56 protein-coding genes (1 of these 56 only partly in view) are annotated in these 55314 nt (G+C 62.8%); 37 read left to right on the top strand and 19 right to left on the bottom strand.

Annotation, left to right across the window (positions count from 1 at the left end; translation table 11 throughout):
- The 3 genes in view from NEZ08_RS16240 to NEZ08_RS16230 are tightly spaced (at most 8 nt apart) and all read left to right on the top strand, a layout consistent with a single transcriptional unit that may run on beyond the window.
- Positions 1-550, top strand: partial view of an ABC transporter permease gene (locus tag NEZ08_RS16240; RefSeq protein WP_298108832.1) — the 3' portion only. 212 nt of this gene lie to the left of the window's left edge; 550 of the gene's 762 nt are visible here — the last part of the coding sequence; its start codon lies beyond the left edge, outside the window; its stop codon occupies positions 548-550.
- Positions 547-1353: an ABC transporter permease gene (locus tag NEZ08_RS16235; protein WP_298108830.1), complete on the top strand. Its 807-nt coding sequence runs from the start codon at positions 547-549 to the stop codon at positions 1351-1353. Before NEZ08_RS16240 ends, NEZ08_RS16235 begins: the two co-directional genes overlap by 4 nt.
- Before the next feature lie 8 nt (positions 1354-1361).
- Positions 1362-2231, top strand: a complete 870-nt coding sequence (locus tag NEZ08_RS16230) for an oxaloacetate decarboxylase (protein WP_298108828.1) — start codon at positions 1362-1364, stop codon at positions 2229-2231.
- 302 nt (positions 2232-2533) lie between these two features.
- Here NEZ08_RS16230 and NEZ08_RS16225 read toward each other — a convergent pair whose 3' ends face one another.
- Both NEZ08_RS16225 and NEZ08_RS16220 read right to left on the bottom strand, forming a co-directional pair.
- Entirely contained in the window at positions 2534-3769 is a 1236-nt protein-coding gene (locus NEZ08_RS16225) for an MFS transporter (protein WP_298108826.1), read from the bottom strand.
- Between the two features lie 99 nt (positions 3770-3868).
- Complete coding sequence (locus NEZ08_RS16220) at positions 3869-4054, bottom strand: hypothetical protein (protein WP_298108993.1); 186 nt, start codon at positions 4052-4054, stop codon at positions 3869-3871.
- Between the two features lie 287 nt (positions 4055-4341).
- On the opposite strand from NEZ08_RS16220, the gene NEZ08_RS16215 reads away from it, so the two are divergent.
- From NEZ08_RS16215 to cyoD, 5 genes are all read left to right on the top strand, one after another.
- Positions 4342-5451 (top strand): mechanosensitive ion channel domain-containing protein, encoded by a 1110-nt coding sequence (locus NEZ08_RS16215; RefSeq protein ID WP_298108824.1) that lies wholly within the window; start codon positions 4342-4344, stop codon positions 5449-5451.
- Positions 5452-5634: 183 nt separating this feature from the next.
- The gene (locus NEZ08_RS16210) at positions 5635-6474 is read left to right on the top strand and encodes a cytochrome ubiquinol oxidase subunit II (protein WP_298108822.1); all 840 of its coding nucleotides are present in this window, start codon (positions 5635-5637) and stop codon (positions 6472-6474) included.
- A gap of 6 nt (positions 6475-6480) precedes the next feature.
- Complete coding sequence (gene cyoB / locus NEZ08_RS16205; RefSeq protein WP_298108820.1) at positions 6481-8487, top strand: cytochrome o ubiquinol oxidase subunit I; 2007 nt, start codon at positions 6481-6483, stop codon at positions 8485-8487.
- Positions 8484-9122 (top strand): cytochrome (ubi)quinol oxidase subunit III, encoded by a 639-nt coding sequence (locus NEZ08_RS16200; protein WP_298108818.1) that lies wholly within the window; start codon positions 8484-8486, stop codon positions 9120-9122. The genes cyoB and NEZ08_RS16200 overlap by 4 nt, the downstream gene beginning before the upstream one ends.
- Complete coding sequence (gene cyoD / locus NEZ08_RS16195; protein ID WP_298108815.1) at positions 9119-9511, top strand: cytochrome o ubiquinol oxidase subunit IV; 393 nt, start codon at positions 9119-9121, stop codon at positions 9509-9511. Before NEZ08_RS16200 ends, cyoD begins: the two co-directional genes overlap by 4 nt.
- 62 nt (positions 9512-9573) lie before the next feature.
- Here the strand turns inward: cyoD and NEZ08_RS16190 are convergent, their stop codons facing one another.
- The gene (locus tag NEZ08_RS16190) at positions 9574-9771 is read right to left on the bottom strand and encodes a hypothetical protein (protein WP_298108812.1); all 198 of its coding nucleotides are present in this window, start codon (positions 9769-9771) and stop codon (positions 9574-9576) included.
- 178 nt (positions 9772-9949) lie between these two features.
- Between NEZ08_RS16190 and NEZ08_RS16185 the strand changes: the two genes are divergently transcribed.
- The 4 genes from NEZ08_RS16185 (at position 9950) to NEZ08_RS16170 (ending at position 14223) form a co-directional block, all read left to right on the top strand.
- Entirely contained in the window at positions 9950-10411 is a 462-nt protein-coding gene (locus NEZ08_RS16185; RefSeq protein ID WP_298108991.1) for a DUF2231 domain-containing protein, read from the top strand.
- Entirely contained in the window at positions 10408-11754 is a 1347-nt protein-coding gene (locus NEZ08_RS16180) for a sorbosone dehydrogenase family protein (RefSeq protein ID WP_298108808.1), read from the top strand. The genes NEZ08_RS16185 and NEZ08_RS16180 overlap by 4 nt, the downstream gene beginning before the upstream one ends.
- A 374-nt stretch (positions 11755-12128) precedes the next feature.
- Positions 12129-13811: a methyl-accepting chemotaxis protein gene (locus NEZ08_RS16175; protein ID WP_298108805.1), complete on the top strand. Its 1683-nt coding sequence runs from the start codon at positions 12129-12131 to the stop codon at positions 13809-13811.
- Between the two features lie 97 nt (positions 13812-13908).
- The gene (locus NEZ08_RS16170; protein WP_298108802.1) at positions 13909-14223 is read left to right on the top strand and encodes a hypothetical protein; all 315 of its coding nucleotides are present in this window, start codon (positions 13909-13911) and stop codon (positions 14221-14223) included.
- Positions 14224-14316: 93 nt separating this feature from the next.
- On the opposite strand, the gene NEZ08_RS16165 is transcribed toward NEZ08_RS16170, so the two are convergent.
- Together NEZ08_RS16165 and NEZ08_RS16160 are read right to left on the bottom strand one after the other, a co-directional pair.
- Complete coding sequence (locus NEZ08_RS16165) at positions 14317-14727, bottom strand: hypothetical protein (RefSeq protein WP_298108800.1); 411 nt, start codon at positions 14725-14727, stop codon at positions 14317-14319.
- Between the two features lie 170 nt (positions 14728-14897).
- The gene (locus tag NEZ08_RS16160; RefSeq protein ID WP_298108797.1) at positions 14898-15143 is read right to left on the bottom strand and encodes a hypothetical protein; all 246 of its coding nucleotides are present in this window, start codon (positions 15141-15143) and stop codon (positions 14898-14900) included.
- 201 nt (positions 15144-15344) lie between these two features.
- Between NEZ08_RS16160 and NEZ08_RS16155 the strand changes: the two genes are divergently transcribed.
- Both NEZ08_RS16155 and modA read left to right on the top strand, forming a co-directional pair.
- Positions 15345-15620 carry a hypothetical protein gene (locus NEZ08_RS16155; protein WP_298108795.1) on the top strand — a complete coding sequence of 92 codons (276 nt, stop codon included), beginning with the start codon at positions 15345-15347 and terminating at the stop codon, positions 15618-15620.
- Between the two features lie 105 nt (positions 15621-15725).
- Entirely contained in the window at positions 15726-16490 is a 765-nt protein-coding gene (gene modA, locus NEZ08_RS16150) for a molybdate ABC transporter substrate-binding protein (RefSeq protein WP_298108792.1), read from the top strand.
- 77 nt (positions 16491-16567) lie between these two features.
- Here the strand turns inward: modA and NEZ08_RS16145 are convergent, their stop codons facing one another.
- Entirely contained in the window at positions 16568-17926 is a 1359-nt protein-coding gene (locus NEZ08_RS16145) for a sulfatase-like hydrolase/transferase (protein ID WP_298108789.1), read from the bottom strand.
- 588 nt (positions 17927-18514) lie between these two features.
- Between NEZ08_RS16145 and NEZ08_RS16140 the strand changes: the two genes are divergently transcribed.
- Complete coding sequence (locus NEZ08_RS16140; RefSeq protein WP_298108786.1) at positions 18515-19135, top strand: NYN domain-containing protein; 621 nt, start codon at positions 18515-18517, stop codon at positions 19133-19135.
- 561 nt (positions 19136-19696) lie between these two features.
- Here the strand turns inward: NEZ08_RS16140 and NEZ08_RS16135 are convergent.
- Positions 19697-20992 carry a DUF445 domain-containing protein gene (locus tag NEZ08_RS16135; protein WP_298108783.1) on the bottom strand — a complete coding sequence of 432 codons (1296 nt, stop codon included), beginning with the start codon at positions 20990-20992 and terminating at the stop codon, positions 19697-19699.
- 212 nt (positions 20993-21204) lie between these two features.
- On the opposite strand from NEZ08_RS16135, the gene NEZ08_RS16130 reads away from it, so the two are divergent.
- Positions 21205-22410, top strand: a complete 1206-nt coding sequence (locus NEZ08_RS16130) for an MFS transporter (protein WP_298108781.1) — start codon at positions 21205-21207, stop codon at positions 22408-22410.
- A gap of 99 nt (positions 22411-22509) precedes the next feature.
- Here NEZ08_RS16130 and NEZ08_RS16125 read toward each other — a convergent pair whose 3' ends face one another.
- Complete coding sequence (locus NEZ08_RS16125; protein WP_298108778.1) at positions 22510-22746, bottom strand: hypothetical protein; 237 nt, start codon at positions 22744-22746, stop codon at positions 22510-22512.
- A 264-nt stretch (positions 22747-23010) separates the two neighbouring features.
- Here NEZ08_RS16125 and NEZ08_RS16120 point away from each other — a divergent pair, with 264 nt between their 5' ends.
- The 3 genes from NEZ08_RS16120 (at position 23011) to NEZ08_RS16110 (ending at position 25844) form a co-directional block, all read left to right on the top strand.
- Positions 23011-23766, top strand: a complete 756-nt coding sequence (locus NEZ08_RS16120) for an SDR family oxidoreductase (RefSeq protein ID WP_298108775.1) — start codon at positions 23011-23013, stop codon at positions 23764-23766.
- A gap of 31 nt (positions 23767-23797) precedes the next feature.
- On the top strand, positions 23798-25054 hold the full coding sequence (locus tag NEZ08_RS16115; protein ID WP_298108772.1) for an FAD-binding oxidoreductase: 1257 nt from the start codon (positions 23798-23800) through the stop codon (positions 25052-25054).
- A 121-nt stretch (positions 25055-25175) separates the two neighbouring features.
- Positions 25176-25844 (top strand): amino acid ABC transporter permease, encoded by a 669-nt coding sequence (locus NEZ08_RS16110; RefSeq protein WP_298108770.1) that lies wholly within the window; start codon positions 25176-25178, stop codon positions 25842-25844.
- A 110-nt stretch (positions 25845-25954) separates the two neighbouring features.
- Here NEZ08_RS16110 and NEZ08_RS16105 read toward each other — a convergent pair whose 3' ends face one another.
- Together NEZ08_RS16105 and NEZ08_RS16100 are read right to left on the bottom strand one after the other, a co-directional pair.
- Positions 25955-26329: a hypothetical protein gene (locus tag NEZ08_RS16105; RefSeq protein ID WP_298108767.1), complete on the bottom strand. Its 375-nt coding sequence runs from the start codon at positions 26327-26329 to the stop codon at positions 25955-25957.
- A gap of 17 nt (positions 26330-26346) precedes the next feature.
- Positions 26347-27240, bottom strand: a complete 894-nt coding sequence (locus NEZ08_RS16100; protein ID WP_298108764.1) for a transporter substrate-binding domain-containing protein — start codon at positions 27238-27240, stop codon at positions 26347-26349.
- Positions 27241-27612: 372 nt separating this feature from the next.
- On the opposite strand from NEZ08_RS16100, the gene NEZ08_RS16095 reads away from it, so the two are divergent.
- A complete protein-coding gene (locus tag NEZ08_RS16095; RefSeq protein WP_298108761.1) occupies positions 27613-28551 on the top strand; it encodes a metallophosphoesterase in 939 nt (312 codons plus the stop codon).
- Positions 28552-28563: 12 nt separating this feature from the next.
- Here the strand turns inward: NEZ08_RS16095 and NEZ08_RS16090 are convergent, their stop codons facing one another.
- The 3 genes from NEZ08_RS16090 to NEZ08_RS16080 form a co-directional block, all read right to left on the bottom strand.
- Positions 28564-29052: a CDP-archaeol synthase gene (locus NEZ08_RS16090; protein WP_298108759.1), complete on the bottom strand. Its 489-nt coding sequence runs from the start codon at positions 29050-29052 to the stop codon at positions 28564-28566.
- A gap of 415 nt (positions 29053-29467) precedes the next feature.
- Positions 29468-30394 (bottom strand): ABC transporter substrate-binding protein, encoded by a 927-nt coding sequence (locus tag NEZ08_RS16085; RefSeq protein ID WP_298108757.1) that lies wholly within the window; start codon positions 30392-30394, stop codon positions 29468-29470.
- A gap of 5 nt (positions 30395-30399) precedes the next feature.
- Complete coding sequence (locus NEZ08_RS16080) at positions 30400-31647, bottom strand: MFS transporter (RefSeq protein ID WP_298108754.1); 1248 nt, start codon at positions 31645-31647, stop codon at positions 30400-30402.
- 289 nt (positions 31648-31936) lie between these two features.
- Between NEZ08_RS16080 and NEZ08_RS16075 the strand changes: the two genes are divergently transcribed.
- The 9 genes from NEZ08_RS16075 (at position 31937) to NEZ08_RS16035 (ending at position 41314) form a co-directional block, all read left to right on the top strand.
- Positions 31937-33046: a DUF2336 domain-containing protein gene (locus NEZ08_RS16075; protein WP_298108752.1), complete on the top strand. Its 1110-nt coding sequence runs from the start codon at positions 31937-31939 to the stop codon at positions 33044-33046.
- Between the two features lie 85 nt (positions 33047-33131).
- A complete protein-coding gene (locus tag NEZ08_RS16070; RefSeq protein ID WP_298108749.1) occupies positions 33132-34277 on the top strand; it encodes an aminotransferase class V-fold PLP-dependent enzyme in 1146 nt (381 codons plus the stop codon).
- Between the two features lie 271 nt (positions 34278-34548).
- Positions 34549-34677, top strand: coding sequence for a hypothetical protein (locus tag NEZ08_RS16065; RefSeq protein WP_298108746.1), 129 nt, complete (start codon positions 34549-34551; stop codon positions 34675-34677).
- A gap of 153 nt (positions 34678-34830) precedes the next feature.
- The gene (locus tag NEZ08_RS16060; RefSeq protein ID WP_298108743.1) at positions 34831-36168 is read left to right on the top strand and encodes a Rieske 2Fe-2S domain-containing protein; all 1338 of its coding nucleotides are present in this window, start codon (positions 34831-34833) and stop codon (positions 36166-36168) included.
- Between the two features lie 105 nt (positions 36169-36273).
- The gene (locus NEZ08_RS16055; protein WP_298108740.1) at positions 36274-37440 is read left to right on the top strand and encodes an ABC transporter substrate-binding protein; all 1167 of its coding nucleotides are present in this window, start codon (positions 36274-36276) and stop codon (positions 37438-37440) included.
- A 12-nt stretch (positions 37441-37452) separates the two neighbouring features.
- Complete coding sequence (locus tag NEZ08_RS16050) at positions 37453-39369, top strand: ABC transporter permease (RefSeq protein WP_298108737.1); 1917 nt, start codon at positions 37453-37455, stop codon at positions 39367-39369.
- A complete protein-coding gene (locus NEZ08_RS16045; protein WP_298108734.1) occupies positions 39366-40175 on the top strand; it encodes an ABC transporter ATP-binding protein in 810 nt (269 codons plus the stop codon). The genes NEZ08_RS16050 and NEZ08_RS16045 overlap by 4 nt, the downstream gene beginning before the upstream one ends.
- Entirely contained in the window at positions 40162-40962 is an 801-nt protein-coding gene (locus NEZ08_RS16040; RefSeq protein WP_298108731.1) for an ABC transporter ATP-binding protein, read from the top strand. Before NEZ08_RS16045 ends, NEZ08_RS16040 begins: the two co-directional genes overlap by 14 nt.
- Before the next feature lie 166 nt (positions 40963-41128).
- Complete coding sequence (locus NEZ08_RS16035; RefSeq protein WP_298108728.1) at positions 41129-41314, top strand: hypothetical protein; 186 nt, start codon at positions 41129-41131, stop codon at positions 41312-41314.
- Positions 41315-41489: 175 nt separating this feature from the next.
- Here NEZ08_RS16035 and NEZ08_RS16030 read toward each other — a convergent pair whose 3' ends face one another.
- Positions 41490-42668 carry a Gfo/Idh/MocA family oxidoreductase gene (locus NEZ08_RS16030; RefSeq protein ID WP_298108726.1) on the bottom strand — a complete coding sequence of 393 codons (1179 nt, stop codon included), beginning with the start codon at positions 42666-42668 and terminating at the stop codon, positions 41490-41492.
- A 178-nt stretch (positions 42669-42846) separates the two neighbouring features.
- The gene (locus NEZ08_RS16025) at positions 42847-43815 is read right to left on the bottom strand and encodes a PDR/VanB family oxidoreductase (protein ID WP_298108724.1); all 969 of its coding nucleotides are present in this window, start codon (positions 43813-43815) and stop codon (positions 42847-42849) included.
- Positions 43816-44163: 348 nt separating this feature from the next.
- Here NEZ08_RS16025 and NEZ08_RS16020 point away from each other — a divergent pair, with 348 nt between their 5' ends.
- From NEZ08_RS16020 to NEZ08_RS16010, 3 genes are all read left to right on the top strand, one after another.
- Positions 44164-44694: a MarR family winged helix-turn-helix transcriptional regulator gene (locus tag NEZ08_RS16020; protein ID WP_298108723.1), complete on the top strand. Its 531-nt coding sequence runs from the start codon at positions 44164-44166 to the stop codon at positions 44692-44694.
- Between the two features lie 239 nt (positions 44695-44933).
- Positions 44934-45404, top strand: a complete 471-nt coding sequence (locus tag NEZ08_RS16015) for a (2Fe-2S)-binding protein (protein WP_298108720.1) — start codon at positions 44934-44936, stop codon at positions 45402-45404.
- 2 nt (positions 45405-45406) lie between these two features.
- Complete coding sequence (locus NEZ08_RS16010) at positions 45407-47605, top strand: molybdopterin cofactor-binding domain-containing protein (RefSeq protein WP_298108718.1); 2199 nt, start codon at positions 45407-45409, stop codon at positions 47603-47605.
- 311 nt (positions 47606-47916) lie between these two features.
- Here NEZ08_RS16010 and NEZ08_RS16005 read toward each other — a convergent pair whose 3' ends face one another.
- A complete protein-coding gene (locus tag NEZ08_RS16005; RefSeq protein WP_298108716.1) occupies positions 47917-48153 on the bottom strand; it encodes a hypothetical protein in 237 nt (78 codons plus the stop codon).
- Positions 48154-48464: 311 nt separating this feature from the next.
- On the opposite strand from NEZ08_RS16005, the gene NEZ08_RS16000 reads away from it, so the two are divergent.
- Complete coding sequence (locus NEZ08_RS16000) at positions 48465-48824, top strand: hypothetical protein (RefSeq protein WP_298108714.1); 360 nt, start codon at positions 48465-48467, stop codon at positions 48822-48824.
- A 316-nt stretch (positions 48825-49140) separates the two neighbouring features.
- Complete coding sequence (locus NEZ08_RS15995; protein WP_298108711.1) at positions 49141-49527, top strand: DoxX family protein; 387 nt, start codon at positions 49141-49143, stop codon at positions 49525-49527.
- Between the two features lie 107 nt (positions 49528-49634).
- On the opposite strand, the gene NEZ08_RS15990 is transcribed toward NEZ08_RS15995, so the two are convergent.
- Positions 49635-50780, bottom strand: a complete 1146-nt coding sequence (locus tag NEZ08_RS15990; RefSeq protein ID WP_298108710.1) for an amidohydrolase family protein — start codon at positions 50778-50780, stop codon at positions 49635-49637.
- Between the two features lie 487 nt (positions 50781-51267).
- Here NEZ08_RS15990 and NEZ08_RS15985 point away from each other — a divergent pair, with 487 nt between their 5' ends.
- The 3 genes from NEZ08_RS15985 (at position 51268) to NEZ08_RS15975 (ending at position 53726) form a co-directional block, all read left to right on the top strand.
- Entirely contained in the window at positions 51268-51456 is a 189-nt protein-coding gene (locus tag NEZ08_RS15985; RefSeq protein ID WP_298108708.1) for a hypothetical protein, read from the top strand.
- Positions 51457-51624: 168 nt separating this feature from the next.
- Positions 51625-52182, top strand: a complete 558-nt coding sequence (locus NEZ08_RS15980; protein ID WP_298108706.1) for a DUF4142 domain-containing protein — start codon at positions 51625-51627, stop codon at positions 52180-52182.
- Between the two features lie 224 nt (positions 52183-52406).
- The gene (locus NEZ08_RS15975) at positions 52407-53726 is read left to right on the top strand and encodes an MFS transporter (protein ID WP_298108704.1); all 1320 of its coding nucleotides are present in this window, start codon (positions 52407-52409) and stop codon (positions 53724-53726) included.
- A gap of 110 nt (positions 53727-53836) precedes the next feature.
- On the opposite strand, the gene NEZ08_RS15970 is transcribed toward NEZ08_RS15975, so the two are convergent.
- Both NEZ08_RS15970 and NEZ08_RS15965 read right to left on the bottom strand, forming a co-directional pair.
- A complete protein-coding gene (locus NEZ08_RS15970; RefSeq protein WP_298108701.1) occupies positions 53837-54277 on the bottom strand; it encodes a Spy/CpxP family protein refolding chaperone in 441 nt (146 codons plus the stop codon).
- A 96-nt stretch (positions 54278-54373) separates the two neighbouring features.
- Positions 54374-54817: a hypothetical protein gene (locus tag NEZ08_RS15965; protein ID WP_298108699.1), complete on the bottom strand. Its 444-nt coding sequence runs from the start codon at positions 54815-54817 to the stop codon at positions 54374-54376.
- Positions 54818-55314: the final 497 nt, after the last annotated feature.

Genomic DNA, 55314 nt, shown 5'->3' with positions numbered 1-55314 from the left:
GCTCGCCGTCGTCCTTGGTATGGCGATCGGTGCGCTGATCCATCGCGTTTCCCGATTGCGCGATGTCGCCGATCCCCTGCTTGCCTCCTACTATTCGGTACCGACTTTCATCTTCTACCCGCTCCTCGTCGCGTTGCTCGGACTTGGCAAGGCGCCGCTCGTCCTGCTCGGCATTCTTTCCGCAACGCCGGCCGTGGTGATCGGCACCTTGTCCGGGCTGGATAGTGTTGCACCTGTCCTCACCAAGCTCGCGCGCGTGCACCGGCTGTCTTCGGCACGGACGCTGCGGTGGGTCGTATTGCCGGCGGCGCTGCCGCATCTCTTTACCGGCTTCAAGCTGGCGCTGAGCTATGCGCTGATCGGCGTCATCGCCGGCGAGTTCATCCTCTCCGGAACCGGACTGGGCTACGCGATTTCCTTTGCGTATCAGAGCTTCGACAACCGCGCCATGTATGGCGCGATGCTGTTCGTGCTGCTGGTCGCGGTGATCGCCAACGGCATCCTCTATGTCTGGGAAGGGCGGCTGGCGCGCCGCCGTTCACGCGGATGACCGACCTCTCTTTGGATAATGCGCAAAAGCTTGCGGTACGCCGCCGCGTCCGTGCCCTTGACGCCATCGTATTCACCTTGCTGATGCTGGCGCTCTGGCAGGCGATCGGAAGCTGGACGCGAGGCGTGGCGATTTCGCCGCCATTGCAAACGCTGGTCTATCTTGGCGGCCTGCTCGGCACCTCGATGTTCTGGGACGATGCCGCGGCAACGCTGGAAGCATTTTTGCTGGCGTTTGTGCTCTCGGCGCTGATCGGCCTCGTGCTCGGCCTGTTGCTCGGCATCCGACGCTTCGCGGGAGAAGTAGCCGAGCCGATTCTGGCCGGCTTCTACACCATTCCCAAGGTGACGCTCTATCCGGTCGTGCTGCTGCTGTTCGGCCTGGGAATGTCAGCGAAAGTGGCGTTCGGCGTCATGCATGGGCTGGTCCCGATGACGCTGTTCACGCTGGGCGCAGTGCGGAACCTGCCGCCGGTGCTGGTGCGCACCGCGCGCGTGCTGCGGTTATCGCCCGGCAGGACCATGCGCTGGGTTCTGGTGCCGGCCTGCCTGCCTGATATCGTCAATGGCCTTCGCATCAGTTTTTCCTTAAGCTTGCTCGGTGTCCTGATCGGAGAGATGTTTTCATCGCAGCGCGGCCTCGGCTTCCTGCTGGTCAACGGCATGGCGCAGAACAACGTGCCGCTGTCGACGGCCGTCGTCACCGTGATCGTGATGATTGCGATCGCTGCGAATGCGCTGATGCTGCGTGTAGGCAGGCGATTTGCGCGGCGAACAGATGAGCAACCGGACAGGCAGCGATAGGAGCATGGATGACAAGGCCGACGACGACGTTAAGGACCATCCTCAATCGTCGCGAGGCGGCGATTTTCGCCGGCGCTGCCAATGGCCTGTTTGCGCGGATCATCGAGGATCTCGGCTATGAGGCCGTCTATGTCACCGGCGCCGGCGTTGCCAACATGTATCTCGGCGCGCCCGATATCGGTTTGACCACACTGACCGAGATCGCCAATCATGTCGCGGCGATAGCGGATGCGGTTTCGATTCCGCTCCTCGTTGACGCCGATACCGGCTTCGGCAACGCCGTCAACATGGTGCGGACCGTGAAGGTGCTGGAACGCGCAGGGGCGGCGGGGCTCCAGATCGAGGATCAGGTCTTTCCGAAGAAGTGCGGCCATTTCGACGGCAAGGAAGTCGTGCCGCTGGAAGAAATGCTGGCGAAGATCAAGGCCGCGGTCGACACCCGCCGCGACCGCGACCTTCAGATCGTGGCCCGTACCGATGCGCGCGCGATCCTCGGTCTTCAGGCTGCGATCGATCGTGCGGGCGCCATGATCGAAGCCGGCGCGGACGTGACCTTCGTCGAGGCGCCGACATCGGCTGAAGAACTGGCGACGATTGCGAAAAGCCTTTCCGTGCCCCAAGTCGCCAATGTCGTGTTCGGCGGTCGCACGCCCGAGCTCGGGCGACAAAAATTCGCCGCGCTCGGTTTCGGCTGCGTGCTCTATGCGAACGCGGCCCTCCAGGCTGCGCTCAAGGCCTCGCACGATGTGCTGAGTGTCCTGAAACACGAGGGGGCACTCACTTCCGTCGCGGATCGGCTTGCCGGCTTCGAAGTCCGTCAGCAGACGGTTGCCAAGCCCATATATGACGAGCTCGAACGACGCTACCGCGGCGGATGATCTATTCCGCCGGAGCGTGGGTACGCCGAGGGCGAGGGATGCCGCCGGCGCTTCATCGCACCTGACAGCTTGTCCAGGCAGAGATAAACGACCGGCGTCGTGCAGGGTGTGCAACTGCGACGCCAAGAAGGCCGCCGATTATGGTGGAGCCGGGCGGCGGGCGGCGGCTCGGCGCCACTGCCGAGCATCAACGGAACGACTCCAGGGTGATGTGTTGGAAGGAACACCGTCCGACGTCGCGGCGGCGGTCTCGACGTTGCTGGCGAAGTTCGGCGCGCGAGGAGGTGCCGTCAACCGGCGCGTTAAAGATGCCTGATGGCGCTTCGCATCGCGATCCAGATCGCTGCGGCCACGACGCCCATGCCGCCGCAGATCAGAAAAGCCGGTGAATAGCCTGCCCATTGGGCCACCCAGCCCGCAAGCGCCGGGCTCACCGCGGCGCCTGCGCCCTGGATCGTGATCACCGCACCCTGCCCGAGATTGACGCGGCCGGTCGAATAGAGCGAGCGCGCGACCATGCCGGGGACAGCGACACTGAGCAATCCCGCGCCGATGCCGTCGAGAACTTCGACGGGAACGACGCCCCACCAGCCCGAGAGGAGGCAGGCGGACAATCCGCGCAACGGCAGCACCAGAAAGGCCACCAGCATCAGCCACCAATAATTTCGCTTCTCGGCGACGCGCATGCCGATCACCGACGAAATGATCATCGTGCCTTGCGCGATGACGATGATGGCGGCGACGAAACTCGGGCCGTTGGCCAGTTTGCCGGTGACCGCCGACAGGCCGTAGAGCGTCACGATCGGCGCACTGCCGAGCTGGAAGAAGGCGAGTGCCAGCGCCAGCACCAATATCGGCTTGTGTTTCAGCACGACGGTGAACCCGCTGGGCTGATGTTTCGGATCGTCCTCCTTGCTGCCGCGCGCGGCGCGGTGGTCGATCGAGCCCGGAGCAATCATGAAGACGCAAGCAACCGTGATGGCGCCGAACAGCGCCGCGAGCATGAAAACCGAAAAGTAGCCGAAGCGCCAGCCAAGAAACCCGGAAGCCGCAGCGCCGAGCATGTTACCGGCATGGTTGAAAGCCTGGTTGCGGCCATTTTGCCGGTTGAAGCCCTTCTGACCGACGATGCCAAGCGTGATGCCGGTCACCGCGGGAACGATCGCCGCACCTGCCATCGCTGTTGCGACCTGCGATGTAGCGACAGCCCAGAAATTCTGCGAGATCAGAATGATCGAGGAGGCCGCGACCACCGCCGCGCCGGGCAGGACGACCATGAGCCGTTTATGACGGGTCGCATCGATGAAGGCGCCGACCGGCGTCGTGATCAGCATGCCCGCGACATTGCCGATCGTCATGGCGGTGCCGATCAGGCCGGTATTCCATCCGCTCTGGGCCAGGAACACGCCGACGAAAGGTCCGATGCCGGACTGCATGTCGGCCATGAAGAAATTCACGGCGAGGAGGGGCCAGAGCCGTCTCTTCTGGTTTTGACTTTGTTTCCGGCTTTGACTTTGATCCGCGCCCGTCCTGGCCATCTCGATTCCGATTCCACCAACCTTGTCGGCGCAGGCCAGTCAGTCCGATATCTCAGATCTTGCAGCGGCGCGCGCGGCATGCGCGCGAGGTGTGAATTGTCAGGCGGTGTGGCCGGGATCGACATCGCTCGGCGTTTTCTTTCGCCGCTGCGGCACCATCTTCGCCGGATCCGGTTTGCCAGGGACACCGCGCGGGCCGAACTGTTCCCGTTGCTGATCGTCCTCCGACTGGCGGGGAAGTCCGTCATCTACCTGCGGACGCCATCGCCGGTTCTCTTCATAGATCTGCCAGCTCGGCTTGGGTTCCGGTCTGGCGGTTGCATTCTCTCGATCGGTCATCGGGCGTCCTCCAACTGTGGTTCGATGCGAGGGACGGAAATCAAGGCGGCCGGACTTGGGGTCTCTTGGGAGAATCAATGTGCTCTCTGCCGAAGGAAATGCGGAACGACGAAAGCTAACCATTGAGGTCCGAAGTCGTTCCGGATTTTGAATCACACGGTTACCGCATTGCAGGAAGCCATCTGCCGAATTGGGCGTTATCCGCGTCGGTGTATGAAGTCGAGGATTGATCCATGGAAAAGATCCAAGCCGGATTGCAGGACGCCTCAGGATTTCTTCCGCAATGGTTGATCGGGGTCGGAGTGCTCGTGGTTGCGGTCCTTGGCGCGCTGGCCGCGCACCGGTTTCTCGTCGCATTGGCCAAACGTGCCGTCGGGCCGAGGCGGTCGGTCGCGATCGCGATCCTGGACAAGACATACGGGCCGACCACGCTTGCGGCATGCCTTGCCGCGGTCGCCATCGTCACGCCGCTCGCGCCGTTGAACGGCGACCTGAGCAACGCGCTCGCGCATTCATTTGCGGTTGCCTCGATCGCGCTGATCGGCTGGATATTGATCCGCTCGGTCGATCTTGCCGCCGCGCGGTATCTGCAACGGTACCGCGCCGACATCGCGGAAAACTTTCTCGCGCGAAAACATGTGACGCAGGTTCGCGTTTTCAAGCGCGTCACCGACACCCTCATCATCATCATCGCGGTCTCGGCGGCGCTCATGACCTTCAATTCGGTGCGGCAATATGGCGTCAGCCTGTTCGCCTCGGCCGGCGCCGCCGGCATCATCGTCGGCCTTGCCGCCCGCCCACTGCTGAGCAATCTCATCGCCGGCGTACAGATCGCCGTCACCCAGCCGATCCGGATCGAGGATGCGGTCATCATCGAAAACGAATGGGGCTGGGTCGAGGACATTGCGTCCACTTATGTCGTGATCCGGCTGTGGGACTGGCGGCGTATGGTGGTGCCGCTCTCATATTTCATCGAACGTCCGTTCCAGAACTGGACGCGGGACGCGGCTTCCCTGATCGGATCGGTCAATCTCCACGTCGACTACTCCGCCGACGTCCCGAGGATCCGCCAGCGCCTGGAAAAGACAGTGCACGAGTCCAAGCTCTGGGACGGGAGCGTCGTCAATCTGCAGGTGATCGACGCCAATTCGCGAACCATGGAGTTGCGCGCGCTGGTCAGCGCGAGAAACGCGCCGGAGGCCTGGGACCTTCGCTGCGAAATAAGGGAAAAGCTGATCGCCTTCCTGCGAGCCGAGATGCCGCAGGCGCTGCCGCGCGATCGTGCCGATCTCGCGCTGCCGTCAGCTGATCACTCGCTCCGGCCGATCGGGGCGCGGAGTTAAGCGCGCGAAGTTAAGTACGTCTCCGCGGCTCATGCGCGCGGTCTTGTGACCGCTCGATGAAAGGGAGCGCCAAATTGGGACTTGACCCAGTACTTCTTCGGTCAGAAGAATACGCCGTGGCAGGAACCTAGCTCCCCGGCGCCGATTGCCGGAGGGTGCCGTTGTGCGTTTCAAGGTCTGCCGATGAACATTCTCGATCCCCAAGGTCCTGTTGCAGCGGCGGACTCGGCGATCCTGATCGATTCCATCGCGATCATGCTGGCGATTGTCGTGCCGACGATCATCGCGATCTTTGCCTTTGCGTTCTGGTTCCGCGCGTCCAATACACGTGCGCGATACCTTCCCGACTTCGCCCATTCCGGCCGCATCGAGCTCGTGGTCTGGTCGATCCCGGCACTGACGATCATCCTGCTCGGCGGCGTCGCCTGGATCGGCTCGCATCAGCTCGATCCAAGGGAGCCGGTCCCGGGCACCGGCAGTCCGGTGAGGGTTCAGGTTGTCTCGCTCGACTGGAAATGGCTGTTCATCTATCCGGACCAGCGCGTTGCGACTGTGAATTCGCTGACGGTACCGGTCGGCGCCCCGCTGCAGCTGGATCTGACGTCATCAAGTGTGATGAACGTCTTCTTCGTCCCGCAGCTCGCCAGCATGATCTACACCATGAACGGCATGGTCACGCATCTCAATATGCGTGCCGACCAGGAGGGCAATTACCAGGGCCTCTCGGCGCATTTTTCCGGTGACGGCTTCCCGGACATGATGTTCGACGTGCACGTCATATCGCCGCTCGATTTCCCCAAATGGGTTGAAGCCACGGCGAAAAGCGGCAAGGAGCTGACCGCCGACTCCTACAAGCAATTGTCGCAGCAGTCGGTCGAGACCGGCCGGCCGACCTATCGGCTGCCCGACCCTCGCCTGTTCGATGACATCGCGACCCAGCGCATCCCACCGGGACCTGGACCGAAACTCGTCGAGAATCCGGCGAAGCCGAGGCCTGAGAGTGGAGCCGCCAGTGTTAGGTAAATTGCCATGCTAGGTAAGTTAACCTGGGCCGCCATCCCGTTCGATCAACCGATACCGCTGACGGTCGGTGCGGGCGTGCTGGTGGTGCTGCTTGCAGTCATCGCCTGGGTCGTGATCGCCGGCCATCTGCCCTATCTGTGGCGCGAATGGATCACGAGCGTCGACCACAAGCGGATCGGCGTGATGTATTGCCTGCTCGCACTGGTGATGCTGCTGCGCGGCGGCAGCGATGCCATCATGATGCGCGCGCAGCAGGCGATCGCCTTCCATTCGCAGGGTTATCTGCCGCCGGAGCATTACAACCAGATCTTCTCCGCACACGGCACCATCATGATCTTCTTTGTCGGCATGCCGTTCGTGATCGGGCTGATGAATTTCGTGGTGCCGCTGCAACTCGGCGTCCGCGACGTGGCATTTCCCACGCTCAACTCGGTGGGGTTCTGGCTCACCGCGACCGGCGCGCTGCTCGTCAACATTTCGCTCGTGGTCGGTGAATTCGCCCGCACCGGCTGGTTGCCTTACCCGCCGCTCTCCGAGTTGACCTATTCACCCGGCGTCGGCGTCGACTACTACTTGTGGTCGCTTGAGATTTCCGGCGTGGGCACCCTGGTCGCCGGAATCAATCTCGTCACCACGGTGCTGAAGCTGCGTACCAAGGGCATGACCTACCTGCGCATGCCGGTGTTCTGCTGGACCACGCTGGCCGCAAACCTGCTGATCATCGCAGCGTTTCCGATCCTCACCGCGACGCTGGCGATGCTGATCCTCGACCGCTATCTCGGATTCCATTTCTTCACCAACGAAGCCGGCGGCAATGTCATGATGTTCATGAACCTGATCTGGGCTTGGGGACATCCCGAGGTCTACATCCTGGTGCTGCCCGCCTTCGGCATCTATTCGGAAATCGTGCCGGCGTTCTCGGGCAAGCCGCTGTTCGGCTATCGCTCCATGGTGATGGCCACCATGGCGATCTGCATCATCTCCTTTTGCGTCTGGCTGCATCACTTCTTCACAATGGGCGCCGGACCCAACGTCAATGCGATCTTCGGCATCGCCAGCATGATCATCGCTGTGCCGACCGGAGTGAAAATCTACAACTGGCTGTTCACGATGTATGGCGGCCGCATCCGCTTTGCGACGCCGATGATGTGGTCCGTCGGTTTCATGGTCACCTTCATCATCGGCGGTCTCACCGGCGTCCTCGTCGCCGTGCCGCCTGCGGATTTCCTTCTGCACAACAGCATGTTTCTCATCGCGCACTTCCATAACGTCATCATCGGCGGTGTGCTGTTCGGCGCCTTCGCCGGCTACACCTACTGGTTCCCGAAAGCCTTCGGCTTCCGCCTGCACGAAGGATGGGGCAAGGCCGGGTTCTGGTTCACTCTCACGGGATTTTACCTCACCTTCTTTCCGCTTTATGCCGCGGGCTTTCTCGGCATGACGCGGCGCATGCAGCACTATGATGTTGCGGAATGGCGTCCCTGGATGATCGCCGCCGGAGTCGGCATGGTTCTGCTCTCGATCGGCGTGCTTTCTCAGGTGGTGCAGCTTGTCGTCAGTATCCGCGACCGCAACTCGGTGAGCCTGCGCGACGTGACCGGCGACCCCTGGGACGGGCGCTCGCTGGAATGGTCCACCGCCTCGCCGCCACCGGTGTTCAATTTCGCGGTACTGCCTGACGTCGAGGGCGAGGACGCCTACTGGAAGATCAAATCGCGTGCCAGGGAGCAGGGCCTGTTGAGGCGCGAGCCGGAGTACCGAGACATCGAGATGCCGCGCAACTCGCCCACAGGCTTTGTCTGCGCGTTCTTCGCGACGATCATGGGCTTTGCGCTGATATGGCACATATGGTGGATGGTTGCGCTCGGCGGGGTCGGCGCCTTCGCCACCTTCGTCGCCTTCGCCTGGCGGGACCACGACGAATACGTCATTCCCGCAGCCGAGGTCGCACGCATCGATCGTGCCAACCGTGAAGCGCGCCTCGCCGCGCTGCGTGCAAGGAGTGCGGCATGACCGACGCGACATTCGTTCATGGACATGGCGACCCCTATCACCTGCACGGCGGCCGGCCGCAGGAAGGACCGGCTTCGAAGCGGATCGTGACCGGCTACGGCTTCTGGATTTTCCTGCTCAGCGACATCGTGATGTTTTCCTGCTTCTTCGCAGCCTATGCGGTGTTGCAGGGGCAGACCGCGGGCGGTCCGAAAGGCTCGGAGCTTTTCGACCTGAAGAGCGTCGCCGCAGAAACGGCCTTCCTGCTGCTGTCAAGCTTCACCTGCGGCCTTGCCATGATCGCAGCAGACGTTCGCAGCCTGCGATGGTATCAGATCGGCATGGCCGTGACCTGCCTGTTCGGGCTCGGCTTCCTGGCGCTCGAAGGCCGTGAATTCGCCGATCTCGTCGGTCGCGGCGCGGGACCGACGCGCAGTGCGTTTCTCAGTGCTTTCTTCACCCTGGTCGGATGCCACGGCATGCACGTCTCGGCCGGCATTCTCTGGCTGCTCACCATGATGGCCCAGGTGTTCGCCAAGGGATTTCGCGCCGACATCATGCGGCGCCTGTTGTGCTTTGCGCTGTTCTGGCACGCGCTCGACATCATCTGGGTCGCTATCTTTTCCGTCGTCTATCTGTTCGGGAGCGCAGCATGAGCGATCAACATCTGCATCATCCGATCGACCTCGCGCCCGGGGACGAGGAGGAAGTCCGGGTCGGCCCGCGCCTGGTCGGCTATTTCACCGGTTTCGGTCTTGCAGTCCTGCTGACGGCGACCTCGTTTTTCGTGGCCGGCACCCACCTGGTCTGGCAGCCGTCGATTCCCGTGGCGCTGGTTGTGCTCGCGATCGCGCAGATGGGCGTGCATCTGGTGTTCTTCATCCACATCACGACGGACCCCGACAACACCAACAATATCCTGGCATTGGCGTTTGGACTGTTGATCGTATTCCTGGTGGTGGGCGGTTCGCTTTGGATCATGTCCAATCTGAACCAGAACATGCCGATGCCGTCGATGGATCAACTCATGCAGATGCAGCGCTGATCACGCGCATAAGCGGCTTTGCCGGGCGTCGACACGCTACTTTTTTTGCAGGAGGTATTGCGCTACTTGCGGTGATCCGTAGCTGCCTCGCGCGCGCGCCGTTCCGCTCTCAGGCGCTCGAAGTTGTCATGGAATGCCTTCTGTGCAGCCTCATGTTCCCGCATCGCCTGCTCGGCGTCAGCGCGGCGCTCCGCATCTCGGGCTTTCCGTTCTTCGGATGTGAGGATTCGGGGAGGACGTCCGGAAAATTGATTGTTCATGGCGGAACAACGCAGAAATCGCAGGAAAGTTGCTTTCTGGGGCGGCCAGGAATGGCTTTTTCAGGCTCGGCCGCGCTGTTCCCGCCGGCAGGAACCTTGGTCTTCCGCCGATGTTGGGGAAGCGGGCAGAGCGATTTTTCAAATTGCGGAAGAGGCCGGCTTGGCGGACGATCCAACCCTGCGCGAACCCATTCGCGAACCGATCCTGCGCCCGACAGCCCAGGTCGCAAAGCATCCCATTCACCCGATGCTGGTCCCCATTCCGATCGTCTGCTTCGTCGGAGCGTTGGTGACGGACATCGTCTACGCGTTCACGGCGGAAATGATGTATGCGGATTTCTCCGCCTGGCTGCTCCTTGTCGGCATCGTTTTCGGCGTGCTGGCCGCCATCGCCGGGTTGATCGATTTTCTCGGCAATCGCCTGATACGCCAGCAGACCCCGGCATGGCCGCACCTGATCGGCAACCTTGCGGTGCTGATCCTGGCCTTCTTCAACAACCTCATTCACACACGCGATGCCTGGACCTCGGTGATGCCGGTCGGTCTCATTCTTTCGATCGTCACGGTGATCATCCTGCCCGTCACCGGATGGCTCGGCTGGGAAATGGTCTACCGCCATGGCGCGGGAGCAGTCCGATGACGCCGTCAGTTCGCCTGCTCAACGCCGTGCTCTTGTCGGGCTCGCTACTTTGCCTTGCCGGATGCAACGACGGCAGCGGCGATCCCGGCGCCGAAATGGGGTCCAACCCCAACTTGCCTCCGATCCATCAATTTCTGCTGCCGCCGATGCACATTGCGCGCGTGGCTGGCTGGAGCGGCAACGAAACGCCGACGGCGGCACAGGGACTGAAGGTCAGCGCCTTCGCCAAGGACCTTCAGCATCCGCGCTCGCTCTATACGCTTCCCAACGGCGACGTTCTGGTGGTCGAATCGAAGGCGCCGCCCGCGGCGACCATCAAGCGGCCGAAGGAAATCGTGATGGGCTGGGTCGAGAAATGGGCCACCTCCGGCGGCAAGACCGGAGAGAGCAACCGGATCACGCTTCTCCGCGACAGCAAGGGCAATGGCGCGCCGGATACGCGCAGCGTGTTTCTCGATCACCTCAAGTCGCCGTTCGGCGTCGTGCTTGTCGGCAATGACCTTTATGTCGCAAACACCGACGCGATTGTCCGCTATCCTTACAAGGAGGGTGAAACCAAGATCACCGATCCCGGCACGACGCTGACGCCGTTGCCGGGGGGGCCGATCGACCATCACTGGACCAAGAGCCTGACCGCAAGCCCCGATGGCACGAAGCTCTACGTCGGCGTTGGCTCCAACAGCAACATCACCGAGAATGGCATGGAAGCTGAGCACAACCGCGCCGATATTCTCGAAGTCGATCGCGCCAGCGGGCGCTATCGCATTTTTGCAAGCGGCCTTCGCAACCCGAACGGCCTGACCTTCGAGCCGCAAAGCCGCGTCTTGTGGACGGTGGTCAACGAGCGTGATGAATTGGGCCCGGATCTGGTGCCCGATTACATGACCTCCGTGAAGGACGGCGCCTTCTATGGCTGGCCGTACAGCTATTACGGGCAGCACGTCGATCCGCGCGTCCACCCGCAGCGTCCGGATCTCGTCGCCAAGGCGATCCCGCCGGATTACGCATTGAGCTCGCATGTCGCCCCTCTGGGCCTCGTGTTCAATACCGGGACGAGCCTGCCGAAAGATTACGCGGGCGGCGCGTTCGTCGGCGAGCACGGCAGCTGGAATCGGCAGGTGCTGAACGGCTATAAGGTGATCTACGTGCCGTTTACCGACGGCAAGCCGAGCGGCATGCCCAAGGACGTCGTCACCGGATTTCTCGACAGCAACCAGAATGCGCGCGGACGCCCGGTGGGCCTGGCACTCGACAAATCCGGCGCCTTGCTGATTGCCGATGATGTCGGCAACGCTGTATGGCGGGTCACCGCCTCGAACCAGCCGCAAGTGACCCAGCGCTGATGGTCCAGTTCTGACATTCGCATCCCTTCCCGGGAGGCATTTTGCGCAGGTCAGAATTATGGCTGAAGGATCGGCGGGCGCGTCGTTGCCCAGGGCTCCAGCGCGATTTGCGAATCATCGAAGAAGCGCGATTGGCACTTTTTCGAGCGAAGTGGATGCCGGTTCGCGCGAAGAAAACGCCTCAAAACGAAAGCCAGAACCCGATAAGCACGAGCCGGCTGCCCTGCCGCTCCGCAAACCGATTGGCGCGCCCGTCGACGGGTCCCCCAAATGGCATGCATTAACCGGATGGTTAAGCAATCGATAAGCGATTGCAGGCTATCGTGCGCCGAGCCGTTCGGCTCTCGCTTTTTTCCTGTTTTGGAGACGACTCTATGCTGCGCAATATGACCATTGCTCCCAAGCTCGGTATCGTCGTGGGGGCTGCCTTGCTTGGCCTTTGTGTGGCCGGCGGATTGGCCAGCTATCTGGTGCAGCAGCAGATGTTTGACGCCAAGGTCGATCAGGCCAAGGCAATCGTCACCATGGCCAAAAACATGGCGGGCGAATTGAAACGCCAGGTCGATGCCGGAGAAATGACCAAGGACCAGGCCATGGCGTTATTCCGCAAGCTCGGCAACGCGATGACCTACGACAATGGCTCCGGCTATATTTTCGCCACGACCTATGACGGGATTACCCAGCTTGCGCCGGATCCCAAGCAGATCGGCACCAATCGCATGGGCGTCGTCACCAACGGCCGCAAGCTTTCGCAGGAGTTGATGGATGGCACCCGCGCCAACGGCGAGATCGTGCTGCGCTACGAATATGTCAAGCCAGGCGAGCAGACTCCTGTCCGCAAGATGAGCTACGCCGCAGCCGTTCCCGGCTTCGACATGTTTCTCGGCACCGGTTCTTATCTCGAGGACATCAACGTCAAGCTGAAGCCGATTGCCTGGCTCCTTGGCATCGCGACGCTAGCGATCGGCGTGATCTCGGGCATCATCGCCTGGCTGATCGGCCGCAGCATTTCCGGCCCGCTCAACCAGCTGCGCGCCCGCATGGAAGGGCTCGCCAAGGGCGAACTGAACAGCGAGATCCCCGGCGTCGGCCGCGGCGACGAAGTCGGCAAGATGGCGGCGACCGTGCAGATCTTCAAGGACAATGCGCTGCGTATGCGGGAGCTGGAAAAGGCGGAAGCCGAGACGCGCGAGCGAGCTGCGGCCGAACGCCATTCGGTGATGGAGAATCTCGCCGGCGATTTCGAGCGCAGCGTCAACGGCATCGTCCGGTCGGTTTCGACCGCGGCGGCGGGCATGCAGACGACCGCGCAGTCGATGACGGCGACCGCAAGCGATGCAAGCGCGCGCGCCGCCACTGTAAGCGCGGCTTCGCAAAGCGCCTCCGGCAATGTTGGCACCGTGGCCGCCGCTGCCGAAGAGCTGTCGAGCTCGGTCGCCGAAATTTCGCGTCAGGTCGGCCGCTCCAGCGAGATTGCAAGCCAGGCCGTCACCGATGCGGAACGCACCAACGCGACCGTGCAGGTGCTTTCGACCGGCGCCGAGAAGATCGGCGAGGTGGTGAAGCTGATCCACTCGATCGCCGCCCAGACCAATCTGCTGGCGCTGAACGCCACCATCGAGGCGGCGCGCGCCGGCGAATCCGGGCGTGGATTTGCCGTGGTTGCTTCCGAAGTGAAGGCGCTCGCCAACCAGACCGCAAAAGCAACCGAGGAAATCTCCGGCCAGGTCGAAGCGATGCAGCAATCGACCAGCGATGCGGTGGCGGCGATCACCGGCATCTCCCGGACGATCGCGCAGATGAGCGAGATCACCACCTCGATCGCGAGCTCGATCGAGCAGCAGGGCGAGGCGACACGCGAGATCGCTCGCAACATCCAGTCGGTTGCAGCCGGCTCGAGCGAAATCAACGCCCATATCGGCGGCGTCACCACCGCGGCGAGCGCAACCGGCTCGGCTGCATCAGAAGTGCTGGAGAATGCCCGCGAGCTCGACAAGCAATCCGGCATGCTGCGCAGCGCGGTCGACGGATTTCTGGCCAAGGTGCGCGCGGCGTAAACGCGCGCACTTCGACAACCATTGCCGAATTCTCCAATTGCTGTCACCTTGCGTTCGCCACGCCGAGATTCCGGCGTGACAGAGTCGGGGGCGCAGCATGGCGCGAATTTGGGCCGCGGTTTTGCTTCTGGCGGTGTTGCCGGGCTGGACCGACACCAGGGGAATGGTTCGGGTCGATGCGGCCCCGCCGGGCAGGCCATATGACTTCGTGGTGCATGTCCCCAAAATTCCGGACATCAAATATAATCCGCTGGTGCGGGAAGACCGCAACCGCATGGCACTCGGTCTCGTTCGCGGCGAATGCCGGAAAGCCCGTGTGGTTGGCGAGGATATCGTCGACACCGAGATCTACGGCATCACATCGAGCCTTCCAGATTATATTGTGCTGGTGAGCTGCTCGCCGAAGCGCTGAATGCGATCCGAGACGAAGACGGCCCCGGCCTTGCAAAGCCGGAGCCCGTGTTGGTCTTTGGCAGTCCCTTGCTGCTTGCCGATGCCGGCCTTGCTACTTGCTGGTGCCGGACGAATTCTCGCTGCCCTGATTGGATCCGCCTGAGCCGCTGAACGCGCCGCTGGTGCCGCCGGTACCGAGGCTGGTGCCGGCCGTTCCACCAGTGCCCAGGCTGGTGCCGGCCGTGCCGCCCGTTCCGGTGCCGGTCGGGCCCGTTCCCATGCCGGTCGTGCTGCCCTGGGTCACGCCGCCTGTGCCCGGAGACGTCATCCCGGCCGTGCCGCCGGTGGACGCTCCGCCGCCGCCCATCGTCGATGTCCCGCCGATGCCTGCGGAGCCGCCCGCGGCGCCACCGCCTCCCGTGCCGCCGGAGCCGGCACCTGCACCGCCGCCACCACCTGCCGCAAAGGCCAGGCTGCTCGATACAGCGAACACTGCCGCCAGCATCAATGTTCTTGTCTTCATGATGTTCTCCCTTCGTCTGATCGACGGCGAATCAAGTGCGAAGGTGCCCCGGCGTTCCTGCTGCAGAGCCGCGCGGGCCGATCCCCGCTTCCGCAACAAGAAGGAAGTGATCGAGCCGAACATGTGATGGCAAGCGGCCTCATTGGCGGCAGCGGTCAGGCTGCCAGCCGCTATTGACCCGACGACGATGTACCGGACGAATTCTGGTTGCCCTGACTGAGCCCGCCGGAGCCCTGGGCCGTACCGCTGGTGCCGCCGGTGCCTGTGCTGCTGCTGGACGTGCCGCCCGTTCCCGCGCCGCCCGTCGAACTCCCTATTCCGCCGGTGCCAGCAGCGCCTTTGGGCGCGCCGGCCGCGAAGGCGAGGCCGCTCGATACCGCAAACACGGCTGCGAGAGTCAATGTTCTGACCTTCATGATCTTTTCCTTTCTTCCAATCGACGGCGCATCCGCCGCGAAGCCGCTGGGGCGTCCCCCGCAAGAGGGCGCCCTGCGGTCCGGAATACGCCTTGGTGTTCTTAACAGGGCCGCGTGATGAAGGATATGGTAGGACTGACGGGAACGGCGATCCGCACGGGGCGTTGATTTTCCGCCACAATCGAGAAAGAGATCATCGTCATGCGGTTCAAGCTTGCTCTCTCAACTGTCGCCATGATCTGCGCCACGGCGGTGCCGATGCTGACGGCAACGCCGGTTTTTGCACGACACGTTCATCATTACCGGCTTCACCACTACCGGCCTTATTATCGGGATTATTCCGGCTATATGGATCCGCGCAGCGGGCACTACGACCCCGAATTTCAGCGCAACCGCGAGAACTTCGGCTTCAGCGGAAGGGATCCCTCCAGGGTCGGTGGCGAGGATCCGAGCCTTCATCCGCCCGGACAAATATAGGGCACTTCTTGTGCACGTCGCCGAAGTCACGTAGCAACGCGCCGGGCATTTTGTGCTCCTCACGGGCTGCAACCCGTGCTTCAGGGAGACAGGAGAACCGGTGCGATGCGTTACAAGGCGTTGCTGCTTGCTGGGGTCACGAGCGCCGCCCTTTGGGCAGGCGCTTGCCCAGCCGCCGAGCTGAAACTGCTCACCGCCGGAGCCTTCAGGTCGACGGTACTGGCGCTGCTGCCCGAATACGAGAGGACGAGCGGCAACAAGGTCTCGGTCGAAAATGATACGGTCGGCGCACTGATGAAGCGGATCGAAGCGGGCGAAAGCTTCGATGTGGTCGTGATGACGCCTGCGGCTGTCGACAAGCTGGCCAGCGAGGGCAAGGTGATATCGGGCAGCCGCACCAACCTCGCTCGCGTCGGCGTCGGAGTGATGGTGAAAGCCGGCGCAAGCAAACCCGACATTTCGACCGTCGAGGCTTTCAAGAAGGCACTGCTCGAGGCAAAGTCGATCAGCTTCATCGATCCTGCAAGCGGCGGCTCCAGCGGCATTTATGTCGAGAAGCTGCTCGAACGACTCGGCATAGCGGATCAAGTCAAGCCAAAGGAAAAGCTCAAACAGGGCGGCTATGTCGCCGACTACGTCGAGTCCGGCCAGGCCGAGCTTGGAATTCACCAGATCAGTGAGATCGTGCCGCATGCCGGCGTCACGCTGGTCGGGCCGCTGCCGAAGGAAATTCAAAACTACACCGTGTATGCCGCCGGCATTGGCACGGCAACGCGCGATGCCGCCGCCGCCAAGGAGTTGATCGCTTCATTGAGTGGCCCGTCGGCTCTGGCGCTCTTTAAATCGAAAGGCATGGAGCCGGGGGACTGACTGAGGGAAGCAGCCGCGCCCAAAACCGCTGCGTGATGGGCAGTAGACGTGACGGATCTCGAGACGATTAGCCGTGCCTATCCTCTGACCGCAGTCTGACGCGCATTTGGCCCGATCGGGGGCTGACGCGGCTGCAGTCGATACCACGCAACCTCGCCAGGAGCGAATTGTGCGCGGCCGCGCCTCGACCACAGCGGGGGCGCGTGATCGCCGACGACAAGGATCTCGGCAGGTGCGACCGCTGGATCACGCGCGATCGTCGCGACGACGGTGAAAACGTCGTGCCACAACTCGGCCATTCGGCAAACCTGTGGCACACCGAAGCCGTTGTCGTCACGTTCGCAATGGAAATTGGTCAGGGCTTCGCCGGGTGCGACCGGAATGTGCGTGTTCAATGTCAGCCAATAGATGAATCGCGGCTTGCCGGCCAGGGCGGCCCGTTGCGATGCCGCAGCAATCATGGGCGCCAGATCGGCGTCACAGGCGCCGCGGAACGCGCTGCCGCAAGTCCGGCGCGTCGTCTTGACGAGGTCGTCTCCGAACAGTGCCTGATCGAATCCGACGATCGGATACCACTTCTCACGCTGAAACATGCCGCCGGAAAAAGCATGCACCGCGATACTGCTGTATCCGCGAGCGGCGAGCAGGTTGGGCAGGCAGGAGTCGCCGTCCTTCAAGACAAATTCGGCGTAGAAGGTGCGGGTATTGCAGAGCTCGCGCATTTCACCGGAGGTCGTCGAGCCGTAATAAGGCGTATGACCTGCGGTGACGACGTAGTCCTTGATGATGTCGGCACCGTAAAGCGGGGCAGCGATGCGATCCCGCGCAGCGGTGTCGCGCACGTATCCGAGGCTTTCCGCGATGACCATGACGACGTTGCTGCCGTTCGCGCCCGCGGAGACCGTGAAGCCCGAGCGCTCGGCCGCCGATTCCACAGGCTGGTCGCGACCCAGAATCGAGCCGAACTGGTACTGCAGCGGGACGTTCCCGGCGTGGTCGATCACGCCAAAAGCAAGCGCGAGGGTGAACAGAACGAGCGCATTGCCGCGCGTCAGCAGGCTACGCCGAGCCAGGCAGGCCAGTGCGGCCAGCGTGCCGACCATCAACGTTCCGATCAATGTCAGATAAAGCGGAGATGCGAAGAAGTGGATGCGGCTCGCTTGGTCGAGGGCCCTCATCAACTCGCCGGGTGCCAAACGAAACATCAGCGACAGCGTCTGGACCATGTCGAACGCGAGCAGACCAAAGAACAACAGGGCAGTCAGGGCGAATGGAATGCTGCGGGCGAGGATTGCCAGGCTCGCATAGAGCGCGATCGCAGCGGACCGCGGCGGCAGCCCGATGTCGAAGCCTGGAACCAGAGACGCGAGCGACAGCAGATTTGGCAGCAGTAGCCCTGCCGCGATCAGCATCGCGTTTGGCAAACTGAGCTGCATAAGCCACCGCCACTGCGGGGCGCACACGTCCACCGGGCCGCTTGCCGCGGCTGTCGGACTGTGATCCATGACACAACCTGTTCGCGTAATATCTAGTAAACGCAAACTAGAGGCGAGAAATAAAGACTTGATTGCCAGCCGTTCGAAAAGACCATCCTACAGGGTTGAAGAGGTTGGAAGCGGCCCGGGAGCCCAGGCAGTGCGAAGGTCAGCTTGGCAGGGAGTGCATGAAGGGTGCGGTGCAAACGTTGCGGCATCTGAACCAAAATCGTCGCTGCTGCGGCGAGCAAAGGTCCACGGAGATGCGACGTCCCGTCGCGCTGTCGGAATTTGATATATGGATCATCCAGGTCTAGATGTTGCTCCAAACCTTGAACCCGCCGCATTAGAATCAATTGGTGCGGGTCAATCTCGCAAGCGGAATGACACTATACGGTGTTGCTGTTGCTTGCGGTGGCGAACTGCGCGCTGTCTCGCGGAGGCGCGCCGGATGGTTGCCGTACTTCCATAGAGCTCGCTTGAGCCTCTCCTTGTCCCAATAAGCTCAGAATGCGAGCCGCATCGGCTCGCACATTTCGAGTTTGCGCAATGCCATCATCCAGCAGAAGCAAGATCGGCCTGTTTATAGATGGTCCCAACTTATACGCGACGGCGAGGGCGCTTGGTTTCGATATCGATTACCGGCGTCTCTTGGCGGAATTCGAAAGCCGAGGAACGCTCTTACGTGCGTTTTATTATACGACCGTCAATGAGGATCAGGAAATTTCTTCGATCCGTCCCTTGATCGACTGGCTGGACTACAGTGGTTACACGGTGGTCACCAAGGCAACGAAGGAGTTTGTCGATGCCAGCGGTCGTCGCAAGTTCAAGCGCAATATGGATATCGAGCTGGCTGTAAATGCCATGGAGCTTGCCGATCATATAGATCAGATGGTGCTCTTCTCCGGCGATGGAAATTTCCGGCGGCTCGTTGAAGCCGTGCAGCGGCGCGGTGTGCTGGTCACGGTGATTTCCACGATGGCCAGTCAGCCGCCGATGATCGCCGACGAGTTGCGTCGACAGGCAGATGTTTTCACTGACATTGCCGAGCTGCAGCCCAGGATTGATCGCGAATCCTCCGAACAAGAAAATGACAAGAGAAAAATGACAAGAGAGATGCGCAAGCTACGCACGCCTGCTTCAGTTCAATCGAAGCAAGGAGAATTTTGAAAGCAGCGCGTGCGCCAGGCCGCTCGTCAGCAGGGCTAAATCACTGGCACGTCAGTTCGTCGTCGGAAGCCCCGACGCTTTATCGGCTTAAGGCTGCTTGAGCTCCGCCCTGAAGACTTTTCCGTCACGGTTGACGAAATGAACGCGGCCGCAGCTTGCACAGACAATTCCAGCGTACTCCCTCTCGGCAGGAGGATCGTCGTCCGGAAGCCTATGCTCGACTTTCCATTGGGTGTTCGGGCAGGTGAATAATATGGACGCCACCAGCTAATATCCCGGTCGGGGCAATGTATAAAGCAATTGTACCAATGTTCGCACGAACGGCACGACCTGACAAACTAAAGCTTATTTTAGCCCCCGTTCCAAAGCGCCGTACCCGTCCGCGGCGGAATCTGAAATCTGAATGACGGGTCCCTCAATGGAGAGGAGCGATCCTAAACGGCGTCGATGTGGTTGCCTTCACCCCGGGGCTCGGCAATGTCTGTGCGCTGTTCGACGAATCTGAAGAGACGGCGTGCTCGATCGGTGACAAACCAACAGCGAACGCGCGTGCGGATCCGCCTAAAACAGTTGGGTGATCGCAAAAATAATGAGGCCGACGAGTCCTCCAACCAGCGTTCCGTTGATGCGGATGTATTGAAGGTCGCGTCCCACCGTGAGTTCGATACGCTCAGTCAGCGTGTCGGCATCCCAGTTCTCGACCACCTTGCGGATGAACTCGGCGATCTCGTTGCGGCGCGGCGCCACCGTTCGCAACACCGCGACGCGGAGCCAGCGGTTGATGCTGTCGCGCAACTGTCGGTCGTTGTGAATGCGCGCGCCGATGTTGGTGAGAAGACGCTCGATCAGGCGCGTGGTCTGCGCCCGAGTCTCCGGCGCCTCCAGCCGGTTCTCGATGGAAACCCAGAGCGCGTCGATCTGCGTGATCACCGCAGGGGCGGCCAGCATTCTGGCCTTGAGCTCTTCGCCCTTTTCGATCAGTTCGGGCTTCGTTGCGAGATCGCCGATCAATTGCTCGACCGTCGTGGTCATCTCGATCCGCCAGGGATGGCTCGGCTCGCGCATTTCATCGAGAATGCGGGCGACGCCGTCGATGATCTTGTCGGCGACGATGCCGTCGATCCATTTCGGGATCAGGCGAGAGGTGCGTTTCGATACCTTCTCGCGGATCGCCTCGCGGTTGTCGGCAAGCGCCGTCGAGGCCCAGGCGAGAAGTTTTTCGGCGAGTTCCTGCATCTCGCCATGGGCCCATAGCAGCGAGAGCAGCTTTGACCCGAAGGCGGAGGCCGGAATGTGCTCGACGCCGGCGCGCACGGCCCCGCTCAGAAAGGCGTCGAGGTCTTCGCGAGGTACCGCCGTGAGCACCTGGCTCAGCGACGATGTCGTGCGTTGCGCTACATTGCTTGCATTGTCACCGCGCAGGATCCAGCGCGCTGCCCAGCCGGAGATATCGACATCGCGGGTGCGTTCGACGAGCACTCGCGGCGAAAGGAAGTTGTTGGCCATGAAGCGGCCGATCGCGACGCCGATGCGCTCCTTGCTGTTGGCGACGATGGCGGTATGTGGGATCGGAATTCCGAGCGGGTGGCGGAACAGGGCAACCACCGCGAACCAGTCGGCGCAGGCGCCGACCATGCCGGCTTCGGCGAACGCCCGCACGTAAGCGAGCCATGGCCACTGCTTCATGCCGATCGAGGTCGCGACAAAGATCGCGAGCATCAACAGCAGGAGGGAGGTTGCCAGCGTCCGCGCCCGGCGCAGTGCGCGCCGCCGCTCGTGCGTGGTGGCGCGCGCAGACATGGCGCGCGAGGCGGGCTTGGCGCGGCTTTCGGGAGGTGCGAGGTCAGGAGATCGCATCAGAATTTGGCATAGCTCTCATTCGGCATGACTGTTTGATATCAGGTCTGCCATAGGTATGCTGAAGGCTGCGGGGAGTGAAGGGCGCTCGGCGGCTTCAACTGTCAGAATGCGCGGCCCGGACGTCCGCCTGCGAACTCTTCCGTATCCGCAAGGAATTCCCTCTCATGAACGACGGCATGCCCACGGGGGTTCAGCCCCCGGCGCCAAGAATGCGCTCTTTTGCAGCGATGCGCCATTCCGGCTTTCGCGCGCAGTTCACCACCTACGTGCTGGCCATGATGGCCGACAACATCGAGCACGTGATCAGCTACTGGGTGGTATTTCAGAAATTCCATTCGCCGGCCCTCGGCGGTTTTGCCGTCGTCTCGCACTGGCTGCCGTTCCTGTTGTTTTCAGTCGCCTCGGGCGCGCTCGCCGACCGCGTCGACCCGCGCCGCGTCATTCAATGCGGCATGGGGCTCTTCATCATCGCCTCCGCGAGCTGGGGCTATTTCTTCTTCACGGATTCCCTGCAGACGTGGGAGGCGATGGCGATCCTCGTCATCCACGGCTGCGCCGGTGTCTTGTGGCAAACCCCGAACCAGATGCTGCTCTACGACATCGTCGGGCCGGCCGAACTCGAAAGCGCGGTGCGGCTCAACGCGATGGCGCGCTATCTCGCGGTGCTCGCAGGGCCGGCGGTGGGCGCGGCGATCCTGCTCGCCTTCGGTCCTGCCTGGGGCATCATGCTCAACACCGTGTTCTATCTGCCGCTCGTGCTGTGGTTGATCGGCGCTCCTTACGGGCCGCGTTTCCGCAAGGGCTGGGCCGCACCGCGGCGCGCGGTGCGCGGGCTCAACGACATCCTTTCCACCATGCGCGAGATCAGGGCACATCCGACCATCGTGTCGATGGTGCTGCTGTCGGGCGCGGCGTCGTTCTTCGTCGGCAATGCCTATAGCTCGCAGATGCCGAACTTTGCGGCCGACCTCCGGCACGGCGATCCCGGCATTGCCTACAGCATGCTGCTGGCGGCCGACGCCGCCGGCGGACTGCTCGCGGGGCTGATTCTGGAGGGAGGGGGACTGCTGCCACCGCGCCCGCGCACCGCGATGATGCTGGCGCTGCTGTGGGGCGGCGCGCTGACGGTGTTTTCGCTCGCCGGTGCCTACTGGCTCGCGGTCGGCTTCCTGCTTTCCGCCGGCTTCCTTGAACTGTCTTTCAACGCCATGGCCCAGAGCCTTGTTCAACTCGATGCACCGCCCGACAAACGCGGCCGCGTCATCGGCTTGTTCAACATGGCAAGTCTGGGCTTGCGTACCTTCAGCGGCATTTCGGTCGGCTTCATCGGAAGCCTGATCGGGATTCACTGGTCGCTGGCGGCTTCGGCGGTCGCGGCGATGCTGGTGGCCGGCACGCTTTTGATTTGGGCCTAGGCCGAGGCACGAAAAGGCACTCGGCACGGCACCAAGGTCGGATCGACCTCGACGCCGTGTCCGATGCCGGAACGAACCGGGTTGGTTACGCGACGAAGATCAGCTGCTGGGGGGCTTCCGCGAAACGGAGCGTCCGCCCGGCCTTGCTTTCGTCGACGAGCTCATCCCGGTGGTGGTGCCGTGCCTCATATGAGTTCGCGTGGCATGATGGCTTTTCGTCATCGTGGCCTCGGACTTGGTCTCAGGCGCAGCCTTTTCCGACTGGGCAAAGGCGACCGCCGGCGCACCGACCAGCGAAGCTGCCAAAAGCGCCGAGGCGAGAAGTTTGGTTTTCATGGGAATCTCCTGAATCGGACACGTAGCGCTCATGCCAACCGGCGAACATGGAAGGTGTTCCCGAAACCCCGGATTGTAATCGCGTGCGCACGAAACTGTGACGGAACAGGCAAGCACCTGCCTCCGGCGCGCGCACGCGTTGGTGCGCAGTCCCCGTGCAATAACGATGGTGGAGGCGATCGTTGGCATTCGAGGCGGCAGGACCTATAGTCGCAGGCCGGCATGGAGAACGAACTTCGGAAAGCGGGCACCAGGGGCTGAGTTTTGCGGGTTGCGATCATTACGGGGGGAGGGTCCGGGATCGGTGCGGCAGTGGCGCGCCGTCTCGCCGGACCCGACGCATACCTGATGCTGCATGGTCAGGGCCGCGATGCGGCAGGGATTTCCCGGCTGAAAGACACCGCGGCCGAATGCGAGCGGAAGGGGGCGAAGGTTCGGATTTCAACCGGCGATCTCGCGCGCGCGGGAGCCGCTTCGGCGCTTGTCGGCGCCGCACGTGATGCGTTTGGTCAGATCGACTGGATCGTGCATGCGGCGGGCTTTGCCGACCGGCGCGGCTTTGCAGCGTTGCCGCGCGAGAGCCTGGAGCGCGCGTTCGCGGTGATGGCCGCAAGCTTCCATGAAATGGCGAGTGCAGCGCTGTCGGATTTGATGCGGCCGCACGGCCGCGTCGTCGCGGTTTCGAGTTTTGCCGCGCATCGTTTCACGGCCGATTCGACCTATCCCGGATCGGGCGCGGCCAAGGCTGCACTCGAGGCGCTGGTGAAGTGCCTTGCGATCGAGCTTGCCGGTTCAGGAGCAACTGCCAATGTCGTCGTGCCCGGCTTTACCCGCAAGGATGCCGGGCTTTCCGGCGCGCTCGACACCGCGGGCTGGCAAAAAGCCGCGAGCGCAAATCCGTTGTCGCGCCTCGCCGAGCCCGACGAAGTCGCCGCCGTCATCGCCTTTTTGCTGTCGCCTGCGGCCTCGCATGTAACCGGCGTGTCGCTGCCGGTCGACGGCGGGCTTACTCTGATTTAGCCACACCTATTTAGCGCATGGATTGAAGTGAATGTCTGACAAAATCCCCGGGTCGCAAGTCGACGTCGCCGTGCTTGGGGGAGGAATCGTCGGCGTGTCGGCCGGCGTCGCAGCGCGGCAACGTGGATTGTCGGTCGTGGTGATCGACCGCCGCGAGCCGGGTAGCGAAACGTCCTACGGCAACGCGGGCATTCTCTCGAGCGGTTCGATCCTGCCGCTCAACAAGCCCTCCTTGTGGAGCGCGCTGCCCTCTTATCTCGGCAACACCAGCGCGGCGCTGCGCTGGAATCCGCTCTGGGCGATGAAGAACTTCGATTGGCTCGCGCGCTTTCTCGGCAATGCTGTGCCGTCGCGTACACGTCCACGTGCCACCGCCCTGCATGGATTGATCAACGCCTCATTGAAACTGCACCGTGAGTGGATCGTCACGGCTGGTGCGCCGCAGCGCATCCGCGAGACCGGCTGGCTGAAGGCCTGGCGCAGCGATGCGGTGGAGGCGGCGAAGGCTGAGCAGGCTTTCCTTGCCGGCTTCGGCATTGCGAGCGAACTGCTTGATCGCCAGGCGATATCCGCCCTCGAGCCGAATATCCTGCCGGTCTACAAGGTCGGCCTGCTGCACACCCAGACGGCATCGGTGGATTCGCCGGGTGCGGTGACCAAAGCCTATGCGCGGATGCTTCAAAGTCTGGGCGGGGCGGTGTGCCGGTCCGACATCAAGGCCGTCGAGCCACATGAAGGCGGCTGGCGCGTCGTGGTCGGCGACGGCACGCTTGCAGCCCGCCATGTCGTCGTCGCGCTCGGTCCGTGGTCGGCCGACATTTTGCGGCCCCTCGGCTATCGGGTGCCGCTCGCAACCGAACGCGGCTATCATCAGGAGTTCACGCCGAACCCGGCACGCCGATTGCAACGTCCGATCCATGATGCCGAAGGCAGCTTCCTGATGAGCCCGATGGAAAACGGCATTCGCGTCACCTCCGGTGTCGAGTTGACCGACCGCGACGCGCCGTCCTCGTTTGCGCAACTCGACATGGTGGTGCCGCTGGCGCGCGGCGTCGTCGAGTTCGGCGCGGCGGTCGGCGAGCCCTGGCGCGGCGCGCGTCCGACGCTGCCGGACAGTCTGCCGATGATCGGAAAGGCGCCGCGGCATCAGCGCCTGTGGCTCGCCTTCGGCAACCAGCATATCGGCTTCACGACGGGACCTGCGACCGGCGATGCGATCGCGGCGATGATCGCAGGCGAGAAGCCGTCCTTCGATACGAGCGCTTTTGCGCCGAGCCGTTACATCTAGGGTCCGGAGACCCTAGGAGCATGATCCGGAATAGGAGGATCCGGTTTTCCGGTCAGATCATGCTGAAAGGAAGACAGGAACCCATGCCGACATGCGAAGCGAGATGTGAGCGGGTGCCGGCATGAACTACGTCTGGGATTTCGGGATCCTTGCCAAGTACAGCCATCTGTTCTGGCTCGGGCTCGGCTGGACCATGGTCTACACCGTCGGCACCATCCTGCTCGGCAGCGTGATCGGGCTTGTCGTCGGCATCCTGCGCCTGCGGCGCTATCCCGTGATTGACTGGCTGCTGGTCGCCTATATCGAGCTGTTTCGCTGCACGCCGCTGCTCGTGCAGATCATCTGGTTCTATTACGCGTTTCCGGTGGTGATCGGGGTCAATATCCCCGCGCATGTGGCCGCGATGACGGTGCTCTCGCTGTACGGCGGAGCATTCTATGCCGAGATCGTGCGCGGCAGCATCGAGAGCGTGGCGAAGGGGCAGTGGGACGCGGCGCGTGCGCTGGGACTGCGGCCATGGCGGCTGCTGCGGCTCGTGATCCTGCCGCAGGCGCTCAAACCGATGCTCGCGCCTTATGTCAATCAGTCGGTGACGCAGCTGAAGAACACGTCGCTGGTGTCCGTGATTGCGGTGCCAGATCTCGTCTACAACGCAACCCTGATCAACGCGGACACCTACCGGCCGCTCGAGGTCTATACCATCGTCGCGCTGATTTACTTTGCGATCCTGTTTCCGTCGACGCTGGTGGCGCGCCGGCTCGAGCGCGGCATGAGCTATGACAAGGCGTGATTCAATTTCTTCGTTTCCTTCACCTCGCCTCGCTTGCGGATGAGTAGGCCTCGAAGGCTCGACATAGGGAGAAATCCCGGCTCGTCCTTCGGCTCCGGACGCCAACAACACTATTGCCCTGCCGTCAGCTTCTTTCTTCTCGGGAGCTTCGGCGGCGCGACCGGCTGAAGCTGTGCGACCACCGGATCGGGATTGAAGCTCGTAAATGGCGGCGTCATGAGGCTGCCGACACTGCGGGTGATATGCACCGGAACTGTCATCGGTTCAAAACCCTTCAGTGCATAGCTGACGGAAAAATCGTCAGTGGGTGACGGCACGGCGACGGTGCAGGGCGTCTTGCAGCCGGGACCAAGCGAAGTGATCGCGTCCGCGCCAGCCGGCGTCGATTGAATGGCGATTTCCACCGTTCCCGCGCCCGGGAACAGCGTGCCGCCGCAGCCGGCGAGGCTGAGGCTCGCTGCCGCGACCGTGATGAAGTGACGCATGACCCGGGGGAAGAGCCTCAGATATTCAGCTCCACCGGCACGTTCTCGGGCTTGACGCCGGAAAGCGCGAGCCCCTTGACGAACCATTCGCGCATCTGGCCGATGCCGCGGTTGTAGTCGATCCACACCGAGAGGAAATCGCGCCAGCGTTTGTCGACTTCGTGACGGACCGCGCAACTGCTCGCCACGGTGACGGTCGGCGATTGCAGGATCTTGTAGGTGCCGAGGCTCGGGTTTTTCGCAATCGCGGTCAGTCCCAGCACCAGCGCGTTGACCACGCAGTCGACGCGGCCCGAGGCCATCTCCAGCATCACCTCGTCGCGCGACTTCAGCGACTTGATGGTCGCGTTCGGCGCGAAACGCCGCGCCACCGCCTCGTTCGCCGAGCCGACGTCCACTGCGATCTTCACCTCGGGCTTGTTGATGTCGGCCCAGGTCTTGGCCTCCAGACCGTTCTTCAGCATCGCGCCGAACGGATGCGGAAACACGAAATTGGTGAAATTGACCACTAGCGCGCGCTGCGGCGTCGGGTTGAGCGCAAAGCCGAGGTCGATCTTGTTGGATTGCAGATCGAGGATGGAATTGCCGTAGGTCGATTCGACATATTCGAGCTTGACGTCGAGCAGTTTGGCGATGTCGTTCGCCATTTCGATCGAAAAGCCCGACCAGGTCCCGGTGGCGAGATCCTTGTTGAAATACGGCAACTCGCCCGGAAGCACCGCGATCCGCAGCACCTTGGCGGCGCGAATACGGTCGAGCGTGGTGTCGGCCGCACCCTGCGCCGAGGCCGGGGTGGCAAGCGAGGAGGCAAGCGCGGCCCCGGAGCCGATCGCCAGCGCATAGCGCAGCGCTTCGCGGCGGTCCTCGGAAATCCTGCTCTCGTCCGACTTGTGCTCGTCCGGCTTTGTCACGGGGGCCTCCTGCCATGAATATCCAGTGCGAGCCTAGCGTGCGTGCCGCAGGCCAGCAATAGCGTGAGCAAGGTTGACCGGCGGCGGAGGCCGATCGGGCTTCGGGGAGGATGGATATGTTGTCGCCGAAAAGAGCGACACGGAGTGGCGACCTGACGTTCCTTTCAGTGCCACCGCGGTTCTGCGAAGCAAGGTCAGCGTCAAAGCCATGCCGGAATTATTATTCCTCGTGCCCTTTGATTCTGACATTCCTGAAAGTGCTTGCTGCGACAGGATACGAATGTCAAACGGGGACGCTCCAGGGCCGAAAACGATATAGTGTCGCAGCAGGCGCGCGTCCTGGCCGAGCAGGGCGAGTTATGAGGGGGCATCGTGGACGAAAATATCCTGCACGAATTGGAGAGGCGTCTTGGGCCGCTTCACGCCCGGCAACGGCTGGGGATCGAGGCGGACCATGAGGCTCAGGTATTCGGCCAGGGGCTCGTCTTTTTCAATCTCGAGAATACCTTGCTGGCGCCGGCAATCATCGAGGCCGTCCTGAAGCTCTCCGGGATGTACTGGCGGGCTCGGAAAAACGCAGAGCGCGTAACGGTCCGGCGCAACGAAATGCGGTTTTCGACGCTGCCGGAGGCGTTCGACGGCTATACGATCCTCCACATCAGCGACATGCATGTCGACATGAGCGAAGCCGCCATGGAGAATGTCAGCGAACTTGTCGAGGGCATGCAGTACGACCTCTGCGTTCTGACCGGCGATTACCGCGGCAAGACCTTCGGGCCGTTCGACGCCGCGCTCGAGGGTATGGCAAAGGTGACGGCGCACCTCAGGCAGCCGATTTACGGGGTGCTCGGCAACCACGATACCATCCAGATGGTGCCCGCGATGGAAGCCATGGGAATCAAGATGCTTCTCAACGAATGCGAGGTGATCGCGCGCGGCGATCAGCGCATCCATCTGGCCGGCGTCGACGATGCGCATTTCTACCGCGTCGACAATATCGAAAAGGCGGCGTCGCAAATTCCAAAAGGCGGCTTTTCGATTCTGCTGTCGCATACGCCGGAGATTTATCGGCAAGCGGCCCACGCCGGCTTTGATCTGATGCTGAGCGGTCATACCCATGGCGGCCAGCTTTGCCTCCCCGGGTCGATCCCGATCAAGCTGGAAGCTGCCCTGCCGCGCCGCATGGGGTCGGGGCTCTGGGAGCATGGCGGCATGCGCGGCTACACGTCCCTGGGCGCGGGATCGAGCGTGGTTCCGGTGCGCTTGAACTGCCCGCCGGAAATCACCCTGCACTGTCTTCGACGCGGCTAGTTCTTGCCGCGTTCAGTAGGGCGTATCGCGCAGGTGAACACTGTATAGAATGCGCGACAGGATCAGTTCGCCGGCAAAGAAGATTGCAAGCCCGAGGATGATATCGGCCGGCGTCAGGGAGAGCGCATCGCGGCACGCGAGCATCGGGAAAAGCGACTCCGGCAGCTGGTCCAGGCCGATCGCCTGGCTGCTCGGCGGAAAATTCAGGCGGCGCTTGAGGAAGCTCGATAACAGGTCGCCGGCCATTGCCGCGGCGGCGGCGATCGCGCCGACGCTCATCTCCAGCCCGATGAGGGGTGCGCAGAACGTTGTGATGACGATGGCAGCGACGACGCCGCGAACGGTTTTCGACGGGCCAAACAGCGGCCGGCCATCCAGGAATTTTCGGCCGCCATCGATGGGGAGGACGAAGCGCGCTCCAAGGAGCTTCCGCGCGGCGAGCGGTGCCCCATTGGCGAGTGCCACCAGCGCCAGGATCTTCGTCAGCTGGATGAGGTGCATGATTGCAGCCTGGAGATCCGATTCTGAAGTTCGCAAGGTTCGCGGCAACCTCTGATGCGAACTCTGAAATCAAATGAGCTAAGGTAACCTGTCGATTCCGATGCGGCTTTGAGGTTGCTTCACATGACGAACTTGCAGCAACACGGATAGCCACTTCAAATTCGCCGCACCAGTGGAGTGGATTTGGTGTTGATACCACTCGCCCGCGAGTTCATAAAGCGATGTACGGGGCATCCACGTTTTCGGCGCCGGTGGGAAGAAAGACGTTGATCGCTGGGCCAAGCCCGCCAGGCGCCTTTAAAGCGCGATCAGATCAGGCTGAATCGTCATTGCACTTCAGCTCTTTGATCGAGCATGATCTTTTCGGAAAACCGCTACCAAATTTTTCCGGATCACGATTTGGCGGATGAAGGAATCATCCAAAACTCAGATCGCAATATTTGGCGGGATCGCTCAGCTGCTTGCGGGGCAGGCCGTAGCGGCTGCGAAGTTCCAGCACGCAGTCGAGCCCGGTGCGGTCGATCTCGCAAGTTTTGAAGAATCCGCCGGCAGGATCGAGCAGTTCACGATGGCTCGCTTCCGCGATCTCGGGCGGCATCTGCGGCAGATGATGCCGCAAGATCGAAATCGCTTCGCTCCGGTTATCGGCTTCATAGAGCCAGGCGATCGCGCGGCGGTAGGCGCGGATATAGGCATCGACCTTGCTGCGGTTTTCCTGCGCCCATGGCCGGCGCACGGCGGCGACATTGCCCTGATAGGGGCCGATGACATCGGTCGCCTTGACGAGTTCGGTGAAGCCCGCGTTCTTTGCGATGATGTTGTAGGGCGCGGACAACAGCGTCGCCGCATGCTTGCCTTCGCGCAAGCCAGTCCAGCGCTGCACCATGCCCCCGGCGCGGACGACCTCGTAATCGCCCCGGTCCTTGTCGAGGCCGTGGCGGCGCATGATCTCGTAAAGAACGAACGCATAGCCGGTCGTCATCGCATCGACCGACAAGGTTTTGCCGGCGAGGTCCTCGATAGCAGCGACCGTGGGCGACGCGACGAGGCTGAGAAAGCCGCTGTCGCTGCCCATCACCGCCATGAAATCGCGCTGCGGTCCGATCGGCGCCTCGCCCTGGCCCTCGACGTAAGCCACGATGTTATCGACTGCCGTCATCGCGATGTCGAACCGCGAAAGCGAAAAATCCGTCATCTGGGTGACGGAGTTCGGCGTGCCCTGCACCTCGACCGCAATGCCGGCCTCCGCAAAGAAGCCCTTGTCCTGTGCGACATAGACGCCCCAGTTGAAACCACCGGGAAAGACGTTGACGGTAACGGCTGGAAGTTTGCTGCCTGTCATCGCTATCACACCGCAGCTTTGGCTTGGCGCGCCATTGCTGCGGGCCGCAGCAACAGAGCGATCACGGCGCCGACGATGCACAGCGCGACGAGCTGGAGATTGCCGGCGAGCGTCCAGCCGAACAGCTTCGCGATCCAGCCGATGAGATAGCCCGCCACGGTCGCGGAGCCATACACGCAGGTGACGAACAGGCCGGACGCGCGTCCTGCCAGGTTTGCGGCGACCGCCTTGACGTGGCAGGCCGCAAGATTGACGAAGATCGTGCCGCTGAAGGTCGCGCCCAGCACGAAGGACAGCGCGCCTTGCGTGGCAAAATCGGCCGGCCCGTTGAAGAGCAGCGCCGAGACGCCGCTTGCGACGAGAAAACTCAGGGCCAGCACCAGACGCGGCGAGAAGCGGTCGCCGAGCCATCCCGTGAACAGCGACACCAGCACGCCGAGCCCGTAGATGCTCATCACGCGGCCGGCGTCCGGCGGCGCATAGTGGAGCTGCTCGCGCAGGAAGGTCGGGTACATGCCCAGATAGCCGTAGAGTGCCAGGCCGAACAGGATGCTCAGGATCGCCAGCACGATCGAGTTGCGGTTGTTGAGCGACGCTGCGCCGCCGGAAGCGACGGCCTTGTTTTCTTCGCCCTTGGTTTCGCTCAGTTGCGGGCGCACCACGGCCGCGATCAGGACCATCATCGCCAATCCGATGAGGCCGAAGACGATCATCGGCGCGCGCCAGCTGCCATAGCCGACGAGAAGCCTTGCGCCCAGCCATGGCCCGATCGCAGCGCCTCCGGCATAGGCGTAGTTGAGCAGGCCCACGCCCGCGGCGCGATTGCGTGAGAAGTAGCTGGAGAAGACAGCGAGCAGAGCGGTGAGCTGCATCGCCTCACCGATGCCGGTGATCGTGCGGTAGAACAGCATATCCGAGAAGCCGGTCGCGATGACCGTGATCACGGTCGCAGCCGAGTAGATCAGGATACCGATCTGGATCACGGACCTTCGCGAATAGCGGGACATCAAATAGCCGGTGGGAATGCCGGCGAGCGTCATTCCCAGCGTGAAGACCGTCGACAGCAGGCCGCCCTGCGGCAGGCTGAAGCCGTATTCGCGGCGCACGTCGGTCAGCATCAGCGGAAACAGCGTGCGGTCCATCGCATTCACGGCATAGGAGACGATCAGTACGGCGATAGCGGCAACCGCAATTGCACTATCCGTTGCGCGTGAGGTCGCCTCGGTGCCCGGAGACGTTGCAGTCTGATCCATCGCCTTCCCCAAATCCCGTCGCTTCTGGCCGCTTTACCGTAGGAATGCCCTGCGGGCTTTACGGCTTCTGCCATTCAGGATGAGGTAAGCGAACGGTAAACGCCATGTCAAATGCGGTGCTTGCAGAAGGCTTTGCCGTTTCCGTCCGTCGATGAACCCGCGGCCGGGGTGCCAGAGTTAATGGACCGTCACCGCCCAGGTCCAAAAACCGATGGAAAGCGAAGGCTCGCCATTAAAAATTTGGCTCTATGGCTTTAGAAATTCGATTGCCTGTTACCGGGATATTTCGATGTCTGAAGTCGGTCACGCATTGCAACAGTTGAATGAGTCGATTGAGCGGGGCTCGAGCGAAAGCCGCGCGAAAGCGCTGTGGCACGCGACCGACATTCTCGTCGGCGGGGAGTTCAGCGAAGAGCAGATCCGCCTCTTTGGCGACGTGATCACGCGGCTCGCCGAGGAAATCGAACTGGCGGCGCGGGCCGAGCTGTCGCGCCGGCTGGCGCATTCCAACAACGCGCCGCCGAAGGTCGTCCAGATGCTTGCCTTCGACGATGCCATCGTGGTTGCAGGTCCGGTCCTGCAATTCTCGCCGCGGCTCGATGTGAAGGCGCTGGTGGCCAACGTCCGAGCCAAGGGCCAGCCGCACCTCTTGGCGATCGCCAGGCGCGCCTCGGTGCCGATCGAGGTGACGGACGAACTGGTGACGCGCGGCAACCAGGAAGTGGTGCAATCGGTCGCCGCCAACGACGGCGCGCGGTTTTCCGATTTCGGCTTCCGCCAGATGATCAAGCGCGCGGCTGGCGATGCCGTGCTCGCCGAGCGGATCGGCCTGCGCAAGGACATCGGCCCGCAGATGTTCCGCCAGTTGATCGCGAAGGCCTCGGACGAGGTCCGCCGCAAGCTCGAGCAGGAACGTCCGGAGCTCGCGAAGGAGATTCAGGCGTCGGTGAGCCAGGCTGCCGGCAAGCTCTATTCCAGCTTCGGTCCCGGGCAGGAGAGTTACCTGGCGCTAAAGCAGGCCGTGACGGAAGCGCACAAGGCGGGCCGGATCAACGAGAAGACGATCTACGCCTATGCGCTTGCGCACAGGTTCGAGGAGGCGGTGATCGCGCTGTCGCTGCTTTGCTCGCTGCCGTCAGGCGTCATCGAACAGATGCTCGTCGTCAACAACCGCGACATGATCCTGGTCCTGGCGAAGGCACTGGCATTTTCGTGGGACACCGCGATGGCGCTGCTGTTCCTGGGCGCGGAGAATCATCGCATTTCGTCCAGTGAGCTCGAGAGCCTGAAGGCCGAGTTCAAACGCGCCGATATCAGGATGTCCCGCGGCATTCTGGAAGTCTATCAGTCGCATTGGCGGGCCGGTCAGAGCGCATCCATGCCTCGACCGTTGCACTAACTACAAAGTCCATTGCTTTTTGTAGGGGTAGCGGCCGAGATCGGCCGCGGCTACCCTGACGTGCTTTTCGACGAAGAGATTTGACATGCTGGAGTCGCAGCGCGGTCTCTTTGGTGTCCCGCGCGATATCTGTTATCTGAATTCGGCTTCCTATAGCCCATTGCCGCTGCGCGCCCAGGAGGCGGCGCGCGAGGCCGTGGGGCGCAAGGGCGCGCCGTGGATGCTGGATGCGGATTTCGCGAGCCGCCAGCACGAACGCGCGCGAGGCGCCGCCGCGCGGCTGATCAACGCCGACCCAAGCGACATCGCGCTGATTTCCTCCGTGAGCTATGGCGTTGCAACAGTCGGCAGGATTCTCGCGATCCCCCAGGCGACGCGGGTGCTGGTCCTGGAAAACGACCATTCCTCGCCGGTGCTGGAATGGCAGACGCGCGCCGCCTCAGCGGGCTTCACCGTCGAGACGGTGCGTCAGCCGCTCGACGGCGACTGGACCGCGGCCGTGCTGGCGTCGATCGAGCGGACAGGTGCGCCGCGGCTGGCACTGATCTCAATCTCCTCGGTGCACTGGTCGGACGGCGGGATGATCGACATCGCCAGGGTCGGCGCGGCGCTCAAGCGTCACGGCGCTCTGCTGTTGATCGATGCGACCCACGCGGTCGGCGTCGTCGCGATGGACGTCAGGAAGCTCGATCCGGATTTCGTGATCTTCCCGACCTACAAATGGCTGCTCGGGCCTTATGGCCGCGCCTTCATCTACATCGCGAGGCGCCACCAGAACGGCATTCCGCTGGAGCAGACCGGCTTTGGCCGCCGCGAAATCCACTCGGACGCCGAGATCTATTTCGCCGACCTCAGCTACGTCAGCGGCGCCAGGCGGTTCGACATGGGCGAGCGCGACCATTTCATCTCGATGGAAATGGCCGCGATCGGCATGGAGATGATGGCCGAATGGGGCCCGGAGGCGGTCGCCGAGCGTCTTGCGATGCTTACCTCCCGATTGGCGGATGGCCTTGATGGCACCAGGGTCCGGATCATGGATGCCAGGTTTCGTGCGCCGCACATTCTCAGCCTCAATTTCGCCGGGGGCCTCCCGGGCGGGCTGGTCGAAGCGTTGGCCGGAGAGGGCATTTATGTTGCACCGCGGCTGGCGCGCATGCGCGTCTCGCCGCATGTCTTCAACGACGAGGAAGACATCGACCGGTTCGTCATGGCGCTGAAGAAGAGGATTTAAGTCGACTTGATCGCTGCCCCGCGAAGCGGGGGAGAGAGGACCGAGGCGAAGCAAGTTCGGGTTGGGGCGCCTCTTTGCCTCTTCCCGCCGGCGACAGAGCGGGGGCGAGGGAGCCTACCGCAGTTCGGAAGGAAAAGAGGGGCTGCTCGCCCGTTCGCCTCGGAACCCGACTGCCCCCATCCGCATTGGTTCGTCAACCGTGAACTTTGTGCCTCCGCGCGCGACTTATTCGCCAAGAGGCAACTCACGAGTAAGCCTTAAGGAGGCTCTCATGACCGAATGGCGCGATCAGATGGTGGACCAGCCGCCGGCCGACGACGGCGCCTACGCGGTGGGATGGACCGTGTCCGGCCTTGCCGTCCTCGGCACCATCGTCGCGGTCTGGATGTTCGGCATCTAGGCCGGCGGCCCAAACGACAGTAGACTTTTCCTGCGCAGGCGGACGGCTGCCCGAAAGGGCGGCCGCTATGCGTTTGCCGGCCCCTCTGGACGAGACGGCCGCCCCCGGACTATAGGGATACTTAGGACACTAAGGACTTCGAAAGAGGCCTCCATGCTGACGCAAGCGGAAAACGAGTTGCTATGCCGGGTCGAGGGCGACGCCCCGATGGGGCAGCTGATGCGCCGCCATTGGGTGCCGGCGGTGCTGTCCGAACAGGTGACGGCCGACGGCGCGCCGGTCCGCGTGCAGCTGTTTGGTGAGAAGCTCGTCGCCTTCCGTGACTCGGACGGCAAGCTCGGGCTGCTCGGCGAAGCCTGCCCGCACCGCAAGGCCTCGCTCGCGTTCGCCCGCAACGAGGAATGCGGCCTGCGCTGCCTCTATCACGGCTGGAAGTTCGACACCGATGGCAACGTCGTCGATATGCCGTCCGAGCCCAAGGCCAGCGCGCTGCCGGAAAAGGCAAAGCACCTTTCTTACCCGACGCGCGAGGCCGGCGGCTTTGTCTGGGCCTATATGGGGCCGCCGGACGCGATGCCGGAATTCGAGGCGCCCCCGTGGTCGCCACATGACCAGGCGCGCGTCGCGATTGCCAAGGTCGAGTTGCCTTGCAACTGGGCGCAGATCATGGAGGGGCAGATCGACTCCGCGCATTCCTCCACGCTGCATTCCTCCGACATGCGCCCGGCGAAGGGCGAGGCACAGGCGAAAGGCGATCACTGGGTGCGGCCGTCGACCGACAAGAATCCGCGCATCCAGGTGCAGCTGACGAACTACGGCATGCGCTATGCCGCGATCCGCCGGCCGATCGCCAACGCCAGCACCCACGACTACGTCCGCATCACCACCTATGTCGCGCCGTTCACCGCGCTGATCCCGCCGAACAGCACCTATAACGTCACGAGCGTGATCGTGCCGCGCAGCGACACCTCCAGCACGTTCCACTTCATCGCCTGGGCGGAAGGCGACCAGGCCGGCATCTCGACCGAGGCGTGGCGAAAATTCTGCGTGCTCGAGGTCGGCGTCGACGTCGACGCGCAGTTCCGCCCGATCAAGCGCCACGCGCATAACGACTATCTTCAGGACCGCGCCGCGATGGCGGGAGGCGACAGCTTCACCGGCATTTTGGGCATTCCCAACCAGGACATCGCGATGTGGGAATCGATGGGCGCGATCGCCGATCGCACGCAGGAGCGCCTCGGCGCGAGCGATATCGCGATCGTGCAGTTCCGCCGCCTGATGATCGATGCGGCGAAGGCCTTCGCTGACGAGGGCCGGGTGATCGGCCAGATCGCGCCAAAGCTGCCGCAGGCGAAGCTGCGCTCCTACCAGGGCGTCGTGGAAAAGACCGTCCCGTGGCGGACGCTTGGCGCCTCCGACGAAGAGGTGAAAGTCTTGGCCGGCCTCGAAGAGGATGAGACGGACAAGGCGATGGCGGGCGCGGCGGCCTGACATGCTACGAACGTCAAAGCCGTAGCGATGGCGCCGCAGCCAGGAAGTCGCTAAAAACGCCGAAAGCCGCAACCAACAAACGCCAAAAAGTCTCGGGAGGATCGATTGCGCTTCCGCATTGCTCTTGCTGCCGCCGCACTGTTCGGCGGTCTCTCTGTCGCGCAAGCCGCCGATCGCGAGATCAACGTCATCCTGCCGCTGACCGGTGGCGGCGCCTTTCTCGGCAAGGCCGAGCAGCAGGCGCTCGAGCAATTCGAGAAACAGGCCAACGCCGAGGGCGGCATCCACGGCCAGCCGTTGAAATTCGTCTTTCATGACGATCAATCGAGCCCCCAGGTCGCGGTGCAACTTGCCAACCAGGTCAAGGTGTCGAATCCGCCGGTCATTCTTGGCTCGGCGCTGGTGGCGCTCTGCAATGCAATGGCCCCGCTGATGAAGAATGGGCCGCTGCTATATTGCTTCTCGCCCGGCGTGCATCCGGCGCCCGGCAGCTTCATCTACAGTTCAAGCATCTCGACCAAGGAGCTTGCCGCGGCGCTCTTGCGCTATTTCGGCCGCAAAGGCTGGAAGAAAGTCGCGCTGATCACCTCGACCGATGCCAGCGGGCAGGACGCGTACAAGAATTTTAGGGCGCTGTTCGCCGAGAACGACCATAAGGATGTCGAACTCGTTGCCGAAGCGCAGCTCAACCCGACCGATGTCAGCGCGTCTGCGCAGATTCAGCGGCTGAAGGGGGCCAATCCCGACGTGCTGGTGGCGTGGTCGACCGGCGGACCGATCGGCACCGTCTTCAAGGCGATCCACGATGCCGGCCTCGAGCTCCCGGTGGCGACCACCAACGGCAATCAGACCTATGCTCAGATGGCGCAGTATGCCGCCTTCCTGCCGAAGGAGCTTTACATTCCGGCTGCTGATTTTCTCAAGAACGACAAGCCGGCCAAGCAGGATGAAGCCGCAAGCGCCAAGGCCGCCTTCTACAAGGCGTTCGAGGGCACCGGCATCAAGCCGGATGGTCCATCGACCTATGCCTGGGATCCCGCGCTTCTCGTCGTCGGCGCGCTTCGCAAGCTGAAGGCGGATGCGACGGCGGAGGATCTGCGCAACTATTTCCACGATCTCAAGGGCGTCGCCGGCATCAACGGCTTCTACGATTTCAAGGCGGTTCCCAATCGTGGGCTCGGCGAACAGAACGTCGTCGTCACGCGCTGGGATGCGGCGGCGCAGACCTGGGACGTGGTCTCAGATCCCCTCGGCATTCCGCGCGCGCAGTGATGCGACCCGCTCGTGCTTGAGTTTGTCCAGATCGCGATTGGCGGGCTCGTCGTGGGCAGCATGTATGCCGCGATCGCGCTGGGCTTCTCGCTGATCTATCGCGTCACCGGCGCGATCAATCTCTCGCAAGGCGGCTTTGCGCTGATCGCGGCGATGATCGGCTATACGTTCGGTGTCGCCTGGGGCTGGCCGCTGCCGATCGCCATTCCGGCCGCGGTGCTCACTACCGTGGTCGCAGGCGTCGTGCTGGCACGCTTCACCTTCGTGCCGGCCCTGGCGCGGCTCTCCAATGCCAATGTGCTGATGCTGACCGCCGGCATCCTGACCATGATCGAGGGTTTCTCGCTCGTGGTCTGGGGCAGCCAGCCCTACGCAATGCCGCCGTTTTCGGGTGAACAGCCGCTGGCGTTCGGCGGCATCACCATTCCAACGCAGGCGTTCTGGGTGTTCGGCGTCACCGCGCTCATCATCGCCGCGCTGTGGTTTCTGATTGCACGCACCAGGCTCGGGAAAGCCTTGCTTGCCTGCGCCGAAAATCCCGCGGCCGCAAGCCTGATGGGTATCGACGTGCCGCGCATGACGTTGTTCAGCTTCGGGCTGGCGACGCTGATCGCGGCGATGGCGGGCGTCATCGTCGCACCCGCCACCTCGTTGCAGTTCGATACCGGGCGGCTGTTCACCATTTCCGGCTTCGTCGCGGCTGCGATCGGCGGCATGGCCTCGTTTCCAGGCGCGGTCATCGGCGGGCTGTTCCTCGGGCTCGTGACGCAGTTGTCGACCGCCTACATCTCCTCGCTGTTCTCCAGCGCGATCTCGCTGCTCATCCTGCTGATGGTCCTCATCTGGCGGCCGCAGGGCCTGATCCGGGGCGGGGTGGCACGGCGGCAGGATACCCGCGACGACGTGAAGGCCGTCGGTCACGCCGCCAAACTGCCGGCGCATCTCGGCTGGCCGCTGGCGGCGCTGGCGGTGATCGTGGCGGCGCTCGTTCCTGTTGTGGTCACCGACAACGGCATCATGAGTGGTCTCGTCATTGCCGCCATCCTGTTCATGGCGCTGATGGGGCTCGACGTGCTGATGGGCTATGCCGGCCAGGTCAGCCTCGGCCAGGCCGGCTTCATGGCGATTGGCGGTTACACCTCCGGCTATCTTGCGATCAACACCGACATTGCGCCGGTGCTTTCGATCCTTGCCGGCATCGGCGTGTCGCTCGCCTGCGCGCTCGTGCTGTCGGTGGTGACGCTGCGCCTGCGCGGGCTTTATCTCGCGCTGGCGACGCTGGCTTTCGGCCTGCTCATCGATTCCTGCGCGGTCGGCTTTATCGACATCACGGGCGGGCCGTCCGGGCTGGTCGGAATCCCTTCCTTCTCGGTCGGCGGTTTCACCTTCGCAAACCCCCGCGCGATGTATTACCTGGTGCTGGCGCTCGATATGATCATCCTGGTCGGACTCTTCGGCGCGCTGCGATCCGGCTTTGGCCGCGCGCTGAAGGCGATCCGTTCCGACCAGATGGCGGCCGCCGCGCTCGGCATCAACACCCTGCGCTACAAGCTGGCAGCCTTCCTGATCAGCGTGACGCTGGCCTCGCTCGCCGGCAGCCTCTACGCCTTCTTCTTCAATTTTCTCGCGCCTGAGATGGTCGGCACCTCGCGCTCGCTGGAGCTGGTGGCGATGCTGATCATCGGCGGCGAAAGCACGCTGGCCGGCGGCCTGTTCGGCGCGCTGCTTTTAACGCTGCTGCCGGTGATCTTTGCGCCGCTCGCGATCTACAAGACCTTTGCGTCGGGCGCGCTCCTGGTCGCAAGCTTCCTGCATCTGCCGCAGGGGATTTATGGCTTGCTGATCCAGCTCGCGACGCGGCTCGGCCGCACACGCGGCAATGCGCCGGCGAAGCTCAGCGCCGTTCGCGACCGGGTGCAAGCGTCATGACTGCGATTCTCGCCGAGGCCAAGACAGGCGATGACGTGATCCTCAGCGTGCGCGGGCTTGCCAAGAGTTTTGGCGGGCTCAGAGCCATCAACGACGTGTCATTCGACGTGCGCCCGGGCGAGGTCACCGCGCTGATCGGCCCGAACGGTGCCGGCAAGACCACGGTCTTCAACCTCGTCACCAACATCATGGCACGCGATGCAGGAAAGGTGGTGTTCGCGGGACGCGATCTCGCCAAGCTGTCTCCGGTCAGGATCGCAAATCTGGGCCTGGTCCGCACCTTCCAGTCGGCGCGGGTGTTTCCGGGCATGACGGCGCTGGAAAACGTGATGGTTGGCGGTCATCGCCTTGGCCGTCATTCGTTTTATAGCCAGGCGCTGTGGCGTGGCGCCGCGCGAGACGAGGAGCGCCGCATGCGCCGGCGCGCCGCGGATATGCTCAAGCTGGTTGGCTTGTCGAGCTTTTCCGAAACCCACGCAACCGAACTGCCGATGGGCGCGCAGAAGCTGCTTGAAATCGTACGCGCGCTGATGGCCGAGCCGAAACTGCTCTGTCTCGACGAGCCGGCGGCGGGCCTCAACGACACCGAAACGCAGGAGCTGGCGAATCTGTTGCGCGCGATTCGCAGCCTCGGCATCCCCGTGCTGGTCGTCGAGCACAACATGTCGCTGGTGATGAATGTCGCCGATCGCGTGGTCGTGATCGATTCCGGCGCGATCATCGCGACCGGCACGCCGGCGCAGGTGCAAGGCAACAGCCGCGTGGTTGAGGCATATCTGGGACGCGAAGACCATGCCGCTTCTTGAACTCAGATCGCTCGCGATCGGCTACGGCCGTCACCGCGTGCTGGAGGATATCAACCTCACGCTTGAGCGCGGCGAGATCGTCACGCTGCTCGGCGCCAACGGCGCCGGCAAGTCGACGCTGGCGAAAGCCGTTTCAGGATTGCTGCGCCCGCAGGCCGGCCAGATCCTGCTTGACGGCGAGGCGATTGAAGCGCTGCCGCCCGCCGAACGGCTGCGGCGGGGCATCGCCCATGTGCCGGAGGGACGGCAGATCTTTTCCGGCATGACGGTTGCGGAAAATCTCATCCTCGGCGGCTATGCGGTGGCGGAGACCGATGCCGCTGCGCAGCTCGAAGCCGTGTGGGCGCTGTTTCCGGTGTTGCGCGAGCGCATGAACGACATCGCCGGCAATTTCTCCGGCGGGCAACAACAAATGCTGGCGATCGGGCGCGGGCTGATGGCCAAGCCGAGAATTCTGGTGCTGGACGAGCCCTCGCTTGGCGTTGCGCCGTTATTGGTCGCGGAGATCTTCCGCCTGATCGTGGCGCTGCGCGATCAAGGCATCACGATCTTGCTCGCCGAGCAAAATGCGAAGGCAGCGCTGTCGATCGCCGACCGCGGCTATGTGTTCGAGAATGGCCGTATCACGCTATCGGGCGCAGCGAAGGACCTGCTGAACTCGCGGGAAGTCGCCGAGCGCTATCTCGGCATGAGCGGAACGACGGAAACGTCCGGAGCTGCGGTCGCCGTGCTGGCGGCGGAATTGCGCGGGGTGATGTTTGGGGGGAAGGCGGATGCGCAGTCGTGAGGCGGTTATCCGTCGTCATTCCGAGGCGAGCCCGCAGGGCAGAACCCGGAATCCATTTCTCCCATGGGGCGTGTGGCACGAAGGAGTCCGGGCTCACTCGCTTGCGCTCGTGCCCCGGAATGACGGCCGGGAGATTCTGCCGGCGGCTCGATCCAAGGAGTGAGTCATGGCACTGATCCGTATCGAGCCGAAACTGGATGCGCCATCCGGCCTTTATTACGTCGAGATTTTCCATCCCGCCGAAGCCGAGCAGCCTTTCGTGACCACCGAGCCGCGCTACAAGACCGCCGCCGCCGCCGAAAACGACCTGATCGCGATCATCGCGACGCGGGCCAACAGCGCGCGCTGTTGAGGCGCCTCGTACCTGGCCCAATTTCCGCCGTCATTCCGGGATGCGCCGTCAGGCGCAGGCCCGGAATCCATCGTGCGGCATATCGTGAGGAGAAATAGACTCCGGCCTCGATACCGCGCGCCTCGCAGTGACGAGCCTGACGGAGATTATTCGCTTCGTTCCGGATGACGCGGGGCTAGACCTGCCAGCTCAGCCCCACCTCTTGCCCTGTCTGCGCCGACTGCAGCATCGCGAGACAAACTTCCAGCGTCGCCAGCCCCCATTCGCCGGAGTGCAGCGGCGCCGCGCCCAGTATCGCTGCCGCATGGAGTTCGTCGACGACTTCGGCGCGCGGGATGTTCGGCGAGGGAAGTTCGTCCAGATGGCGCGTCTTGTCACCGTAAACCATGACCCCATGGGGCAGCGGGCGCAGGTCGGCGCGTTCGCAGCTCACCACGACCAGCCCGAAATGATTGTAGGCGAGTTCGCCGTCGATTTGAAATGCGTCGCGGCCGGCGGAGCCATAGGCGCGGGCGTTCTTCATCGCGATCTCCTGGGTCACGCTCGCTGCTTTTTTCAGGTTCGCGCGGGCACGGCCGTACGACGCCTCGCCATCGCGGCCCTGGCCGAGTTCGCCCCACCAGCCCATGAACTCGTCGGTGTCGAAATGGGCATAGCCGCTATAGCTCAGCGAGGCGAAGCTCCCGTTCTCGAACCTGATCTGCGCGGCATAAGCGCCCTCGGTATTGCGCGCGGCGTCCCAGTTGCCGGTGAACGCACGCACTGAAACCGCTTTCGCGCCCGCAAGCAGGCGGACGATATCGATCTGATGCGCAGCCTGGCTGAATACGACGCCGCCGCCCTGTCTGGTGTCGAGCTCTTCCGGCCGGCGCGGACGATAGAGAAAATCGGTGAAGTTGAGTGCGTTGATCATCCGGACAGGACCATAGGCGCCGCTGCGAATCATTGCGCGCGCCCTCAAATAGGGCTGATCGAAACTGTGACTGTGCCCGACCAGCAGCTTGACGTTCGCCGCTTTCGCCGCCGCGATCATCTCGCGGCATTCGTCGACCGTGATGGCCATCGGCTTTTCGACCAGGACATGCTTGCCGTGCCGGGCCGCACTCTTCACGTGTTCGACGTGGAATTGATGCGGGGACGCGACGTAGACCGCCGCGACAGCCGGGTCGGCGCATAGTGCTTCGGCGTCTTCAAAGACCTTCGCGTTGAATTCCATCGCAAAGCGCTCGCGGGCCTCGGTGCGCGGATCGCTGGCGGCCACAAGCGCAATGCGCGGGTCGGCCGCAAAGGTCGGCAGCATCAGCGTGAACGCGCGGCCGAGACCGATGACGCCGAGATTGATCGGTGAGGTCATAGGGACGCCGATCTGTCTTTACCTCGCCCCGTTTGCGGGGAGAGATCGCGGCGCGAAGCGTGGCAAAGTCGGGCGGGTGAGGGCGAGGCTCGCTTGCTCACCTGAACCTCTCGCCCCGACCCTCTCCCTGCAAGCCGGGAGAGGGAGACAATTCAGGCCCATTGCCATCGTCCATCCCTCAAATATCCAGCGTCAGTGTCGCCGATTTCGCGCGGCTGACGCAAATCATGATCTCACGTTTTTTCTCATCGTCCGAGAGCACGAGATCGCGATGGTCCGGCTCGCCGTCGGTGAAGCGGCAACGGCAGGTGCCGCAGGTGCCGCTTTCGCAGGAACTGGCCAGCATATGCCCATTCCGTCGCAACGTATCCAGGATCGAGACATTCGCGGCCACTTCGTAGGCCGTGCCGCTCTTGGCGAGCCTGACCTCGAACGGCCTGTCGTCGGCATGCGGGGCCGACGCGCCGACAAAATCCTCGAAATGCACCGCCGAATCCGGCCAGTGCCCGGTCATGTCGCGCACTGCGTCCATCAGGCCGCGCGGGCCGCAGCAGTAAAGATGCGCGCCGCGCTGCTGTTCCAGCACCGGCCAGAGATCATAGCCCTGATCGGGATCGCCATTGTCGTGATGCAGTACGACCTTCCCCTCGTAGGCATGGGAAGAAAACTCCTCGCGGAACGCCATCACTGCGGGCGTACGCGCGAAATAGTACAGCGTGAAATTCGTCTTGCCCTGGCGAACGCAGTGCAGAATCATGGCGCGGATCGGCGTAATGCCGATTCCCCCCGCAATGAAGATCAGGCGCTTCGGCTCGGCTTTCGCCATTTCGAAATCGTTCGCGGGCGGCTCGACGGCAACTCTGTCGCCCTGCCTGATATCCCTCGTGAAGCTCAACGAGCCGCCGCGCCCGGTGGTTTCCTGTTTCACCGCGATCAGGTAGCGGTTGCGCTCGGCCGGATCGTTGCAGAGCGAATAGCGTCGCTTCTGGCCCGATGGCGCGGTCACCGTGATGTGCGAGCCGGGCGTAAACGGCGGCAACTCGCTGTCATCGTCGGCGCGCAGCTCGAACAGGAAGACGCCGTCGGCGATTTCCGACTTCTGTCGGACCGTCAAACTCAATTCCCGCAGCTCGGGGGCGAGCGTCATGCCATCTCCGGTGAATTTGTCCAAAATACTTAGTTCACTAAGTAAATAGCGCAACCTTTCCCCCGATAACACCCCCTTAATAAGGCGATGGTGACATGGGCGCCGTCCCACGACCTGTTCTTTAGGGCAGGTTTGCGCAGGTCTTGCGAATGTGCAATCACGGCCGGGGGCCCGATTCCGAAGTCCGTAGCATTTTTCGGAGCCACGTTTCGAACTTCGGAATCGAGACACTAGCGGACTGCGAACTTATTTATCTAGTGTGGCTTTGGTTCAGACGTCTGCATGGCGAACTCGCGGCAGGAATGATGCGGCCTTCTGAACCGGCCACACCGGTGGGAGGGGGGCGTCGTGACCAGCGTGAAGAAAGCCACTGGCAAAAAGACCGGCAAGCCGGCCACGCGGAGCGCGTCCGCCGCCGACGCCGTTTTGCCCTTTGCCGAAAGTGTCGGTTACCAGATCCGGGCCACCCACCGCCTGCTTCAGCGCTTCCTCCAGGTCAAGATCGAGCCGCACGGCATCACGCTCGGCATGTGGTACTTCCTGCGCGCGCTCTGGCACGAGGACGGCCTGACGCAGCGTGAGCTGTCGAACCGGGTCGGCACCATGGAGCCGACCACGCTGAGCGCGATGTTGATCATGGAAAAGAACGGCCTGGTTCGGCGGGTCCGTAACCCCGACGATCGCCGGAAATGGCATATTCATCTCACGCCAAAGGGGCGGGCGCTGAAGGTCAAGCTGTTGCCGCTCGCCCGCGAAGTCGTCGATACTGCAGTGCAAAATCTTTCCCGCGCCGACGTCACACAACTGTTGAATGGGCTTGCCGAGGTACAGAAGAGCCTCTCCGCCACGCTCGAACGCCTTGAGGAGGCCGCGGAGTAACAGCGTTACGCCTTCATCATGAGGAGCGCCGCTCGGCGCGTCCCGAACCATGCGGCCTCATCGTTCGAGCCGTCGCTTGTGCGGCTCCTCGGGATGATGGGAAGGCGATAGTTTTTATTCCACGAAAAACGTGTTGCCGGGTGCATGCGTGGCAGTCCGGAAAGAACGACCCAGGCCTATGGGCATTGTTTTGCGCCGCCGGTATGCTCCGCCCCCGCCTGCCTGATGGAGGAACGCATATGGCAAAACTCAACATCAATGGCACGGTGAGGGAAGTCTCGGCGGAGGCCGACACGCCCTTGCTGTGGGTTCTCAGAGAACATGTCGGTCTCACGGGCACCAAGTATGGCTGCGGTATCGCCCAGTGCGGCGCCTGCTCGGTTCACTTCAACGGCGAAGTCCAGCGTTCCTGCCAGATCCCGCTCGGGCAGATCACCGAGGCCGACAAGATCGTCACCATCGAGGGACTGTCGGAAGGCCGCTCGCATCCGGTACAGCGGGCCTGGGCTGCGGTCGACGTACCGCAATGCGGCTACTGCCAATCCGGCCAGATCATGGCGGCCGCCGCGCTGCTCGCGCAAAATCCGAAGCCGGCCGATCATGATATCGATGCCGCGATGACCAACATTTGTCGCTGCGGCACCTATCAGCGCATCCGCGAGGCCGTGCACATGGCGGCCGATATCGGAACCACCGGGAAGAGGGGTTAATCATGAACCGTCCTGTTCTCGAAAAGAATCTCAAACTTTCGCGCCGCGATTTCATCGTTGGCTCGGCTGCGATCGCCAACGGCGGCCTGGCGCTGGGTATGCGCGTGCCGTTCGATGCGGCGCACGCGGACACCTCCGCTTCCGCCAGTCAGGTCAACATCTGGGTCGCGATCAAGCCGGATGACACCTGCGTCATTCGTATCGCGCGTTCGGAAATGGGGCAGGGCACGCTCACCGGTCTCGCGCAACTCGTCGCCGAAGAACTCGAATGCGACTGGAGCAAGGTGACGACGGAAGGTGTGACCCCCGGCCAGAATCTTGCCGCGAAGCGTGCCTGGGGTGAAATGGGCACCGGCGGCAGCCGCGGCATCCGCACCTCGCAGGATTACGTCCGCCGCGGCGGCGCGGCCGCGCGGATCATGCTGATGCAGGCCGCAGCCAACCAGTGGAACGTGGCGGCCAGCGAACTCACCTTTTCCAAGGGCGTTATCAGCCATGCCGCGAGCAATCGCTCGGTGCGCTATGGCCAGGTCGCCGCCGCCGCCGCCCAGCTGACGCCCCCCGATCCCAAGAGCATCACGCTCAAGGATCCCAAGAACTGGACCATCGCTGGCCAGCCGTTGAAGCGGCTCGACACGGCCGACAAGCTCGACGGCAGCAAGATCTTTGCCATAGACCTCAAGCTGCCGGGCATGCTGTGCGCGGCGATCAAGGACTGTCCGGTCTATGGCGGCAAGCTCACGAGCTTCGACGAGAGCAAGGTGGTCGGCATGCCCGGCGTCAAGAAGGTGGTGCGGGTAAAGGACACGGCGGTCGCCGTTGTCGCCGACACCTGGTGGCGGGCGAAGAAGGCACTCGACGCGCTGCCGATCGTCTGGGACGAAGGGCCGAACGCTGCCGCGTCCAGCGCAACGATTGCCGAGATGCTGAAGGACGGCCTGGGAGCTTCCACAACCAACGGCGATCGCCACAATGGCGACGCCCTCAAGGCGATCGCGGAAGCGCCAAAGAAGGTGGAGGCGGTCTACTCGACGCCGTTCCTTGCGCACGCGCCGATGGAAATGATGAACTGCACGGTGAAGCTGTCGGCCGACCGCGCCGATGCCTGGGTGCCGACGCAGAATCTGGAGGCCTCGCTCGCCGCGCTGTCGGAAACCTCGGGCATTCCGCTCAACAAATGCGAAATCCACCGTCATGATCTCGGCGGCGGTTTTGGCCGCCGCGGCGGCACGCAGGACTATGTTCACCAGGCGGTGGAGATCGCCAAATCCTTTCCCGACACGCCGATCAAGCTGATCTGGAGCCGCGAGGAGGATCAGGCGCACGATTTCTATCGTCCGATCTCGCAATGCAGGCTGTCGGCCGGTCTCGATAACGATGGCAACCTTCTTGGCCTGCACGTTCGCATCTCCGGCCAGTCGATCAACGCGCTGCTCAATCAAAAAGGCATCGTCGGCGGCAGGGACATGCGGCAGTTGCAGGGCTATTACGAGACGCCCGGCGATGCGCAACTGGGCTACGACGTGCCGAACCTCCTGATCGAGTATGTCATGCGCAACAGCCATGTACCGGTCGGCCCGTGGCGCGGCGTCAATACCAACCAGAACGCCGTCTACATGGAATGCTTCATGGACGAAGTGGCGCGGGCGGCGGGCAAGGATGCGCTCGAATTCCGCCGCGCGCTGATGAAAAACCATCCGAAGCATCTCGCCGTTCTCAATGCCGCGGCCGAGAAAGGCGACTGGGGCAAGCCCTTGCCTCCCGGCATCCATCGCGGCCTCGCCCAGTTCATGGGCTACGGCAGCTACTCGGCGGCGGTGTCCGAAGTCTCTGTCAGCCCGCAAGGCAAGCTGAAAGTTCATCGCATCGTCCTGGCGGTGAATTGTGGCCACATGGTCAACCCGGGCCAGATCGAGGCACAGGCGCAAGGCTCGGTCGCCTATGGCCTGACGGCGGCGCTCTACGGCGAAATGCCGGTCGACAAAGGCCGTATGACCAATCTCAACTTCGACACCTATGAAATCATGCGGCTCGCCGAGATGCCGAAAGTCGAGGTGGTATTGGTGCCGACCTACGACTTCTGGGGCGGCGTGGGCGAACCGACCATCTGCGTGGTGACCCCCTCGGTGATGAACGCGATCTATGCTGCGACCGGCAAGCCCGTGCGCAGCCTGCCGCTCAAGAACGTCAAGCTGGTATAGCGCCTGTTGAGTGGCGGAATTAAGCCGTGGCGTAAGGGTGCTCCCTCGGGTGACCTCATGGAGGCGCCGCGTCAAGTGACGCGGCTCCTCACCTTGGGGGGCTCAATCAGGCCACAAATGATGACCTCGTCCTGAGCAGCGCGCGCATTTGCCCGCATCCCGAAGAATGGACGGAGGGGTGTGCGGGTAAACCTATATGCGATGCCATTGCCGCACGCGGGGCGAGACGAAAACACAAAACGCCCGCGTGCCCCGAAAGGGAGCCCGCGGGCGAGTTTGTTTCGATCAGCTAGCTTTTTTCAGCAACGCGTTCAGTAGTCGTGATGGATGACGGTCTTGCTCCGGGTGCCGTCGGCGTGGTCCTTCTTGACCACCGTCGTCTGGCCGTCCGGCCCATCCTTCTTGATCACCGTCTTTCGCTCGGCGGCAACGGGCGGGGCTTGACCCACGGTCACGCCGACCGCCGGATGGTGCACAATCACTTCGTCGGCGAGTGCCGGCGCTGCCAGCGCGCATGTCGCCGCCGCAATCAGCAATACTTTCTTCATTTGATCCTCCTGACGATCGAATGCAGGTTTAAACGTCGGGAGGCGGACGGCGTTCGCCGTTTCCTGCAAAAAATTGTTGCGGATCGGGAAAGTTTCCCGGGAACGTTCGCGCGGTGTGCTGTTTGACTGTGGTTGTCATTTTATGTGCAGCCGTCGTGATGCCGTTAACCAGCAACGCTGGAATGCGACAGCGTGAATCCTTTCTCCCCGCGAATGCGTTGATCCCGCCATAGTTGAACCATCACCCTGTGGAACAGCAGGAGAGGCCCGTGACCTGTCGGGCCGTTGTCGTGTGAGTGCCGGGGCGCTGCATGTCTGACAAAGTCGAACTTGTGTTGCGGAGGATTGGCCAATCCTTGCGCCCGATCGATGAGGCGCCGAAGGACGGCCGGTGGATTCTGGCCAAGTCCGCCGACGGCTTTGTGGTCTGCCATTGGGACCGCGATCCGCCCGGTCTTGCCGGTCCGACCTGGACCGAGGCCAACGATGCCTCGCGCGGTTACCTCGATGATTATTTCGAAGGCTGGATCGATCCGGCGGAACTCAGGCTGTGGGATTACGCTACGCTTGCCGATCTCCTGATCGCCTTTGTCGACGATGCGCACGCACGCGGTGATGAACGTGCGCTCGGCATCTTGCGCGGCCGCGCCAGGCTGGTACCGCCGACCTGAACTCCCTGCACCACAAGCGGCGAATTCGACCAGCGATTTCAGACCGAACTGCGCGAAGGTGGGTGCTGCGACCGAGAACGAACTTCGGAAAGCGGACGCTCGCTCGATCGTTTGCGCCTTACGCGCCGGTCACGACGATGTGACATCCGCAGGCACGATGTTGTGAATCATGCGCTCAGCCGAAACAGGCGAGTGTTCCCATCCATGGACCGGGCGGGATATGCTATTTGCTTCGGCGACAAGCTCGTTTTCGCAGGGCCGGTTGTCGTTCAGCATTCGCATCCGGCATTCGTATCCAGCCTGGGGAGTTTGATCGATGTCACTTGATCGCATCAGCAAGTATGCACCCGAGATGCTCAGCATCGCCCGCGTCGTCATCGGGCTTCTGTTTCTCGAGCACGGCACCTCAAAGCTGCTCAACTTTCCCCATGGACCGGTGCAGCCGGCAATGGGGTCGCTCATCTGGTTTCAGGGCATCATCGAGATCGTCGGCGGTGTCCTGTTTGCCATCGGCTTCCTGACCCGTCCGGTCGCCTTCATTCTCGCCGGCGACATGGCGGTCGCCTATTTCATGGTGCATGCGAAAAAGAGTTTCTTCCCCATGCTCAATGGCGGCGATGCCGCCATCCTCTATTGTTTCGTGTTCCTGATCTATTTCGTCGCGGGACCCGGCCGCTGGGCCGCGGATGGATCGGGGAAGTAGGTCTGCTTGGTCATCCCGCGAAAGGCGGGGATCCATGACCACAGACCTATCGGGACGTAAAGCAGCAACCAGCTTGCTGAGTTAATGCGCGCTGCTTGCAAAAAACCTTACGTGCTCAGCCGCGGCAGCAGCTTCACCGCGTTGCCGCGCTCGATATCGTTCAACTGCGCGTCGGAGAATAGGCCGCAGCTTCGCAGGCCCTTCACATGATCGATGCCCGTGCGGTAGGGGAAATCCGTGCCGAACAGGATTTGCGAAGTCGGGATAATCGCCGTCAGCGCCGACATCGACGCCTTGTTCGCGGTTTGCGCGGTGTCGTAATAGAAGCGCGTGAGTTCGGCCAGCGCGCCATCCGGCACCGCCGGCTTGAACTGCGGGTCGATCTTCGGCTGACCGATGAACCGCTCGATCAGGAACGGCATGGTGCCGCCGGCATGCGAGAAGATCCACTTGATGTCGCGGAATTTCTGCGCATTGCCGGAGAAGACGATGTCGCCGATCGTGCGCGTGGTGTCGGTGCCCCATTCGACCAGCGTCGGCGGTTCGGTCTTCAAGAGGTTGACGCAGCAATCGGCGGTCGTCGGATGGGTATAGACGACGCATTTGCGCCGGTTGAGCTCTTCCATGACCGGCAGGAACGACGGATGGCCGAGCCACTTGTCATGATAGCTGGTGAGCAGCCCGATGCCGTCGAGTTTGAGCTTGTCGAGCGCGTATTCGATTTCCTTCAGGGCCCCCTCGGTGTCGGTGAGCGGGATCATCGCGAACGAGCCGAAGCGGCCGGGGTGATCTGATATCAGCTTCGCGGCATATTCGTTGCTCTCGCGGCAAAGCTTGCGGGCGGTCTCCCCCGAAGTGAAGTTCACGCCGGGCTGCGTAACTGACAGCATGGACACCTGGATGCCCGCGGCATCCATGTCGGCGAGCGACTTTTCCGGCGTCCACTTGATTTGCGGCGGGCTGCCGAGATGATTTTCGACGACGGCCTGGATGTAGGTCGGCGGCGACAAATGATGGTGAACATCGATGCGATAGGACTTTTGGCTCGCGGCCTGTGCGAAGGCTCGCGAGCCGCCAAATCCCGAGCCAAGGCCCGTTACGGCCGCGGCCGCCGCGCCTGCAACTCCCGCCAGGACAGAGCGCCGGCTCAAGCCGCCTGACGTCAGCGACAGCGTGTCGCCGCATCCGCAGGCGCAACCGCGCATCGAGAAGGCGGATTTGCCGCTCGGCTGGCGGCGCAGGTGCTGGCTCATGACGTCCCCCATTTTGTAGGTCCATTGCAGGACTTCTTCATTCGGTGCCGCCGATCTGGAGTCCCTGCACCACAAGCGGCGAATTCGATGATGGACTTCAGATCGGCGGCACCAGAATCAACAAGTTTGCTGGTGCCCATGACTTTCCGAAGTTCCTGAAAGCGGTTGCTGCGATGGAGCACGAAGTTCGGAAAAGTGGGCACTAGACGGCGACACCTTAGCGTTGTTGGTGTGCCAGACAATAGGCGTTCGATCTCGCATCGTTCGCGTCGAAATTCCTTCTGAAAACCGGTTTTGCAGTGCGAACGCGCTGCACAACAATCAAGCGCACCGTCCCTCGTGCGGCACCGGGCAACCTTGCTGCGTTGCAACGCGCGCCGGGTCAAAGGATAGTGATCCCTTGTCGCCGCGACAAAACGCAACAGACGCTCGACACGAAATCTGCTAGGTTTGCGGCGTTACTTGGCTTCACAAGGGAGTGGAGTTCATGAACAAGCTCGTTGAAATTCGCAGTCAGGAGCAGTTTTGCCGGGAGCGCGCGTCGCGCGATTGCGAGCGAAAATCTTTCTGGCTTGCGGAAGCCGAAGCGTGGGAGCAGCGCGCGCTGGACGAGATCGCGTTTCACTTCCGGGAGTGCAATATCGTGGACGATAGTCCGCCATTATACGCGGCATAAATCTGTCGTCAGATTCGTTTTCCATCGCGGGCGGCCGAAAGGTCGCCCGCGATGCGTTTGGGCGGCACGCGCAAGTCACGTCGATGCGTCCCGCGGGCGCCGTAGGAACCTTCGCTGCAGGGTGGGATTTTGCTCTCGGTTGGTGGCCCTCTTCGTCGGAGAAACAAGATGAACTATATCAAACTCGCAGGCCTGCTGCCGCTCGCGGGCCTGCTGGCGTTCGGGGCAGCCCATGCGCAAGGAGACGCATCGCAGCAACCGCCGTCGGGCAGGGATCAACAGTTCCTGACCTACGCTGCGGAAGACAACCAGGCGGAAATCCAGCTGTGCCTGATTGCGGAAAAACGCGCCGTTGATCCCGCGCTCAACGCCTTTGCTCGCCTGATGGTCGATGACCATGTCCAGGTGGAAAGCCGATTGGCCGCACTCGGTGCCGAATTGCATGCCAAGCTCTCGGATGCCATCGGCAAGGACGGGCAGGAGACCATGTCGAAGCTGACGCCCCTGAGCGGCCGTGAATTCGAGCAGAAATTCATCGAGGCGCAAATCAAGGACCACTCGAACGATATCGACAAGTACTCACAGGAGGCGCGCGAGACGCAGAATCAGCGCATACGGCAATATGCGAGCGAGACGATCCCGTTGCTGCAGCAGCATCTGGCGCTGGCGCGCGCGGTCAAGACGCAGCTCGGCGGCCAGACCGTCGGCAAATCCGGCAAGCCGTAACCATCCGGCCGAAGGCCGCCGTCGCTTGGGTTCTTGCGCGCGTCCTCGAATCACGACCTGGCCAGGACGCGACCTGCCGCTCGCGCTTTAACCGGCCCGCATCCATGTTCAGTGAACCTCACCCCTAGACCTCCCCCTTCAGGGGGAGGCCGGGTTCTGCTAAGCCACGTCCGTGACCACAAAAATAAAAGCCGGAGTGGGAAGGACGAAGCGGGATGGCGGTGATGGGCGAGGGTGTCCCGGGCGGTCTTTCCGCCTCCGGCGCGGCAAGCGCGGACGCAGCCGATGCGGCGATGCAAAGCGCGGTGCACAAGGCCGCGCTTCGGTTCGTGCCGCTGCTCACCATCGCCTATCTCTTCAATTATCTCGACCGCACCAGCCTCGGCTTTGCCGCGCTGACCATGAACAAGCAGCTCGGCGTCTCGCCGTCGCAGTTCGGGCTCGCCGCAGGCATCTTCTTCCTCGGCTATTCGACGTTCGAGATCCCGAGCAACCTCTTGCTCTATCGCGTTGGCGCGCGGCGCTGGCTGGCGCGCATCATGATCAGCTGGGGGCTGGTATCGGCAGCAAACGCCTTCGTGGTCGGGCCGCACAGTTTTTACGGCGTGCGGCTGCTGCTCGGGATCATGGAGGCCGGCTTCTTTCCCGGCGTGACGTTCTTTCTCGCCGCCTGGTTTCCGGCACAATACCGCACGCGGATGCTGGCCTGGTTTCTGGTCGGCATTCCCCTGTCCTCGCTGATCGGCGCGCCCGTCTGCGGCCAGCTGTTGCAAATGGACGGCATCTGGGGCCTTGCCGGCTGGCAATGGCTGTTTCTCCTGGTCAGCCTGCCCTGCGTGCCCCTCGGCATTGCTACCTTTTTTCTGCTCGCCGACCGGCCGCAGACGGCGTCATGGCTCACGGCGCAAGAGCGCGATGCGCTCAACGGCGTGCTGGCGTCCGAGGTGCGGGAACGGCCGCATGTCTCGCTGCTGGCGGCTCTCAAGGATCCGCGCGTCTTGATCTGCACCGCGATCCAGTTCGGCTTTACCCTCGGCTCCTACGGCATCGGCATCTGGTTGCCGCTGATGCTGAAGGAATATCACCTCGCCAATACCTCGATCGGCTGGATCGCCGCCATTCCCTATCTCTTCGCCACCATCGGCATGATCCTCTGGGCGTTTCATGTCGACAAGAAAGGCAGGCGCATCGCCAATCTGGCGATCACCTGCCTGCTTGGCGGCGTCGGCCTGTTGCTGCCGATCCTGTCCCACTCGCTGATGTCGGCGGTGATCGGTTTCAGCCTCGCGCTGATCGGTGTCACCGCGGCGCGCGCGATTTTCTGGACCATCCCGACCCGCTTCCTCACCGGCGTCGCGGCCGCGGGCGGGCTCGCTTTCATCAACTCCCTCGCTACCGTCGGCGGCTTTGTCGGTCCTTCGATGATGGGATGGCTGAAGCAGTATTCCGGCTCCTACATCATCGGCCTGCTGGCGGTTGCTGCGATCCTGCTTGCGGCAACGCTGGCTTCGCTGTCGCTGAAACTTTTCATTTCGCGCGAATAGGGCCGCGCGAAATCGCGGGCCGACGTCCCGCCTTCATGCAGGTTCATGCAAAAAAGGCCCGCTTTCCGGGCGGGCCTTTTTCAATCTGACGTTCAGTCGCCAAACAGCGGCTACTTCCTCATGCTCCTGCGGAAGTCATCGAACTTGCGCTTCTGCTTGTCGTCCAGGCTGTTGTAGAAGGCGAGCAGCTTCGGGTTTTCCGCCTTCATGGCATCCAGCCGCGCCTCCAGGAAGTTCTGGCGGAAGTTCAGCCGGTCCTCGAAGGACGACAGGTCGGGCTGCTTGCTGCAAAGCTTCGATTTCGTGTCCTCGATCGATTTCAGCCGCGTCTGCTGAAAGTCGTCATAGGCGGCCTGCTGCGCGGAGGTCAGCTTGAGCTGTGCGGTCAGCCGTTCGCCGATCTTGTGATGGCGCGCCTCGTTGTTCTCCTTGGAGCAAAGCCGCGCGAACAATTCGCTCTGATGGCTGTTTCCGGCCGCTTGCGCCTGCCAGGAGGTCCCGCCGAGCAGGGTGGCCGCCACGATCAGCGCTGACAGTTTTGTCTTTCTCATCTGATGCTCCCAGGATGGATGGTTGCCGGCGACCTTCATTTCAAGATCGCAACTTGAAGGAATGATTTGGTCTCGTATCGAACGAGACAGCTGCCGTTATCTGTGACCCCCAGCCATGTGGCCCCCACCCATGTGGCCGCCGCCGTGCGCCATGGCCCCGCCGTGGAAGCCGTGCCCGCCGTGATAACCGCCACCGTGAAAGCCGCGGCCGCGATAATATCCGCCGCCGCCATAGACCGGGCCTCCATAGACCGGACCGCCGTAGTAGCCGGGGCCGCCATAGAAGCCGTCGCCGTAACCGCCGTCATCGTCGCAGTCGTTGTAATAGCAACCGCCGCCCATCGAGCCGGCGATCGCACCGCCGACAATGCCGGCGATCGCGCCTCCGATGATCGCGCCCGCGGCATCGCCGTCGTACTGGACTTTCTGGATGTCCGCGGCGGCTTCGATCCGCTGCGGACCGAGCAGTCCCGCCGTGGCCGGAGCTGCCGTGAGGATCAGCGCAATCCCGATGGAAGCGGCACCCCTGATCAGCATCATCCAAATATCCTTTCGCGTCCGATGTCGAATAGCTGGAACTGAGCCGCTTGGAGCGCGGCTGGCGGAATGTGATCGAATCGCCGTCGCAGGTCCATGCGGACGAGAGTAAAGAAAAGTTTAGTTGCACCTGCGCGCTCGCCTCTCTCAAGCCGCCAGCGTCATCGTGGCGGCGGGCCGCATCGGCGAGATACCGCCGAAGCCGGTCCTGACGGGCGTGCAAACGGGCACGAGCAGGCGACAAGGTGAAGATACCCGGCATGTGAGCGTCGTTCACCTGGCGCGGCCGAATTTTCCTGGAGACTGCGCGGCGGCATCCGGCGGACCTCATGGCGGTTGCCATGTTCCCTCAGACGGTCGCTGCCGCGCGAGGCGACGGTCGACGAGGGGGCGCCTGAAGAGGATTCTGGCGGAGAGACCGGCAGTGGGGCGGGGTTACACCGCCTCGTGCTTCCGCAGATCGTGCGCATGGTCGAAACATGCCGCCTGAAGGTCGGCGC

It is taken from the genome of Bradyrhizobium sp. (assembly GCF_027451485.1).
Lineage (GTDB): Bacteria > Pseudomonadota > Alphaproteobacteria > Rhizobiales > Xanthobacteraceae > Bradyrhizobium.
This window is presented reverse-complemented; position numbering and strand designations above follow the sequence as displayed.

What these genes read in the sequence shown, in the direction of transcription:
- NEZ08_RS16235 (WP_298108830.1), top strand. Translation starts at nt 547, where the DNA reads ATGACCGACCTCTCTTTGGATAATGCGCAAAAGCTTGCGGTACGCCGC.
- NEZ08_RS16230 (WP_298108828.1), top strand. Translation starts at nt 1,362, where the DNA reads ATGACAAGGCCGACGACGACGTTAAGGACCATCCTCAATCGTCGCGAG.
- NEZ08_RS16225 (WP_298108826.1), bottom strand. Translation starts at nt 3,769, where the DNA reads ATGGCCAGGACGGGCGCGGATCAAAGTCAAAGCCGGAAACAAAGTCAA.
- NEZ08_RS16215 (WP_298108824.1), top strand. Translation starts at nt 4,342, where the DNA reads ATGGAAAAGATCCAAGCCGGATTGCAGGACGCCTCAGGATTTCTTCCG.
- NEZ08_RS16210 (WP_298108822.1), top strand. Translation starts at nt 5,635, where the DNA reads ATGAACATTCTCGATCCCCAAGGTCCTGTTGCAGCGGCGGACTCGGCG.
- cyoB (WP_298108820.1), top strand. Translation starts at nt 6,481, where the DNA reads ATGCTAGGTAAGTTAACCTGGGCCGCCATCCCGTTCGATCAACCGATA.
- NEZ08_RS16200 (WP_298108818.1), top strand. Translation starts at nt 8,484, where the DNA reads ATGACCGACGCGACATTCGTTCATGGACATGGCGACCCCTATCACCTG.
- cyoD (WP_298108815.1), top strand. Translation starts at nt 9,119, where the DNA reads ATGAGCGATCAACATCTGCATCATCCGATCGACCTCGCGCCCGGGGAC.
- NEZ08_RS16190 (WP_298108812.1), bottom strand. Translation starts at nt 9,771, where the DNA reads ATGAACAATCAATTTTCCGGACGTCCTCCCCGAATCCTCACATCCGAA.
- NEZ08_RS16180 (WP_298108808.1), top strand. Translation starts at nt 10,408, where the DNA reads ATGACGCCGTCAGTTCGCCTGCTCAACGCCGTGCTCTTGTCGGGCTCG.
- NEZ08_RS16175 (WP_298108805.1), top strand. Translation starts at nt 12,129, where the DNA reads ATGCTGCGCAATATGACCATTGCTCCCAAGCTCGGTATCGTCGTGGGG.
- NEZ08_RS16170 (WP_298108802.1), top strand. Translation starts at nt 13,909, where the DNA reads ATGGCGCGAATTTGGGCCGCGGTTTTGCTTCTGGCGGTGTTGCCGGGC.
- NEZ08_RS16165 (WP_298108800.1), bottom strand. Translation starts at nt 14,727, where the DNA reads ATGAAGACAAGAACATTGATGCTGGCGGCAGTGTTCGCTGTATCGAGC.
- NEZ08_RS16160 (WP_298108797.1), bottom strand. Translation starts at nt 15,143, where the DNA reads ATGAAGGTCAGAACATTGACTCTCGCAGCCGTGTTTGCGGTATCGAGC.
- NEZ08_RS16155 (WP_298108795.1), top strand. Translation starts at nt 15,345, where the DNA reads ATGCGGTTCAAGCTTGCTCTCTCAACTGTCGCCATGATCTGCGCCACG.
- modA (WP_298108792.1), top strand. Translation starts at nt 15,726, where the DNA reads ATGCGTTACAAGGCGTTGCTGCTTGCTGGGGTCACGAGCGCCGCCCTT.
- NEZ08_RS16145 (WP_298108789.1), bottom strand. Translation starts at nt 17,926, where the DNA reads ATGCAGCTCAGTTTGCCAAACGCGATGCTGATCGCGGCAGGGCTACTG.
- NEZ08_RS16140 (WP_298108786.1), top strand. Translation starts at nt 18,515, where the DNA reads ATGCCATCATCCAGCAGAAGCAAGATCGGCCTGTTTATAGATGGTCCC.
- NEZ08_RS16135 (WP_298108783.1), bottom strand. Translation starts at nt 20,992, where the DNA reads ATGCGATCTCCTGACCTCGCACCTCCCGAAAGCCGCGCCAAGCCCGCC.
- NEZ08_RS16130 (WP_298108781.1), top strand. Translation starts at nt 21,205, where the DNA reads ATGCGCTCTTTTGCAGCGATGCGCCATTCCGGCTTTCGCGCGCAGTTC.
- NEZ08_RS16125 (WP_298108778.1), bottom strand. Translation starts at nt 22,746, where the DNA reads ATGAAAACCAAACTTCTCGCCTCGGCGCTTTTGGCAGCTTCGCTGGTC.
- NEZ08_RS16115 (WP_298108772.1), top strand. Translation starts at nt 23,798, where the DNA reads ATGTCTGACAAAATCCCCGGGTCGCAAGTCGACGTCGCCGTGCTTGGG.
- NEZ08_RS16110 (WP_298108770.1), top strand. Translation starts at nt 25,176, where the DNA reads ATGAACTACGTCTGGGATTTCGGGATCCTTGCCAAGTACAGCCATCTG.
- NEZ08_RS16105 (WP_298108767.1), bottom strand. Translation starts at nt 26,329, where the DNA reads ATGCGTCACTTCATCACGGTCGCGGCAGCGAGCCTCAGCCTCGCCGGC.
- NEZ08_RS16090 (WP_298108759.1), bottom strand. Translation starts at nt 29,052, where the DNA reads ATGCACCTCATCCAGCTGACGAAGATCCTGGCGCTGGTGGCACTCGCC.
- NEZ08_RS16085 (WP_298108757.1), bottom strand. Translation starts at nt 30,394, where the DNA reads ATGACAGGCAGCAAACTTCCAGCCGTTACCGTCAACGTCTTTCCCGGT.
- NEZ08_RS16080 (WP_298108754.1), bottom strand. Translation starts at nt 31,647, where the DNA reads ATGGATCAGACTGCAACGTCTCCGGGCACCGAGGCGACCTCACGCGCA.
- NEZ08_RS16075 (WP_298108752.1), top strand. Translation starts at nt 31,937, where the DNA reads ATGTCTGAAGTCGGTCACGCATTGCAACAGTTGAATGAGTCGATTGAG.
- NEZ08_RS16070 (WP_298108749.1), top strand. Translation starts at nt 33,132, where the DNA reads ATGCTGGAGTCGCAGCGCGGTCTCTTTGGTGTCCCGCGCGATATCTGT.
- NEZ08_RS16065 (WP_298108746.1), top strand. Translation starts at nt 34,549, where the DNA reads ATGACCGAATGGCGCGATCAGATGGTGGACCAGCCGCCGGCCGACGAC.
- NEZ08_RS16060 (WP_298108743.1), top strand. Translation starts at nt 34,831, where the DNA reads ATGCTGACGCAAGCGGAAAACGAGTTGCTATGCCGGGTCGAGGGCGAC.
- NEZ08_RS16045 (WP_298108734.1), top strand. Translation starts at nt 39,366, where the DNA reads ATGACTGCGATTCTCGCCGAGGCCAAGACAGGCGATGACGTGATCCTC.
- NEZ08_RS16040 (WP_298108731.1), top strand. Translation starts at nt 40,162, where the DNA reads ATGCCGCTTCTTGAACTCAGATCGCTCGCGATCGGCTACGGCCGTCAC.
- NEZ08_RS16035 (WP_298108728.1), top strand. Translation starts at nt 41,129, where the DNA reads ATGGCACTGATCCGTATCGAGCCGAAACTGGATGCGCCATCCGGCCTT.
- NEZ08_RS16030 (WP_298108726.1), bottom strand. Translation starts at nt 42,668, where the DNA reads ATGACCTCACCGATCAATCTCGGCGTCATCGGTCTCGGCCGCGCGTTC.
- NEZ08_RS16025 (WP_298108724.1), bottom strand. Translation starts at nt 43,815, where the DNA reads ATGACGCTCGCCCCCGAGCTGCGGGAATTGAGTTTGACGGTCCGACAG.
- NEZ08_RS16015 (WP_298108720.1), top strand. Translation starts at nt 44,934, where the DNA reads ATGGCAAAACTCAACATCAATGGCACGGTGAGGGAAGTCTCGGCGGAG.
- NEZ08_RS16010 (WP_298108718.1), top strand. Translation starts at nt 45,407, where the DNA reads ATGAACCGTCCTGTTCTCGAAAAGAATCTCAAACTTTCGCGCCGCGAT.
- NEZ08_RS16005 (WP_298108716.1), bottom strand. Translation starts at nt 48,153, where the DNA reads ATGAAGAAAGTATTGCTGATTGCGGCGGCGACATGCGCGCTGGCAGCG.
- NEZ08_RS16000 (WP_298108714.1), top strand. Translation starts at nt 48,465, where the DNA reads ATGTCTGACAAAGTCGAACTTGTGTTGCGGAGGATTGGCCAATCCTTG.
- NEZ08_RS15995 (WP_298108711.1), top strand. Translation starts at nt 49,141, where the DNA reads ATGTCACTTGATCGCATCAGCAAGTATGCACCCGAGATGCTCAGCATC.
- NEZ08_RS15990 (WP_298108710.1), bottom strand. Translation starts at nt 50,780, where the DNA reads ATGAGCCAGCACCTGCGCCGCCAGCCGAGCGGCAAATCCGCCTTCTCG.
- NEZ08_RS15985 (WP_298108708.1), top strand. Translation starts at nt 51,268, where the DNA reads ATGAACAAGCTCGTTGAAATTCGCAGTCAGGAGCAGTTTTGCCGGGAG.
- NEZ08_RS15980 (WP_298108706.1), top strand. Translation starts at nt 51,625, where the DNA reads ATGAACTATATCAAACTCGCAGGCCTGCTGCCGCTCGCGGGCCTGCTG.
- NEZ08_RS15975 (WP_298108704.1), top strand. Translation starts at nt 52,407, where the DNA reads ATGGGCGAGGGTGTCCCGGGCGGTCTTTCCGCCTCCGGCGCGGCAAGC.
- NEZ08_RS15970 (WP_298108701.1), bottom strand. Translation starts at nt 54,277, where the DNA reads ATGAGAAAGACAAAACTGTCAGCGCTGATCGTGGCGGCCACCCTGCTC.
- NEZ08_RS15965 (WP_298108699.1), bottom strand. Translation starts at nt 54,817, where the DNA reads ATGATGCTGATCAGGGGTGCCGCTTCCATCGGGATTGCGCTGATCCTC.